A 57,671-nucleotide genomic window follows, 5' to 3' on the forward strand; every position below is an offset into this window, starting at 1 on the left:
CAGGCTCGGCAGCTGCTACGGCGCTATAACGCCGGCGCTTTCCCGTTGAGCAGTCGTCCCGCGAGTGCCCCCCGGTTGAACCATACTTGATCCACACACCGAGGAGGACAGGCCCATGAACCGTAGCGACGTGCTGATCATCGGCGCCGGCCCGACCGGGCTGGTCCTGGCACTGTGGTTGAGCAAGCTGGGGATTCGGGTACGGATTATCGACAAGACCTCGGCCCCCGGCACCACCTCACGCGCGTTGGCGGTACAGGCCAGAACGCTGGAACTGTATCGCCAGCTCGACCTCAGCGACGCCGTGGTGCAGAACGGCCATAAAGTGTGCGCAGCGAATTTCTGGGTCAAGGGCGAACCAGTCGCACACCTGCCGCTGAGCGCCATCGGCGAGGGTTTGACGCCCTATGCGTTCCTGGAAATCTATCCGCAAGACGAGCACGAACAGCTGCTGATCGAACGCCTGGAGACCTTCGGCATTACAGTGGAGCGCAACACCGAACTGCAGAACTTCGAGGAAACCGGGGACGGCATCACCGCGACGCTGCTCTTGCCCGATGGCCAGCAGGAAACCTGTCAGGCCTGTTACCTCGCAGGCTGCGACGGCGCCCGCTCGATTGTGCGTAAAACCCTGGACACCGGTTTTCCGGGGGGCACCTACCAGCAGATTTTCTACGTGGCAGATGTGCAGGCCCGCGGCCCGACGTTCAACGGTGAATTGCATGTGGACCTCGACGAAGCCGACTTTCTCGCCATTTTTCCTTTGTCCAGCGAAGGTCGCGCCCGACTGATCGGCACGGTTCGCGACGAACGCGCCGACCGCGCCGAAACTCTCCAGTTTGCAGACGTCAGCAAACGGGCCATCGAGCACTTAAAGCTGCAGATCGATGAGGTGAACTGGTTCTCGACCTACCGCGTGCATCACCGGGTAGCGGATCACTTTCGCACCGGGCGCGCGTTTCTATTGGGTGACGCCGCCCATGTCCACAGCCCGGCGGGTGGCCAGGGCATGAACACCGGGATTGGCGACGCGATCAATCTGGCCTGGAAGCTCGCGGCGGTGTTAAGCGGCAGCGCCACGAGCAAACTGCTCGACAGTTATGAAACCGAACGCATCGCCTTTGCCCAGCGCCTGGTGGCCACCACTGACCGGGTGTTCAATTTCGTCACGGCCGATGGGCCAATTGCCGACGTGATACGCATGCGCGTGGCGCCCTTTTTGATCCCGAAAATGATCTCGTTCGAGGCCGTCCGGGAGTTCATGTTTCGCACGGTGTCGCAAACCACCCTCAACTATCGCGGCATGCCGTTGAGCGAGGGCGTTGCCGGCCCTGTTCACGGCGGTGATCGCCTACCCTGGGCCCACGACGGAGAATGGGATAACTTCGAATCGCTGAAATACCCGACCTGGCAGGTGCATGTGTATGGCGACACCAGCGACGAAATGATCGCATGGTGCAAAGCGCATCACCTGCCATTGCAGGTGTTCGACTGGCGGCCGGTGTTTGAAACCGTGGGGCTGGCGCGCAACGGGTTTTATCTGCTGCGCCCGGATACCTATGTGGCGATCGCCGATTACAGCGCCGATCCCAAGGTGATCGAACGGTATTTCCGCGATCATGGGATACGGCCTTTTATCAGCTGAACCCAAGGCGCCGAGGATCAAATGTGGGGAGCGGGATTGCTCGCTCCCCACAGGTTAGATCGTCAGCGTCCCTGAGATACACGTCACCACAGAACCGCCAATCCAAATCTCATCCCCCACCTGCTCCACCCGAATCCGCCCGGCGCGGCCCATGGTCAGGCCCTGGCTGACGACATAAGACGCCGGGGCCAGCCCTTCGCTGAGCAACCATTGGGCGATCCCGGCGTTCAGGCTGCCGGTGGCCGGGTCTTCCGGCATGCCGTCGCCGGAGATGAATGCACGCACTTCGAACTGCGCGTCAGCACCATCGCGCTCGGGGTGCCACGGCGCGATGACACCGACGGCGAGGCCGAGCATCTGCGAATGATCCGGTTGCAAGTCCAGCACCTGCTGGCGCTCCTCGACCATCACCGCCAGCCAACCGGCACCGTTGTCGACCCATTGCGTACGCACAATCGCGCCCGGCGCCAATCCGAGGCCCAGCCGCACACGCTCGACCTGCCCGGCGTCCACCGGGCCGGACCTGAGCAGCGGTGGCGCAAGAAACGCCAGCTCCGCCCCCTGCCGACGCACCCGCACCAGGCCGACACCGCACTCCTGAATGATCTCCTCCCCCTTGGGCAACCCCCCGGCCTCGAGCCAGGCATGGCATGTACCCAGCGTCGGATGACCGGCGAACGGCAACTCTTGCAGGGTGGTGAAGATACGCACCCGATAGTCGGCCCGGGGGTCTCGAGGTTCGAGCACGAACGTGGTTTCGCTGAGGTTGGTCCAGTTCGCGAACGCTGCCATGCGCTCATCGCTGAGCTTGTCTGCGCCGAACACCACCGCCAACGGGTTGCCCTTGAGCGCGACGTGGCTGAAAACATCTACTTGCTTGAAATCGAATGAGCTCATTGCCTGCCTTGGTGATGAGGGATTCAAAGGGATTGCCTGGGGATTTCCAGCCCGCGAATTACTGCAGGCCTTGCCAGGAAACGCTCCAGCACGCGGGTGACGTTGGGGAAATTCTGGATGCCCACCAGGTCGCCGGCCTCGTAGAAGCCGATCAGGTTGCGCACCCACGGAAAGGTCGCGATGTCGGCGATAGTGTAGCGCTCGCCCATGATCCAGTCGCGCCCTTGCAGGCGGCCATCGAGGACGTTGAGCAAGCGCTTGCTTTCGTCGACGTAGCGATCACGCGGACGCTTGTCTTCGTAGTCCTTGCCAGCGAATTTGTTGAAGAAACCGAGCTGGCCGAACATCGGCCCGATACCGCCCATCTGAAACATCAGCCACTGAAGGGTCTCATAACGTGCCGCCGACTCCTGGGCCAGCAGTTGCCCGCTCTTGTCGGCGAGATAAATCAGAATCGCCCCGGACTCGAACAGCGCCAGCGGTTGATCTCCCGGGCCGTGGGGATCGAGGATCGCCGGAATCTTGTTATTGGGGTTCAGCGACCGAAACTCAGGGGACATCTGATCCTGGGTATCGAAGCCCACACGATGCGGCTCGTAGGGCAGCCCGATCTCTTCGAGCATGATCGAAACCTTGACGCCATTGGGCGTTGGCAAGGAATAGAGCTGGATCCACTCCGGGTACTGGGCCGGCCATTTTCGAGTGATGGGGAATGCAGACAAGTCGGTCATCGGGAGCTTCCACGGGAAAAACGGAGTGAAGATCATAAGGGGGATGGGGCTACGATGTGTACTGTGTCCATAAATCCGAAACATCCTGTCGATAACCTTTCCCCCAATCCGTTCAAGGTTGCCGCTAAAGTGCCAGGCACCTCGCTCGGATCGAAGCTCGGATCGAACCAAAAGGGTGTCAGCGGACTCTGAGCATTGCCCTGTTAGAAATGGACCGGGTCAACGACATGGAAAACACCCTATGCTAGGAGCTTGCGGTGTCAAGGTTTGTCAGCCTTAACCGAATGCGCTGAAGATCACCTATTCGATGATGAATCCTTTGAAACTCACCCACCGCTTCAAACATCGCGTTTATATCTTCCTGCCCGCTCTGTTGGCGGCCGGCGCGTTGTTTTTGTCGCTGGAGTCCAGTGAAAGCCGCGCCCAACCGGTGGACGGTACACAGACGCTGGTGTTTTTGCGTCACGCGGAAAAACCGGCCGGCGGCCTGGGCCAGCTCAATTGCCAGGGACTGAACCGCGCCATCGACCTGGCCACCTTGCTGCCGGAAAAATTCGGCAAGGCCAACTACGTGTTTGCCGCCAACCCGACGCGCAATGTCGAGGAAGGCGAACTGGATAATTCCTACAGTTACATTCGCCCCCTGATGACGATCAGCCCCAGCGCGATCAAGCTCGGCTTGCCGGTGAACATCGAGTTTTCGGCCAACGACACCAGCGACCTGGCCGATGAACTGCTTCGCGACAAGTATCACAACTCGATCATCTATACCGCCTGGTCCCATGGCTACCTGCCCGAGCTGATCAACAAGGTCGCCGGGGAAGCCATCGGCTCAAAACAGCGCATCGCCGATGACTGGGCATCCAGCGACTACGACTCGCTGTACGTGCTCACCCTGACCTGGCACAACGGCAAGGCCAGCTTGCAGAGCCACAGTTACAAGCAAGGGCTGGATAACGGTCGGGAGACTTGTCCGACGTAAGCGGTCGGGCACCTGCCTGCTCGCGATAGGGCCAGCAAAAACAACATCAACCCCGCTGATTACCTCGCTCCCGCAAATATTCGAGAACGGCGTTCCGATCCCCGACAAACTCGATCCGTGCGCCTTTCTTCTCCCGCTGAAACACATACATCGGGTCGTAATACTCACGCAGCAACCCTTCGATCCAGCCCCGGTGCAAGTCCACCGCACCGCTGCCCGCCTGTTCCGCCAGCGCGTCTTCCATCAAGGTCAACATCCGCCGATGGCGTTCGCCACCCAGGCGCTTCTGGACATTATTCAGGCTCGCCAACATCCGCTCGGAAAACAGCGTGAAGCCTTCATCGCCATACACCTCGGTGAACTCGGCGCATAAATCCACCACGTAATCGCGCAGGATCCGCTCGACGCGCCCTTCCAGGCTGTCTTCCAGCCAGACCATCGGAAACTGCTGCATGCCCTGATACAGCGGCAACGGCAGCGCGCAACTGCCGATTGCGCGGCTCTCGTCTTCGAGCACAAACTGCTCGATACCGCCGGCACGCTTTTTCAGCACGTCCACGGCCAGGCGGTTTTCAAAGTCGATGTTGGAAGGTTGGCCAGTGGCGCGTTTGCCGAAGCTGGAGCCGCGATGATGGGCGTGCCCTTCAAGGTCCAGCGCATTGCTCAATTGCGTGAGCACCTCGGTCTTGCCGGTGCCGGTCATGCCGCCCAGCAAAACGAAATCGCACTGGGCAACGGCCTGGTCGAGCGTGTCGAGCAAGAACGTGCGCATGGCCTTGTAGCCGCCACCGACGCGCGGATAGTCGATGCCCGCCTCGTCCTTGAGCCACTGCTGGACGATCTGCGAACGCAGCCCGCCGCGAAAACAATACAAATAACCATCCGGATGCGCCCTGGCAAAATCGGCCCAGGCCTGGATGCGCTCGGCCTTGATCGCGCCGGTCACCAATTGATGCCCCAGCGTGATCGCCGCTTGCTGGCCGTGCTGTTTGTAGCAAGTGCCGACCCGTTGCCGCTCGTGGTCATTCATCAGCGGCAGGTTGACCACGTCGGGGAATGAGCCCTTGAGGAATTCGACCGGCGCGCGCACATCCATCATCGCCCGGTCGTTGAGGAAGATGTCGCGGTAATCGGTGAAGTCTCTGGACATCAAACCACCTCAACCGCGTGGGTCTGTCGCTCAACCAGCTCGCCGATCGGCTGAAGGACCAGACCGAGTTCGGCCGCCACCGCCAGGAACGCGGCGTCGCCTTCGGGCGTGACTGCAATCAGCAAACCGCCGCTGGTCTGTGGGTCGCAGAGCACACGTTTATGCAACTCCTGGAGCCGACCGACCTTGCTGGCGTAGCTGTCGAAATTGCGCAGCGTGCCGCCGGGCACGCAACCTTGATCGAGGTAATACTCGACGCCCGGCAGGCGCGGCACACGGTCGTAGCCGATGCGGGCGGTCACGTTGCTGCCATCGGCCATTTCCACCAAGTGCCCGAGCAAGCCGAAACCGGTGACGTCGGTCATTGCGGTTACGCCGTCGAGCTTGCCGAAACGGCTGCCGGGTTTGTTCAGGGTGCACATCCAGTCGCGGGCCAGGCCGATGTCGGCATTACGCAACTTGCCCTTCTTCTCGGCGGTGGTGAGGATGCCGATGCCCAGGGGTTTGGTGAGATAGAGCAAGCAGCCGGCGGTGGCGGTGTCGTTGCGCTTCATGTGGCGCTTTTCCACCAGCCCGGTCACGGCCAGGCCGAAGATCGGCTCAGGTGCGTCGATGGAGTGGCCACCGGCCAAGGGGATTCCCGCTTCATCGCAGACCGAACGCCCGCCACGAATCACTTCCCGGGCAATCTCCGGCGCCAGCACATTGACCGGCCAGCCGAGGATCGCAATCGCCATCAACGGATCGCCGCCCATGGCGTAAATGTCGCTGATGGCGTTGGTGGCGGCGATACGGCCGAAATCGAACGGGTCGTCGACGATCGGCATAAAGAAGTCAGTGGTCGACACCACGCCGCGCTCTTCATCAATGGCATACACCGCCGCGTCATCGCGCGAGGCATTGCCGACCCAGAGTTTCGGGTCCAGGTTCTGCGCCCCGCTGCCGGCCAGAATCACCTCCAGCACCTGGGGTGAAATCTTGCAGCCACAGCCTGCGCCGTGGCTGTATTGGGTCAGACGAATCGGCTCGCTCATGGGATGCACCTTGTGAGGTCAATGCCCTGGATTCTACAGCAACCCCCATTTGTAGGAGGGCGCGCAAGAACGATCTTTGTGCAGCGACGCTCACTTTGGTGCACTCGGGTAAGCCTCCTTTCTCCTATCCCACGAAATCCTTGACCGAAAGGACAGCAAAACCACCAATTCTCCCTATTTTTCAGCCTATTGAATAAACTGGTATGCCTTGTGCAAACGTTTGCGAGTCGCCGATACCGGCCTGTTCGCCACTTAACCGCGCAAGCCCGTACCACCGGGACTTGGATCCGCACGAAAAGGGACTTTTAATGCATTGCACCTCCAGCCGCGTGACTTGCTCACGCACGTTTGCTGTTTCCTTGCTGCTGGCCAGCGTTACAGGACTACTCAGCAGCCACGTTTTGGCCCAACCGGCCACCGCCGAAGAATCCGCCCAGGGCGAAGCCCTCAGCCCTGAAGCCAGCCCGCCGAAAAAAGGCGCGTACCTGTCGGACTGGTTCAATCAGGATCTGACCGTCATCGGCAGCAAGGACATCAGTTTCGGCCCGCAACCGGCCGACGATATCTATCTGGAATACGAGTACTTCGGCCGCAAGGGGCCGTTCGAGTTGTACGGCTATATCGACATTCCGAAGATCTTCGACATCGGCAACAGCCATGACAAAGGCATATGGGACCACGGTTCGCCGGTGTTCATGGAACACGAACCACGGATTTCCATCGACTACCTGGCCGGCCGCAGCCTGGCCGTCGGACCGTTCAAGGAATGGTACGTGGCGTTCGACTGGATCTACGACCACGGCAGCAACAGTGCCAACCGCGCCAACACGCTGTACAGCGGCCTCGGCACTGACATCGACACCCATTCGCGGGTCAACCTGTCGGCCAACTTCTACGGCCGCTATCAGTGGGAAAACTACGGCGCCAGCAACGAGTATTCGTGGGACGGCTACCGCGCCCAGCTCAAATACATCGTGCCCATCAGCAGTTTCAGCAACGGCGCTTCGTTGACCTACATCGGTTTCACCAACTTCGACTTCGGCTCCGATCTGCACAAGGACAACCCGGCCCGCACCGCCAATGCCACCGTGGCCACCAACGTGTTGCTCTACGCCTTCACCCACTTGCGTTTCACCCTGGTCGGCCGTTACTTCCACAACGGCGGCAACTGGGAAGACGGCAGTGAGTTGAATTTCGGCGACGGTGACTTCCGCGCCCGTTCCAACGGCTGGGGTTACTACGCCGGTGTCGGCTATCAGTTTTAAGGCTCATTTGAACCAGGAGGTTTTATGAAAGCAATGACGCGTCTTTCCCTGTCTGTCGGTTTTGCGGCAAGCACCCTGCTCTCTTCCTCTGTCTGGGCGGTAGAAGCACCGATCCAGCCGAAAGTGATGCTGATCACCATGTTCGCCCCCGAGGCGCAGAACTGGATCGATCGCCTGGAGCTCAAGCAAGAAGTGCGCGTACCGGGCCTGTCCGCCGAGTACCCGAACATTCGCTGCAACACCCAACAGGTGTGCCTGATGGTCACCGGCATGGGCCAGACCAATGCGGCGGCCTCGACCCTGGCCCTGGCGCTGTCGCCGAAATTCGACCTGCGCAAAAGTTACTTCCTGATCGCCGGGATTGCCGGCATCAGCCCGAAACACGGCACCATTGGCACCACCGCGTGGGCGCACTACCTGGTGGAGTTCGGCACCCAGTGGGAACTGGATTCCAGGGACGCGCCGAAAGACTGGCCGACCGGTTACCTGGGCATCAACACCAAAGGCCCGAACGAAAAACCGCCGCTGGATTACAAGACCGAAGTCTTCGAACTCAATCCAAAGCTGCAGGCCAAGGCCTTCGCCCTGAGCCACAAGGTCGAGCTGAGCGAGAGCAAGGAGTCGGCGGTCTGGCGCTTGAAGTATCCGTCGGCCCCGGCCAATCAGCCGCCGGTGGTGACCCAGTGCGATACGCTGGCGGGCAATACCTGGTTTTCCGGGACGCGCTTGAGCGAGCGGGCGGAAGTCTGGACAAAATTGCTGACCAACAACGAAGGTGTCTACTGCACCACTCAGCAGGAAGACAACTCCACCTACGAGGCACTGCTGCGGGCCAGTCGCGAAGGTCTGGTGGATGTCCGGCGTCTGGCGGTGGTGCGCGCAGGCTCGGATTTCGACCGGCCGGCACCGGGGCAGAGCGAGGTGGATAACCTGCTCAAATACGCCGATCAGGGCGGGTTTGTACCGGCACTGGAGAACCTGTACCGCACGGGGAATCCGTTGGTGCAGGAGATTTTGCAGCATTGGTCGGCGTGGGAGAAAGGTGTGCCTGAAGCCTGATCTGATATGTGGGAGCGGGTTTGCCCGCCCCCACATTTGATCCGGGGTGTATTTCCAATTGCATCTATTTCAAGGCAACAAAATCACCTTGTCGCCACTACCCTGATTCACCTCGGCATACCGCTCCAGCCCCTCGGCCAACGGCGACTCAATCAGTCCTTCCGGCAACGGCAACAGGCCCTGATCGAAAAACCTGCCGAATTGCTCAAGCATCGCCGCACACGCCTGAACCCCGTACAGCAACGAATTGATCCCCACCACCGAACCGCCCTTGCGATACAGCGCCAGGGCCGGCAATTGCACATGCCCATCGGCCGGCGCGGCGATGATTGCGATGCGGCCGAACGCGGCCAGCGCCGGGACCGAGGCCGGCAGCCAGAAACCGGTGGTGTCGAAGATCACGTCGGCGCCGCCGGTATATACCGCGTTGACCTGTACCCCCAGTTCTTCGGGCTTATCCAGTTGCAGCGTCTGATAACCCTGAGCCTGCAAATCCTTGACCTGCTCCGGCCGCCGCGCCGCTGCCAGCACCTGGGCGCCCCGGACTTTGGCCAACGCCAACGCCGCGCTGCCCACCGCCCCGCCGCCGATCACCAACAGCCGCGTTCCGGTCGTGACAAGGCTGCGTTCCAGTGCATCCCACGCCGTGGTGTACGGCACGCCAAGGCTGGCGGCCTGGGCAAAACTCAGGTGTGTCGGCTTCAAGGCCACGCCATTGGCCGGCAGTTTGACGAATTGTGCGTGGGAACCGTCGGCAAAGAAGCCCAGCTCCCGGCCGGTGCCCCAGACTTCCTGGCCGATCAGTGTCTGTGGGCCTTCGACGACGATGCCGGCGAAATCACGGCCTGGAACTCGCGGCAACGTGGTGTAGGGAAAGCGCCCCAGTACGTTTTTCACATCACTGGGATTGAGGCCCGCTGCCTTGATCTGGACCAGCACTTCGTCAGCGCCGGGAACGGGGGTGGCCACCTCAACGTAGCGCAGGGCCGAGAGGTCGCCGGTTTTGTCGAATTGCAGTGCTTTCATGGATGTTTTCACCAATTGGATAAAGGGTTCAGGAGATCCAGCCCGCTACCAGTTGCCGGCCCAAGGGCCACAACTGTTCACCGGCGAGCATGCCCAGCAGGCCCACCAGCGCGATGGCCGGTGGTGCGGGGGAACGAAAGTCCAGCGCGCCATAGAGCAGGCCGACGCCCAGACCGATACCCAACGAGATAAGGTAGTTCATGACAGACTCCGTGGCATAAGGGGTATGCGCAGAGTCTAGAGAGAGGTCGCCACGGACGTCGGCCAAGTACTTCTGAATGTCGGCCAAAGCGTTTTTTTTACGCGCCTGAACCCCGTTGCTGGCTCACGCAAAACTGCGAAGGCGCGACGCCCAGTTCCCGGCGGAACATGTCGCTGAAACTGCTCGGCGAATAACCCAGCTCCCGGGCAATCGCGCTGACCGGTACGCCCTGAATCAATTCGGCCGCCGCGGTCGCCAGTTGCACCTGCCGCCGCCATTCGGCGAAGCCCATGCCCAAGCCGTCCTTGAACAGCCGCGCCAGGGTGCGCACGCTGGCACCGGCATTTTCGGCGTGTTGCTCGAAGGAAATGTCCAGCGACGGTGAGGCCATGACCGCCTGGCACAGGTTCATCAGCCGCCGGTCGGAATCGTCCGGCAGCGGGATTTTCAGCGTTGAACGCCGGGCGCGCTTGAGTTCCAGCAATGCCAGGCCGACCAACGCGTCGTAGTAATCCGGGGCACCGTCGTCGCCCTGTTCCACCAGCCCGACGATCAGTTCGCGCAGCAAGCCGCCGACTTCAATCACTTGCACGCTGTCATCCAGCGTCGCCGCCAATGACGGTCGCAGGTAGATGTTGCGCATCTGCAAGTCGGACACCACGCGAATCCCGTGCGGAACACCCGGCGGCAGCCAGACCGCCCGTTGCGGCGGCACCACCAGCGCTTCATGGGGCGTCTCGACCCACATCACGCCGCTCATCGCGTACAGCAGCTGGCCCCACACATGTTCGTGAGGCTCGATATACATCCCACGCGGGTAAGTACGTGCCAGCGGTTGCACGGGCACATCGGTGTCGCTCAAATCAGGCGGCGCGGCCTTGGCCATAAGCTAGGATCATTGGGGGGGGCGGAAAGGCTCCATGGTAGCGAGGCGTGCAGCGTGTCGCCAGTCACTGTACCCGACTGACAATCCGACTGAATTTTTCACGCGCCGGGCGATCCTTCTATTACAACAGGGAGGAATACAGGCTTTATGAACAATGCAAAACTTTTCGTCATTGAATACACCCTTCATGGCACACCCAAGTCTTTCATCATCCGCCTGGACAAAATGGATAACGCAGAAGCCTGGCACTGGGCAAGTTGCGACGCCGGAGTGGGCCGGATCCCGCGTTTTGGCCGTGAGCGGGTGCAAAAGACCAGCAAACCAGTGGCGGAAAAATTCGGCGTCGAGAACGTGACCTGGCGACCGACGAGTTGAGCATTAAAAGAGAGTACGAACATTCAAACTGAAAGTGGAGCCCGAACGGCTCCACTTTTTTTGGCTGAGCAGTCAGTGCTGAGTGCACTTGCAGCCTTTGGTGGAGCATTCTTCGCCGTGTTCGTGATGCTTGGCGCAGCCTTCGCAGCAATAGTGCTTGCCGTGACGCACGATGGGGTGATCACCTAGTTTGCATGAGCATTTGGGGCAGTCGCAGGTACCGTCGTTCATGAGTCTGACTCCATGGTTATGGTCGTCCGGGTGCGACGGATGCGCACCGTAATACCAGTGTAGGAGTTGGAGTCAGCCCTGCCCCATTCACCGCATCAAATACGAAATTGCCCGACCAGTTGCCCCAGGCGCTGACCGAGATCGGCCAGGCTGCGCGAGGTTTGTGCGCCGCGCTGGGTTTCGTCGGCGACGCTGTCTACCGCCACGGCGATCTGGTGCACGCTGCGGTTGATCTCTTCAGCCACGGCGGTTTGCTCTTCGGCGGCGCTGGCAATCTGCGCGTTCATTGAGTTGATGGTGCCGATCAGTTGGGCCATGGCGTCCAGCGACGCCCCGGCCTCGTTGGCCTGGGCCGATGTGCCGTCGCCGGCCTCGCTGGAGCGGCGCATGGACTCGACCGCCGATTGGGTGCCGGCCTGCAAGCGGTCGATCATGCCCTGGATTTCCTGGGTGCTGATTTGTGTGCGACTGGCCAGCGCCCGCACCTCGTCGGCGACCACCGCAAAACCACGCCCGGCCTCACCGGCGCGGGCCGCTTCAATGGCGGCATTGAGCGCCAGCAGGTTGGTCTGCTCGGCAATCGAACGGATCACCCCGAGCACGCTGACAATCGACGACACGTCTTTCTGCAGGCTGTCGAGGGACACGCCGCTGCTGCGAATGTCGCTCACCAGCGCATGAATCTTCACGATGCTGCCGGCCACCACGCGCTTGGCGGCCTGGCCTTCTTCGTCGGTCTGCTGGGCAGCGACCGCGGCATTTTGCGCGCTCTTGGCCACTTCCTGGGCTGCCGCCGACATTTGGTTGATCGCCGTGGCCACCTGATCGGTCTCGTGACGCTGGCGCTCCATGGCCTGATCCGAGCGTTGGGCCTGATCGGAAACCTGATTCACCAGGCCGGTCAGTTGCGAGGTCATTTCAGTGATCTGCCGCACCAGGCCGTGGATCTTGTCGACGAAACGGTTGAACGAGCCGGCCAGTTCGCCGAGTTCATCCTGGCTGGTGATGGTCAGGCGCCGGGTCAGGTCGCCCTCGCCCGCCGCGATGTCGTCGAGGTTGGCTTTCATCAGGTTCAGCGGACGCAAAATGGTGTTGGCCAGCAACATCCCGGCAGCGGCGATCACCAGCAGCACCACCACGGCAATCCCGACAATGCTCAGCACCACGCCTTGCATGCGTTCCTGGACCTTGATCTCGACCAGCGCCACTTGAGCTTCGATACCGTCGAGGTTGACCGAGGTGCCGACCGCCATGTCCCACTTCGGCAGGTATTCGGTGTAGCCGAGCTTGGGCACCTGCACTTGGGTGTTACCAGGCAGCGGCGAGCTGTATTGCAGGTAGTGGGTACCGTCCTTGGCGACTTTCACCAGGTCGCGGTTGACGTACACGCCGTTCGGGTCGCGGTTGTCCTTGAAGCTCTGGCCCACGCCTTCGGGGCTGTTGGCCTTGAACAGGCGCACGGTGTTGGAGTCGTAGCCGAAGAAGTAGCCGTCCTTGCCGTAGGTGATGCTCGACAGCAACTTGATCACCTGCGCCCGCGCCGCGTCATCACCGGGAGCGGCCGCGTCGTAGAGCGGCTTGATCGTGGTCATGGCCACGGCAACGTAACTTTGCAGGGTCGCCTTGGCGTCGCTGAGCAGGCGCTGACGGGTTTCCTCGACTTCCTTGCGGGCCTGTTCCTGCAGGATGAACAGCGTGGTCAGGCTGATGACCAGCGCAAAGAGCAACACCGGGAGGACGGCAAGGGACAGGACTTTGGCCTTCAGGCTCATGCGCATGACGTTCACTCTTTTGGTTTTATTGGCGTGGTTAAAGGCTTTTATCGGCAGGCCGGATCAAAAGTTGAACGTGGTCCTTGTGGGAGCGTCGGATCGCCGCACCGCACGCTCCCACAAGGTAAATGTGGTTACAGAACCATCGCCGCCACCCAACCGAACGCCAGCAACGGCAGGTTGTAGTGCAGGAAGGTCGGGACCACGGTGTCCCAGATGTGGTGATGCTGGCCGTCGATGTTCAGACCGGAGGTCGGGCCCAGGGTCGAGTCCGAGGCCGGTGAACCGGCATCGCCCAACGCGCCGGCAGTGCCGACAATGCACACGATGGCGATCGGGCTGAAGCCCAGTTGCACACACAACGGCACGAAAATCGCCGCCAGAATCGGTACCGTGGAAAACGACGAGCCGATGCCCATGGTTACCAACAGGCCCACCAGCAGCATCAACAGCGCCCCGATGCCTTTGCTGTGGTCGATCCACGAGGCCGAGGACTCCACCAGTGTCTGCACATGCCCGGTGGCTTTCATCACTTCAGCAAACCCGGACGCGGCGATCATGATGAAACCAATCATCGCCATCATCTTCATGCCTTCGGTGAACAGGTCATCGGTTTCGCGCCACTTGACGATGCCCGACGCCGAAAAGATCAAGAAGCCCACCAGTGCCCCGATAATCATCGAGTCCAGCAGCAGCTGAATAATGAACGCCACGACAATCGCCAGACCGGCGACCATCAGGCTCAACGGGTTGTACTGCACCGCGACCTGTTCGACTTGCTCGATCTTTTCCAGGTCATAAATACGCTTCTTGCGGTAGCTGATGAAGGCTGCCGCGAGGCCAAACACCATGCCCAGCGCCGGAATGCCCATGGCATGGGTGACGTTGATGCCGCTGATGTCCACGCCGCTACGGGCGACGTTGGCCAGCAGGATTTCATTGAGGAAGATGTTGCCGAAGCCCACCGGCAGGAACATGTATGGCGTGATCAGCCCGAAGGTAATGACGCAGGCGATCAACCGCCGGTCCAGTTGCAGTTTGGTCAGCACATATAAAAGAGGCGGCACCAGCAACGGGATAAAGGCGATATGAATCGGCAAAATGTTCTGCGAGGCGATGGCCACCACCCAGAGCAAGCCGATCAGCAGCCATTTGACATTGCCGCCGCCATTGGCGTGCTGGCGATCGACCATGGCCAGGGCTTTGTCGGCCAGGGCATGGGCCAGGCCGGACTTGGCGATGGCCACGGCGAACGCGCCAAGCAAAGCGTAGGACAACGCCACCGTCGCCCCGCCGCCGAGGCCGTTGTTGAAGGCTTTGAGGGTCGCTTCGATTCCCAGGCCACCGGTCAAACCGCCGACCAGCGCGCCCACAATCAGCGCGATTACCACATGCACGCGGGACAGGCTGAGTATCAGCATGATGCCGACCGCGGCAATTACAGCATTAATCATCGTTACCTCAAGGCAAGTGGAAAGAGTCCGTCCGGCAGTGCGCATAAGCGCCGCCAGCGGATTAAAGAGAGGGTTTTATTAGAGGGCGCGCACTGTGCCGCAGCATCGTTCCCTTGTCAAAGCTCCTACAGGGGGTCGTCGATATTCATCAGGATGCATAAAGAAAGCCAAATCACGGCCGCTACAGTGCAAAGTCTCAGATATTTATCGAATAAAAGGACGTTCCCATGTCGCTCAGACATCTTTCCATTCAATGGAAAATCACCCTGTTGGCCGGGCTCTGCCTGGCGGGCATCGTGACCCTGCTGGTAGGGCTTTCGCTGTATCGCATGGAGCACAGCTCGGCGCTGGTGAAAGCCTCGAGCATGGAAATGCTCACCGAAGCCGCCCAGGCGCGCATCGAGTCCCAGGGTGAAGTCCAGGCGCTGGGGATTCGCCAGCAATTCATGGACGCCTATCAATATGGCCATGGCTTTTCGCGGCAGGTGCTGTTTTTGCGCGATCAGGCCGAGAAGCGCTTTCTCGATGCCTTCGATCTGCGTGAAGACTTGACCCGGCAGGTCAAGTCGGCCCTGCAAGCCAACCCGGACCTGCTTGGCCTGTCGCTGGTGTTCGAGGCCAATGCGCTGGACGGCAAGGACAATCTGTTCGCCGGCCAGGCGGAGCTGGGCAGTAACGACAAGGGCCGTTTCGCCCTGTACTGGTCGCAACCGACACCCGGCAAAGTGACCTCCATGGCCCTGCCGGAAAGCGACATGGCCGACACCAGCACCGGCCCCAGCGGCGAGCCGGCCAACGCCTGGTTCACCTGCCCGCGCACCACGCTCAAGCCTTGTGTGATCGAACCCTATTTCTATGTGATCGACGGCCAGAACGTGCTGATGACCAGCATCGTGTTCCCGCTGATGGTCAACGGCAAAGTCATCGCCTCGCTGTCGGTAGACATCAACCTCAACAGCCTGCAAGCGATCAGCCAGAGCGCCAGCAAGAAACTCTATGACGGCCAGACCAGCGTCAGCATCGTCAGCCCGGTCGGTTTGCTGGCCGGCTACAGCCCGGACGCCAGCAAGCTCAGCCAGCGCCTGGACGCCGTGGACACCACCAACGGTGCCGAACTGCTGCGCCGGCTGACCACCAGCAGCAAGACCGAGAGCCTGCACAGCAACCAGCAACTGAAAGTGCTGTCGCCGTTCCAGCCGATTCCCGATGGCAAATCCTGGGGCGTGTTGCTCGACGTGCCGGAGAAGGTGCTGGTCGGCCCCGCCGAAGCGTTGAAAAAACAACTCGACGACAGCAACACCGCCGGCACCCTGGTTGAACTGTGCCTGGGTGTGCTGGCGGCGCTCGTCGGTTTGTTGCTGGTGTGGCTGATGGCCCGCAGTGTGACCAAACCGATCCTCGGCGTGGCCCGCATGCTGGAAGACATTGCCAGCGGCGAAGGCGACCTGACCCGGCGTCTGGCTTACGACAAAAAGGATGAACTGGGGCAGTTGGCTGGCTGGTTCAACCGTTTCCTCGACAAACTGCAACCGATCATCGCCGAAGTGAAACGCTCGGTGCAGGACGCCCGCAGTACGGCAGACCAATCGTCCGCCATCGCCACCCAGACCAGCGCCGGCATGGAGCAGCAATACCGCCAGGTCGATCAGGTGGCCACCGCGTCCCACGAAATGAGCGCCACCGCCCAGGACGTCGCCCGCAGCGCCGCGCAAGCGGCACAAGCAGCACGCGATGCCGATCAGGCGACCCGTCAGGGCTTGACCGTGATCGATCGCACCACCGCCAGCATCGACCACCTCGCCGCCGACATGAGCGCGGCCATGTTGCAGGTCGAAGGCCTGGCGGCGAACAGCGAGAAAATCGGCTCGGTGCTGGAAGTGATTCGCGCCATTGCCGAGCAGACCAACCTGCTGGCGCTGAACGCCGCCATCGAAGCCGCCCGCGCCGGTGAAGCCGGACGCGGTTTCGCCGTGGTCGCCGATGAAGTGCGCAACCTGGCGCGGCGCACTCAGGAGTCCGTGGAGGAAACCCGTCAGGTGATCGAGCAGTTGCAGGGCGGTACTCAGGACGTGGTGAGTTCGATGAACAGCAGCCATCGCCAGGCTCAGGGCAGTGTCGAACAGGTGGGTCAGGCGGTGACGGCGTTGCGGCAGATTGGTGATGCGGTGACGGTGATCAGCGACATGAACCTGCAGATTGCCAGCGCGGCGGAAGAGCAAAGCGCGGTGGCCGAGGAAATCAATAACAACGTGGCGACCATTCGGGACGTGACCGAATCACTGTCGGGGCAGGCCAATGAGTCGGCACGGGTGAGTCAGTCGCTTAACAGCCTGGCGAATCAGCAGCAGAGCTTGATGGACCAGTTTCGCGTCTGATTCAACGCATGATCGTTCCCACGCAGAGCGTGGGAACGATCGGCTGGAGGGAAATCAGCGTTTGGGCAGTTCGATGGTCACTTTCAACCCGCCCCACTCGCTTTCCTCCAGCCTCAACACCCCGCCCCACGTGTCGACGATGTCGCGCACGATACCCAATCCCAGCCCATGCCCATCGGTCTGTTCATCGAGCCGTGTACCGCGGCTGAACACCTGATCGCGCTGGTCTTCGGGAATCCCCGGTCCATCGTCTTCCACGCTCAACTGAAAACCTTCAGCCGTTTCAACCACGCTTAACCGAACCTCCACATCTGCCCATTTGCAGGCGTTGTCCAGCAGGTTGCCCAGCAACTCCAGCAGATCTTCGCGATCCCACGGCAGTTGCAAACCGGCCGGTGCGCGGTAGCTCAGGTCGAGGTGTTCGCCGTGAATCATGCTCAACGTGGCCAGCAACCCCGGCAGCTCGGCATCGCAATCAAACAAAGCCCCCGGCAGTGCATCGCCGGATAACCGGGCGCGGTTGAGTTCGCGATTGAGTCGCTGCTGGACCTGCTCCAGTTGCGCTTGAATCACCTTGCGCAGCTGCGGATGAGCATCGAGTTTCTCGCTGGAAGCCAGGCTCAACAACACCGCCAGCGGGGTTTTCAACGCATGCCCCAGGTTACCCAAGGCATTGCGCGAGCGCTTGAGGCTGTCTTCGGTGTGGGCCAGCAAATGGTTGATCTGCGCCACCAGCGGCTCCAGCTCCACCGGCACGGCTTCGTCGAGTTGCGAACGCTGGCCCTGCTGCAACTGGGCGATTTGTTCGCGGGCCTTTTCCAGCGGGCGCAAGGCGCGGCGCACAGTGATCCGTTGCAACAGCAAAATCAGTAACAGCCCCGCCAGCCCCAACCCGAGGCCGAGCTGCTGCATGCGGCAGAAACTCTCGCGCACCGGCGTGTAGTCCTGAGCGACGCTGATGGAAATCGCCTGGCCCAACCGCCGGTAGTCCGAACGCAGCACCAGCAACTGCTGCCCTTCCGGCCCCAGTTGCAAGTTGCTGTTCAGGCCCGGGTGTTCGAGCCGCGGCAGGTCCTGATCCCATAACGAGCGGGAACGCCAATGGCTGTCGGCAAAGTCGATGCGAAAGTAGTGCCCGGAAAACGGTCGCTGATAGGCCGGCGACAGATGCCGCTCATCCAGCTGCAACCCCTGCGGGCCACGTACCAGCGCCACCAGCAGGTTTTCACTGTCGTTGCGCAACCCGGCTTCGAGGTAGCGCTGCAACCCCATTTCGAACAGCCACAAGCTGGTTTGTGCCAGCACCAGGCCGACGATCACCATCACGCTGATCAGGCCCAGGCTCAAGCGGCGCTGGATCGACCTCACTGGGCTTGCCCGCCGAACAGATAACCCTGGCCGCGACGGGTTTCGATCACGCTGCGGCCGAGCTTGCGTCGCAGGTGGTTGACGTGGACCTCGAGCACGTTGGAGTCGCGCTCGGTTTCACCGTCGTAGAGGTGTTCGGCGAGATGGCTTTTGGAAAGGATCTGTTCAGGATGCAGCATGAAATAGCGCAGCAGGCGGAATTCCGCGGCGGTGAGCTGGATGTCGGCACCGTCGCGGGTCACGCACTGACGACCTTCATCCAGATGCAAACCCGCTGCCTTGAGCGTCGGCTGATTGGCCTGGCCGTGAGAGCGGCGCAACAACGCCTGAATGCGCAGGTGCAGTTCTTCCGGGTGGAAGGGTTTGCTCAGGTAGTCGTCGGCACCGGCCTTGAGGCCTTCGATCCGCTCGGCCCAGGAATCGCGCGCGGTGAGAATCAGCACCGGCGTAGCCAGGCCACCGGCCCGCCATTGCGCCAGCACCTCGAGCCCCGGCAAACCCGGCAGGCCGAGGTCGAGGATGATCAGGTCATACGGCTCGCTGCTGCCTTGGTACACCGCATCGCGGCCGTCGGCCAGCCAGTCCACGGCATAACCCTGCCGGTTGAGGCCGGCCATCAATTCGTCGGCCAGCGGCACGTGGTCTTCCACCAGGAGCAAACGCATCGGTCAATCTTCCTTGTCTTTCAGTAAGTCGCCGGTGGTGGCGTCGAGGTCCAGTTCGCGCACCACGCCTTCGGCGGTCAGCAGCTCGACCTCATAAACATAGACGTTGTGTTTTTCTTCAAGCTCGGCTTCCAGCAGCCTGGCTCCCGGATAGCGGTCCAGCGCTTGCTGCAACAGTTGCCCCAGCGGCAGGATCACACCTTGTTGGCGCAGGTGCAGGGCCTCGTCCTGATCCAGGTCGCGGGCCACGGCCACCGAGCAAAAAGCCAGAAGCACCAGCGCCATGCGGCTGCTGGCGCGCCGATTCAAAAAAAACGCCTTCATTACGTATCCTGATGATCCTTGAGGACCTGCCCGCTGACCGCATCCAGTTCCAGGTCCCACTCAATGCCCTGCGGGTCACGCAGTTCCACCTGGTATTTGTACTTGCCGTACTCTTCTTCGAGCTCGGTTCCGGTGACGGTCGAGCCGGGGTGTTTGGCCAGAGCGGTGGCGTTGAGCTGCTCGAAAGGCACAATGGTACCAGCGTCGCGCAGTCTCAGGGCTTCGTCGGGCCCCAGGTTGCGGGCATGGGCGGTACTGATGGTCAGGCTGATGAGGAACGCGGTGAACAGGGCAGTCAGGATTTTCATGGAGTGGTTCCGTATTTTCTTATGTGTTGCTACGAAGCGACCTTAGCGATTCGAACTTAATTGAAACTGAATTGCCATCATTGGGAATGGCACCACGCCATTCCTGTAGGAGCCAGCGGTGCGGCGTATGACGAGAGGTGCTTATAATCCCCCGCTGCCAGACATCGAGACCGGTATGACCGCTATCCACATCAAGTTCCCTTCCCTGACCCTCAAGGCCGGCCCGCGTGCTCTGGCGCGCATCCGTGCCAACGGCTTGAGCGCTGCCGATGTGGGCACGTTGCCGGGCGCCGCCGGTGGCCCGAAAGCGCTGGGGATTCAGGGTCTGGACCTGGCGCTGTTCGGCGAATGGCTGCCGGCGGCGCCCCGGGAGCGTTCGCTGATCGGCGCCTCGGTGGGTTCCTGGCGGTTCGCCAGCGCCTGCCTGCCGGATGCCGCCGAAGGCATCCGCCGCCTCGGTCAGCTGTACACCGAGCAGAACTTCGCCAAGGGCGTGACCATGGCGCAGATCAGCCAGAGCTCCCGGCGCATGCTCGATGACTTGCTCGACGGCCGCGATGCCTCGATTCTGGATAACGCCCACTACCGCCTGAACATCATGGTGGTCAAAAGCCACGGCCTGTTGGCGGACGATCATCGCGGCCGTTTGGGGCTGGGCCTGTCGTCAGTGATCGCCGACAACCTGCGCGGTCGCGCACGGCTATCGCGGCATTTCGAGCGGCTGATCATCCACGACCCGCGCCTGGCACCACCGGTCAACGCGCTGAATGACTTCCCGTCGCGCTTCGTTGCGCTGAATGCCGGCAACCTGCGCCAGGCCCTGCTCGCCTCGGGTTCGATCCCGATGGTCATGCAAGGCGTGCGCGACTTGCCGGGTGCCGGCGCAGGGACATTCCGCGATGGTGGTCTGCTGGACTATCACCTCGACCTGCCCTACAGCGGCAACGACATCGTGCTGTATCCGCACTTCACCGACCGGGTGATCCCCGGCTGGTTCGACAAGACCCTGCCGTGGCGCCGCGCCTGCCCCGAACGCTTGCAGGATGTTCTGCTGCTGGCGCCGTCGAAGGAATACCTGGCACGCCTGCCCTACGGCAAACTGCCGGACCGCAACGACTTCAAGCGCTTCATGGGCGATGCCCCGAGCCGGCAGAAGTACTGGCGCGCAACGATGGATGAAAGCCGTCGCCTGGGCGATGAGTTCCTCGAACTGACCACCAACGGTCGCCTCGGCGAGCGCTTGCTGACCCTTTAGTCAGTGTTTTGCCCAGAGCTCTGGTAAACTCGCCACCTGCCCACATCGCCGCGGCGATCGCCACCTGAAAGAGCTGAACATCACTGTGGAAATCTTCAAAGAATTTACCTTCGAATCCGCCCATCGCCTGCCCCACGTACCGGACGGCCACAAGTGCGGCCGCCTGCACGGTCATTCATTCAAAGTGGCGATTCACCTGAGCGGCGACCTCGATCCGCACACCGGCTGGATCCGCGATTTCTCGGAAATCAAGGAGATCTTCAAGCCGCTCTACGAGCGCCTGGACCACAACTACCTGAACGACATTCCCGGCCTGGAAAACCCGACCAGCGAAGTGCTGGCCAAATGGATCTGGAATGAGTTGAAGCCGTTGTTACCGGAACTCAGCGCGATCCGCATCCACGAGACCTGCACCAGCGGTTGCATCTATCGCGGCGAGTAAACAGCCCTGAAGCACAACCCAAATCCCCACAAAGGGGAAATGCGTTTCGTCAGTGAATAGAGAAACAGCCTTCAATGGCTGTTTTTTTATGCCTATGCTTTTTGGCTCGCACACGCCAAGAGGACGCACCCATGACTGACTGGCCGCTGGCTCAGACCTTTCGCTTCAACGGGCACTCCGTTCGCTATGCCGTACGTGGCGACGGCCCGCCGCTGGTGTTCGTGCATGGCACGCCCTTCTCTTCTTATGTGTGGCACCGGATCGCGCCGCACTTCATCACCACGCACCGGGTGTATTACTTCGATTTGCTGGGTTACGGGCAATCCGCACAGCCGGACGACGATGTATCGCTGGGCGTGCAAAACCAACTGTTGGCGCAATTGCTGGAGCACTGGGGCCTGGAACGGCCAGACGTGGTAGCCCACGATTTCGGCGGCGCCACCGTGTTGCGCGCACACCTGCTCAATGGCAAGGATTACCGCAGCCTGACGCTGATCGACCCGGTGGCGCTGTCGCCCTGGGGTTCGCCGTTCGTGCAGCATGTGCGTCAGCATGAAGCGGCGTTCAGCGGCCTGCCCGATTACATTCAACAGGCAATCGTACCGGCTTACATTCGTGGGGCGATCAAGCGTGAGATTCCCGAGCAGGAACTGGCGCCTTACGTGCAGCCTTGGCTGGGGGACTCGGGGCAAGCGGCGTTCTATCGGCAGATCGCGCAGATGGATGAACGCTATACCCGCGAGATCGAAGCGCTGTACCCGACAGTTCGCTGCCCGGTGCAGATTCTCTGGGGGGAAGACGATCAGTGGATTCCCATTGAGCGCGGGCGGGCGTTGCATCAGATGATAGCGGGGTCGCAGTTTCATCCCGTTGCGAATGCCGGGCATCTGGTTCAGGAGGACGCGCCGGAGGCGATCATGGCGGCGATATTACGATTTCTACCGCAACACGAATCCCCCTGAAAAAACCGAACCCATTGTGGGAGCTGTGTTCCTTCAAGTGCACTGCTTTCGTGCCCCGCTTCGGGCCAAATCCGCCTGCTCGGCTATAAATAACAACACCCTCGCGCCATTGGCACGAGCACTGCAACACCCTCGCGTCCCCCATCCAGCAAGGAATGCCACATGACGCAGAACGATCCGGGCAACGATTACCCTCTCAGCGAAGTCCCGATGCATGCCCGCAAGGGGCTTGCCTCCACCGCCATGGTGCTGCTGGGTTTTACCTTCTTCACGGCGACCATGTTTGCCGGCGGCAAGCTGGGGGTGGCGTTCAGTTTCAGCGAGATGCTGACGGTGATCATCGTCGGTAATCTGCTGCTGGGGATTTACGCCGCCGGGCTTGGCTACATCGCCTTCAAAAGCGGCCTTAACTCGGTGCTGATGGGCCGTTTCTGCTTCGGCGAAGTGGGCAGCAAGCTCAGCGACCTGATCCTCGGCTTCACCCAGATTGGCTGGTACGCCTGGGGCACCGCGACCGCAGCCGTCGTACTCGGCAAATATTTCGAACTGAGCGAGAGCACCGTTCTGGGGCTGATGGTGTTGTTCGGGATGGGCTTTTGCGCCACGGCGTACATCGGCTATCGCGGGCTGGAAATTCTGTCGTATATCGCCGTACCCGCCATGATGTTGCTGCTGATGTTGTCGATGTGGGTCGCGACGGTGAAGGTCGGCGGGCTCGAGGGTTTGCTCGCGGTGGTGCCGACGGGAACACTGGACTGGTCGACCGCGATTACCCTGGTGTTCGGCACCTTCGTCAGTGGCGCGACCCAGGCGACCAACTGGACACGCTTCTCTCGTTCGGCGCGGGTCGCGGTGCTGGCAAGCCTGATCGGTTTTTTCATCGGCAACGGCCTGATGGTGTTGATCGGTGCCTACGGCGCCATCGTCTACCAGCAACCGGACGTGGTCGAAGTGCTGTTGCTGCAAGGCTTCGCCATGGCCGCGATGGCGATGTTGCTGCTCAACATCTGGAGCACTCAGGACAACACCATCTACAACTTCGCCGTCGCCGGCTGCAACCTGTTGCGCACGGGCCGGCGCAAAACCGTGACCCTGGCCGGCGCGGTGATCGGCACGCTGCTGGCGCTGCTGGGCATGTACGACATGCTGGTGCCTTACCTGATTCTGCTGGGCACGGTGATTCCGCCGATTGGCGGGGTGATCATGGCCGACTTTTTCTTCCGTTATCGGGGGCAGTACCCACGCTTGGCCGATGCTCGGTTGCCGGCGTTCAACTGGCCTGGCCTGAGTGCTTATGCGGTCGGCACCGTCGCGGCATTCAGCTCCCCGTGGGTCGCGCCGCTGGTAGGGATTGCCACTGCCGCGCTAACGTATGTGTTATTGACCGGCGTACTGGGTGCCCGTACCGCCGAAGCGCCACTACAAGATCTCTAAAAGGACTCGCCTGATGCACATCATCAACGCCCGCCTGCGCAACCAAGAAGGCCTGCATGAGTTGCACCTGGAAAACGGCCTGATTCACAGCATCGCCCGGCAAACCGAAGCCCCGTCACTGGGGCCGGATGACCTGGATGCCGGCGGTAATCTGGTGGTGCCGCCCTTCGTCGAACCGCACATTCACCTCGACGCCACCCTGACTGCCGGCGAACCGCGCTGGAACATGAGCGGCACGCTGTTCGAAGGCATCGAGTGCTGGGGCGAGCGCAAGGCCACCATCACTCAGGAAGACACCAAGACCCGCGCCAAAAAAACCATCCAGACCCTCGCTGCCCACGGCATTCAGCACGTGCGCACCCACGTCGATGTCACCGACCCGGAGCTGACCGCGCTCAAGGCGATGCTCGAAGTCCGCGAGGAAAGCCGCCACCTGATCGACCTGCAAATCGTCGCATTCCCCCAGGAAGGCATCGAGTCGTACCGCAACGGGCGCGAGCTGATGGAGGAAGCGATCCGCCTGGGCGCCGATGTGGTCGGGGGCATTCCGCATTTCGAATACACCCGGGACCAGGGCGTGAGCTCGGTGAAGTTCCTGATGGACCTGGCCGAACGCACGGGCTGTCTGGTGGACGTGCATTGCGACGAAACCGACGACCCGCACTCACGCTTCCTTGAGGTACTGGCCGAAGAGGCCCGCAGCCGCGACATGGGTTCGCGCGTCACCGCCAGCCACACCACGGCGATGGGCTCCTACGACAACGCTTACTGCGCGAAACTGTTTCGCTTGCTCGGGCATTCGGGGATCAGTTTTGTCTCCTGCCCCACCGAAAGCATTCACCTGCAAGGCCGCTTCGACAACTTCCCGAAACGCCGTGGCGTGACCCGGGTGAATGAGTTGCTCGAAGCGGGGATGAACGTGTGTTTCGGTCAGGACTCGATCGTCGACCCGTGGTATCCGCTGGGCAATGGCAACATCCTGCGGGTGCTCGAGGCCGGTTTGCACATCTGCCACATGCTCGGTTATCGCAATTTGCAGAGTGCGCTGGACCTGGTCACGGACAACAGTGCCAAGGCGATGAACCTGGGCGATCGCTATGGTCTGGAACGGGGCCGGCCGGCGAATCTGCTGATTCTGTCGGCGGACAGCGATTACGAGGTGATCCGCAGCCAGGGTCTGCCGCTGTATTCGATTCGCGGGGGCAAGGTGTTGATGAAGCGGCAGATGCCGGTGGTGGAGTTCATGGCCTGAGCTGAAAACAGCGTTGAATGTGATGACGCCATCGCGAGCCTGCTCGCGATGGCAATCTAAAACTCACCGCATCAACCGCGCCGTACCAAACAACCTGACTCGACTCAATTCGCCCTCCCGTTCCTCCAGCAAAATCGGTGCCGTGCCGCCGGGCATGACCACCTTCACTTCCCCGGCCGCCACCCACCCCACTCGCCACGCCGCGCACGCCACCGCACTGGCGCTGGTGCCCGACGATTCGGTCGGCCCTTCGCCACGCTCGAACACCCGCGCAACGATTCGCCCTTCGGATTCAAGCATCGCCCATTGTAGGTTCACCCCGGCCACACACGGCTGCCCTGCCCCGGTCGGCGTGGCGTAAGCGATGCGGGTCAATCCTCTGGACAATTCCGGCTCACGCATCTGCGCATTGCTCGGCAACGCATCGGCGCCTGCCACTAACGTCACACAATGGGGATTACCGATGCGCACGAACTGGCTGCGGTTCCATGCAGGGTCGAGCGCCGACAATGGCCGCACATGGCTGACATCACGCCCGTTCAACATCACCGGTTCAACCCCTTGCGCACCCACCGCGTCAGGCCCGAACGAGGGCTGCCCCAAGTCCAGCCAGAACCCTTGCACGCCATCGATTTCGGCGGGTTTCACCGAAGTCACCACCGGCGAGAGCGCATCGCTCTTGTCGTGATGAACCCTGAGCAGGCAAGCCTCCTCCCTTGGCATCAGCCCTTGTTCACTCAGGGCCTGGGAAAAAATCGTCAGGCCATTGCCGCTGCGCTCGGCCAGGGTGCCATCGGTGTTGACGATCAACAGGTCATAGGGTGGCGACGATTGAAACGGCCCCACCAGCAAGCCATCGCAACGATGCGACTTACTGCCGGGCGGTTGTGTCCCCGGAGCCCAGCCGCAGAATGCCTCGATGGCTGACACGGCCCAGGTCTCACGGGTTTGCGCAGCCTGACTGGCGTGGTCAGGCAGATCGATACCGCTGCGGCGCAGGGCGTCAGGCGCCACCACAGCGTAGATATTGCCTCGAGCATCGTACATCCGCCTCATGGTGCCCCCCCCTATGAACAATTGATCCGTCGACAATATCGCGAAACAGCGGCTGGCTGTGCAAGGATGTCACCCTGCCTGACCGCTGCCCCCACCCGAACGTGGTGATCGAACCCTTTGCGGTTGTTCACTGTCCTTTGGGGACGCGACGTTTTTTGCCAAGGATCGATATGACCAGCCTCAACACCCAAGCCGCCTTCGTCCCCGGACGCCTGGAACAGATGTCCACGCGCATCGCCTTTTTCATCGCCGGGTTCGGCATCGCGGCCTGGGCGCCGCTGGTGCCTTATGCCAAGGCTCGGGCCGGGCTGGATGAAGGCACCCTCGGGCTGTTGCTGTTGTGTCTGGGCGGGGGCTCGATTCTGGCGATGCCCATGGCCGGGATTCTGGCGACGCGCTTCGGCTGCCGCCGGGTGTTGAGCGGCGGCACCTTGTTGATCTGCGCGGCACTGCCGCTGTTGGCGACGGTGTCTTCGATTCCGGCGTTGATCGCGGCGTTGTTCATGTTCGGCGCGGGCCTGGGCACGGTGGATTCGACGGTGAACCTGCAAGCGGTGATCGTCGAGCGGGCCAGCGGCAAGACCATGATGTCGGGTTTTCATGGGCTGTTCAGCCTCGGCGGGATCGTCGGCGCGGCGGGGGTCAGCGCCCTGCTCGGTTTGGGCTTTTCGCCGCTGGGGGCGATGTTGGTAGTGATCGTAATTCTAGTGCTGGCATTGCTTAAAGCCGCGCCGCACCTGTTGCCTTACGGCAGTGAAAGCTCCGGCCCGGCATTTGCCGTGCCCCATGGCATCGTGCTGTTTATTGGCGGGATGTGCTTCATCGTATTCCTGGCCGAAGGCGCAGCACTCGACTGGAGCGCGGTGTTCCTGGCGCAGGAGCGCGGGATCGACACCGCGTATGCCGGGTTGGGTTATGCGGCATTTGCGCTGACCATGACGCTCGGGCGCTTGACCGGCGACAGGATTGTTCGGCGTCTTGGTTATACGCGAGTGATTGTGTTCGGTGGGCTGACGGCCTCGACGGGCCTGGCGCTGGCGACGTTCGCACCGGCCTGGGAGACGGCGCTGGTGGGTTATGCGTTGCTGGGGGCTGGTTGCTCGAACATTGTGCCGGTGCTGTACACCGCCGTCGGCAAACAGACCGACATGCCGGAAAGCATCGCCGTGCCGGCCATTACCACGTTGGGCTATGCCGGGATTCTCGCCGGACCTGCGGTGATCGGCTTTATCGCCCATGGCAGCAATTTGAGTTTTGCCTTTGGGTTGATGGCGGTGTTGCTGGTGGCCGTGGCCATCGGCGGGAAGGTGTTGAAAGTTTAAAGCGAAAAGATCGCAGCCTGCGGCAGCGCCTGCACGGGATATGCGTTTCCCCTGTAGGAGCTGCCGAAGGCTGCGATCTTTTGATCTTCAGTCGTTAAAAACCGACGCTGGCCTGCACAAAGAACGTGCGTGGCGCGCCGACGTACATCCCCGAGTTGTTGTCGCTGGAACGGGTGAAGTACTGCTTGTCGAAGATGTTTTTCACCCCGGCGCCGACTTTCAGGTTCGACAATTGCGAACCGAAGTCATAACCACCGCGCACGTTCCAGGTCACATAACCCGGAATGTCACCGTACTGCCCGTCTGCGGAACCTTCGGTGATGTAGTTGCCGCTGAAGCTGCCATCGGCATTTACACCGGTCCCCGGCGAACGCTGTTTGGACTGGGCAAAGGCATCGAGGTTGTAGGTCCAGCGGTTGATGTCATAACGCAGCCCGGCGGTGGCCACCTGACGCGAGTAGAACGGCAGGTCGCGGCCCTTGAAGCCCGGGATCTCGCCTTCATACGTGGCACGGGTGTAGGTGAAACCGGCGTTGGCGGTCAGGCCGTCGAGCATCGGGTTGAGCGCCGACATGTCGTAATGCACCGACGCCTCAAGGCCCTGGTGCTTGGTGGCGCCAAGGTTGGTCCAGCCCACGTCGTTGCTGATGTATTGCAGTTCGTCATCGAAGTCGATGTAGAACAGCGTCACTTCCCCGCCCCACACGTCATCGTTGTAGCGCGTACCTATCTCGTAGGTCTTGGCCTTTTCCGGGCTCAAGCCGTTGGCGGTGTTGTCGCCCGAACCACCCTGGCCGAGCTGGAAATATTGCAGGCTGCCGAACGAGGTTTCGTAGTTGGCGAACAACTTCCAGGCATCGGACAGGTGATACATCACGCTCAGGGCTGGCAGCGGTTCGTTGCTGTCGATGCTGCGGCGTTTTTCCTGCACGGGTTTGCCGGCGGTGTCGAGCACCGGCCTGTCGTGCCATTCGGTGCTGATGCTTTCAAAACGGATGCCGGGGGTCACGGTCCAGTTGCCGACATCGATCTTGTCATCGATGTAAACGGCGTGGGCTTCGGTGCCGCCGGTGCGGTCCTGGAACACATGGCCATCGGAGGTCTTGGTGACCACCGGCTGATTATTCACCAGCGCCAGACGGCTCGACTCTTCGTGCATGCCTTCTTTCAGGTAGCGATAACCGACGCTGGCTTCCTGCGTGGTCGGGCCCAGGTCGAACACATGGGACACTCGCGGTTCGATGCCGAAGGTGTAGTAAGTGCGTGGATAAGAGCTGAGGGTTTTCTGGTCGCGCGCGGCGATGGTGCTGCCACGGAAGCTGTCGGAATAGTAGGTCAGCACTTCGGCCTGGGTGCGGTCGTCGATCTGCCGCGCCCACTTGAACGACACGTCCTTGCGACGGCCGCTGAAGCTGTCATGGTCGCGGTCGGACTGGAACGGATCGGCGTCGTACTGCTTCTGCGTCAGGCCGCCGGGCATGTCGGCGCTGGCGTCGTAGTAATGGAAATTGAGGCTGAAATCGTCCTGATCGGTGGGCGCCCAGTGGGTCTTGAGGATCACATCGTCGATGTCGTTGCCGTTGTTGCTTTTGCGATAACCGTTGCCGTTCACCCCCGAATACAACAGCGCCACGCCCATACCGTTATCGGCGGTGCCGCCGAGAAACGCGGTGTCGATGTGTTTCCAGCCACCGCGCTGGGTGGTTTCCAGGGTGGTGCCGATTTCACCGGTGGCTTTCTCCGGGATCGCGCGGGTGACGAAGTTGATCACGCCACCGACGTTCTGTGGCCCATAACGCACGGAACCGGCGCCGCGCACCACGTCGATGCTGTCGAGGTTGCCGGAGGAAATCGGCGCCATGGACAGCTGTGGTTGGCCATAAGGGGCGAAGGCGGCCGGCACGCCGTCGATCAGCACGGTGGAGCGTGGCGACAGGCGCGAGGTCAGGCCGCGCACGCCGACGTTCAGGGAAATGTCGCTGCCGCCGGTGCCGTTGGCGTCCTGCACTTGCACGCCGGGAATACGTTTCAACACGTCGCCAACGTTCATCGCACCCTGCTCGACCATGGCTTCGCGGCGGACCACCGTGCGCGCGCCGGGATGGTTTTGCACCACGGCGGCATTGGCATCGCCGAGCCAGTCACCAACAACCTTGATGTCGGTCACACCCAGTTCCAGCGGGCCATTTGCAGCGGAAGTCGGCGCCGGCATCAGCGTGACCGAACCTTCATCGATCTGGTATTGCAGACCGCTGCCTTGCAGCAATTGGCGCAGGGCCTGTTCCGGCGAGAGGTTGCCATCGACGGCCGGGGCCTGTTTGCCCGCCACCAGTTCCGGGCTGAAAAAAACCTGCAGCGAGGTTTGCTGGCCCAGCTGACTCAAAGCCTGGCCCAGTGGCTGCGCCTGAATATGAATGGCATCGGCGGCGAACGCCTGGGGCAGCGCCGAGCTGACCGCCAGGGCCAGAGCCAAGGGCAGCCAGGATGTTTTGTTGTTTTTAGCGGTGGTTTTCTTCACGTCGAACGTTGTCCTGTGGATCGCAAGAGTGTGCGTCTGTTAATGCAAACCAGTTGCAGTTGGACAAGAAGACGAAGAACTCGAAAAAAACCTGAATCTATCGTGAAATTATTTCCTGGCTGCCGTCATCGAGGGTGCGGATGGCCACCGGCAAAAAGCTCGGCAAGGCCTTGAGCAGCGCATCGGTGTTGTCGGATTTGAACACGCTGGTCAGGCGCAGATTGCCCACTTTGGCATTGCCAACCGACAGCGGTTTTTCCCGATAACGCGACACTTCCTCGGCCACTTCGCTGAGACTGGCGTTGTTGAACACCAGTTTGCCGCTGCGCCATGCGGTCAGTTCTGCAGGGTTGACCGCATAGGCAGCGGCCACTTTGCCCTGGGCATTGATGCGAGTACCAAGGCCGGCGGTGAGGCTGACGAAATCGTCGCCGTCCCCTTGAACCTTGACCGTGCCCTGCTCCACCGCAACCCGGGTTTCGGCGCTGTCGCGGCGCACGTCGAACCGGGTGCCGGTGACCGTGACCTTGCCGCTGCCCGCCTCGACCACGAATGGGCGACTGCTGTCGTGCTCGACGCTGAACATCGCCTCGCCTTGCGTCAACTCGATGCCGCGACGATCCCTTTCATAGCGCACCTGCACCCGGCTGCGGCTGTTCAGATCAATCACCGAACCGTCCGGCAACGCCACATGCCGACGCTCGCCAAGGGCTGTGGAATATTCCGCTGTGTAGGCCGCTGGATGGTTCAAACCACTGAACAACCCCAGGCCGAGCGCCACCGCCAACACGCTGGCGGCCACCGCGTAACGCACCAGCGGACGACGCTTACTGCGCGCCGCCGGGGTTTCACACAAGGCGTGCAGACGCTTGGCCGGCAGCCGATCGGCCGCCACCCACAGGTTCTGGAGTATCTGATATTCGTTGCGATGCTGAGGGTGTTCGTCCAGCCAGATCTCGAAGAGGCGCTGCTCTTGGGCGCTGACGGCAGGTTCCTGCAAACGCACAAACCACCGCGCCGCGTCGTCGCGAACCGTTGTTTGCCCGCACGCACAATCACGAGTATCCATCATGGAAAGTCCTGTTTGGCTGGGGATGAGAAGCCGGCGATCTGTTCGGGACCACGCACAATCATGGTTGTAACCCGTCCAGACGATCACGCAGATGCCGCAGGGTGCGGATCATATACTTTTCCACCATGTTCCTGGACAGCCCCAGGCGTTCGGCGATTTCGGCCTGGGTCAGGCCTTCGATCTTCTGCCAGACGAACACCTTGCGGCAGTTGAGCGGCAACTCGGTGAGCGCCCGCTCGATGGAATCGGCCAACTGGATCGCGTGCATGAAATGCTCCGGGTCGCCGGACGACGACACACTGTGATCGATCGCTTCCGACTCCATGGCGCCCCGCCGATCCTCACGCCGATAACCGTCCACCGCGATGTTGCGCGCGGTCTGGTGCAAATACGCCCGAGGTTGCTGCACCGCCGCCGAATCGGACTCGAGCACCCGCACGAAGGTGTCATGGGCCAGGTCCTCGGCCTGCTGACGATTTCTCAGGCGACGGGTCCAGGTGCCGATCAACTCTTCGTAATGCTCGAAAAAGCCGGGTCTGCGGGGCAGCTTGGGGGTCATTGCGGTGTGCTGTGGGGAGGAGGCGTGAATAGTAATGCTTCCTATTAAACATAAGCAATGGATTCCACTACCGGTGTCCCTCTACAAGCTATCGTACTCAGGCCTCCCGGAGGATTGATCCGCAGCCCTCGGGAAATGGGCAATTAGAGGCAAGAACTGTCGAAGTGGCTTGCCCCTGTTGGGTGGCAAAGCGGCCCCAAATCAGCCATTGCAGTGATCCGACAAGTGCGTGGCAGAAGCTGCTTCCCGATCACAAAAAATGCTCCATACCTTTCGATGCGGAGCATTTTCCCTGTAGACGTCCTGATTTACCTCTGGCCGCCAATTTCATCACAAGTCTCGCCCACAGCATTCACCAAACGAACCCGAATATCAGCAAACGTGGGTGAGCCACCATTAATGGTATACGAAGCACGAGCCGAACCATTTCTAATGGGCTTGATATGCTGAAAATAGTCACCAATGGTCTTTTCCACACCGTCAGCGATATCACTTTTCGTCACAAAATGATTCAGTGATGTCTCCGTGTCCGGGATGGGGGACGTACCCGCATCGTCGCTGAACCCCAGCCATGAAAGCTTAAGCACCGCCCCAATTTGTACGCCGGTCAACGGTTCGAGTTTGACGCGTATCCCATTTATTGGATTGGATCTACAAATTATGGATCCATTAAATGCATCGGGAAAAGTGATGTTGCTCATATGTTATCTCCAAAGTTCGTCATAAGTATTCCCCCTGCAGAGTTCAACCAGCCATCCACTGGGTTATTCGATTTAGAACCAGAACTCTCAAAGTGACTACTGTCAGAAATAACAGGTTAATTAGACTTATTCCTCATAAGAGTCCCTGTCCATGAAGTTCAAATGTGTGGACTTGCTCACGAAGAGGGTGTGTCAGCAACATTAAATGTTGACTGATATGCCCTCCTCGCGAGCAAAGGGATGCCTGTGTTTAGATGTTTTTCTTGTCGATCCCGGCTTGTAACGATTGGCTGTCGTAATGACCGCCGAGGGTTATGGGCCCGAGTTTGACGCTGTGCTCCCCGGCGGCGGAAACGTCGGGTTTACTGCCCTCGGCTTGCGGTTTTTCTGGCAGGTCGAGCCCTGCGTTGACCCCGTAATCGCGGTTACGCAGGTCGGTGGTGCTGACCTTGGAGCCCGCTAAATCCACGCGACCTTCAGATGAAGCGATCCGCGCGCCGGTCAATTGCGTTGGCCCATCCACCTTGAGATTCACGCCTTGTGTGCCGCTGATTCCAGAGGCTTGGCCGACGCTGTCTGTATGGGCATAACCGGCATCCAGTTTCAGGGTCGGCTTGTAATCCGTCCCGCCCGGTTTAGTGTTGTCGGCCACTTTGTCCTTGTCAGCGGGCGCTGCTTTCTTGCCGGTCAAACCGAGGTCAACATCGACCTTGGTGCTGGTCTGGCTGTCCTGGCGACTTTCCACGGTCAGGTCGCCACCGACCTTGCCGCTGACTGTCGTTGCATCGATCCGCGCCCCCACCAAATGCGCATCGCCAGTGCTGTTCAACACCACACTGTCAGCCTTGATCTGGCTGTTTTGCTGAGTCGTGCCTTGCAGGTAATCCACGCCCACCTTGGCCCCGGCATTGAAGCCATGATCACTCTTGGCGACGTCTTTTTCGTTGGTGACCGTCGGTGTGCTGTTGCTCAGATTACCGCCGGCATTCAGTGCCACATTCCAATTAGTACGGTTCTGCGTGGACTGGGCGGACTCTTGATAGATCCCGCCGCTCTGCGCATCGAGGCTGATACTCGGGGCGCTGACCTGGGTGCCTTGCAGGTGGATTGAATCGCCGCTGAGTTGAATCTTGTCCTGGCTGTTGAGCTGGCCACCGGTGAGGGCCTGGCCGCTTTCATTGACCCGACCGATGTTGAAGTTGGCACTCAGGTTGCCGCCCTGATCGCTGCTTTTCTCGGTGCTGGTTTTGCTGCCACCCACCTTCAAACCGCCACCGAGATTGCTGCCGGTGGCGCGATGGGTGTCGGTGGCCGCTTGCAGGTCGAGTTTGCCGTCGGCCTTCAGGTCGATGGTGCCACGGGTGTCGACTGTCGTCCCTCGCAGGATCTGGTCGCCGCCGCTGCTCAACTGCACCGGGCCTTTGCCCTCGATACTTGCCACACGGGCCTGGCTGTCCTGAGTCTGATTGCCTGTATGGTCGAGTTGGAAACCGGCGCCAAGATCAACATTCGTGCCGTTGGTGCCTGGCGCCGTGCCAACATTCAACGAGCCATTACCACGCAGGCTGGAGGTTTCGCTGCTCTGGTGGTCGTTGGCCTGATTCAACGCCAGTTCACCACCGGTCTTGATCGAAACACCGCCCTGCCCGCCATTGAACTGGCTGCCCTCAAACTGGCCGTCATTACGCAGGTTGATGTTCACGCCCTGGCTGCCGGCATAGCCAGCGACCACCCCGGTGGAACTGTCTTTGCGCGTGTGGCTGCTGCCGCCCGCTCCGCTGCCGCTGACATTCACGTCCTCACCGGTTTTGGTGTAGACCCGCACGTCAGCCTTGGCGTCCAGCGCCTGGTCGGTGCTGCTATGGGTATTACTTGCAGCGCTGGCCACCAGATTGTCGGCACTGATGCTCACCGTGCCCGCGCTCGCCTGGTATTGAGTGCCCCGATCCTGCAACGTGCCGGCGACGTTCACGCCCACCGTGCCGCCCTTGAACTGGCTGACCACGGCGTGGCTGTTTTGCTCGGTGTGGCTGGCGTTCTGATGACCGATCGCCACGTCGATACCGACATTCGGCCGGCCGAGGTTGGCGAGTGCGTCCTTGTCCGGCACCTTGCCGTCCAGCACGCCTTTGACCGCTGTTGCGATCGGTCGGGCGATGTCCTTGTACTCGACGTTGGCACCGATGTCCGCCGACCAGTTGATGTCTTTATGAGTGCTGCTGTCGGTGTTGCTCGCAGCCCGATTCTCGACCTCGCCCGCAGCGACAGTCAGACCTTTGCCAGCATCAAGACGCGCACCTTCCGTGGTGAGTTTGCCGGTGTTGATGTTCAGGTTGCCGCTGCTCTGCACGCGGGTGGTTTGTGCGGTGGTTTTGTTCGTGGTGTCCTGGGAGGTGCCGCGGGCGAAATCGACGCCGCTGCCGGCGCGATCGAGGCCGCCGGTGTAGTAGAAACCGCCGCTGGTGCTGCTCTTGTCCGTCGAGGTGCTGTGGCTGTCCTGCTCGGCCGTTAGCGACACGTTTTTACCGCTCAGGGTCGCGTCGCCGTGGGTGGCTTTGACGTCGGCACCTTTAAGGGTCAGCTCACCGCCCGCGGCCAGTTGCACGTTAGCGCCGCTGAGGCTGGCGCCCTGCTGGCTCACATCATTGCTGCTCGTGGTTTGTTGCTTGCCTTCATAATGCACACCGGCGCGGTACTGGCCGGCGCCCGGTGCGTTTTCCTTGGCATAGGCGTCGAAGCCACGGGTCTCGGTGGTGTTGCCGGACTCGTGGGTGTTTTGCGCGGAATGCACGTTGATATCGCCCGCCGCCTCGGCGCCGAGGGTGCCGTTGGCCTTGACCGTGGCGCCGGCCACGTCGAGGTCTTTGGCGCTCTTGAGCTTGAGGTTGCTGTCGGACGTCAGCTCGCTGCGCACCGTGGTGCTGTCCTTGCTGTTTTGACGGGATTCATCCTTGGTGATGCCGAAAAACGTGCTGTCCTTGTCGTGGCGGTTGGCATGTGAAGTGTCCTGCACGCCATCGATTATCAGCGAGCCTTTGTCGCTGATCACACTGGCCTCGCTACCACCGCGCACCTGGCTACCGCTGATGCGCACGTCGTCTGCCTTGACGATCAGTTTGCCGCCGGCGTTGACCTTGCTGCCCTGGTTCAGGGTTTTGCCCTGATCCCCATCGCCGGTCTTGCCGAAGAAACCACCTCCCACCAAATCACCGGAATAGCGATTGTCGCTGTTGCGCCGGGTGCGGCTGGCGCTGGTGATTTCTACCCGTTTGCCGGCGAGCTGGATATCCCCCTTACTGCTCAACTCCGCGCCCTCGGCACGTAACAACGCCGCAGTGGCCAGGGCGATGTTGCCGCCCTTTAACTGGCTGGTAATGCTGCGCTGATCTTCGCTGCTGGTGTCCCAGTTGGCCTTCCACAAGTGTTTGCGGTGGTTGCCCTGATCGGTTTGGGTATGGCTTTCGGTGGCGGCTGTCAGGCGCAGATCGCCGCCGCTCTGGACGTTGAGGATGTTGGCGGCATCGACCTTGGCCGCTTTGAGTTCGGTGTCGCCACCGGACGACAATTGCGCGTCACGGCGGGCGACAATCTGGCTGCCGTGTTGACGCGAATCGCTGTCGGTCTGGGTCCTGTCGTAGGTTTCCCAGGTGATGCCGATGGTGCTGTTGCTCCAGTTTTCGCGCTTCTCTTGAAGCTTGCGGCTCTCGACGGTGGTCAAGGTCAGGTTGCGCTTGGCCTCGACCTTGACATCACGGCCGCTGACGTCGGCGGCGGCCAGGGTCAAGTCCCTGCCACTGTGCAGACCGACATCGCCCTGGCTGCTGCGCACGCTGGCGCGAGTTACATCAAGGCTGTCGGGAACCGCCTGGCCGCTGATGCTCAGGTCACCGGCGGAACGAATCTGCACGCCGTCACGACCGTCGACCTGCACCGGGCCGACCCGCACGCCAGCGCCTTCGGCGGTGCTGACAATGTTGATGCGCCCGGCTTGCATGGCGCCAAACAGGCTGGCGTCGATGCGTTGCTCCTGAGTGTTGCCGGCCGGGTCCACGGTTTTCACCTGGCCGCTGGCGTAATCCACCTGGTTGCGGCCAATAGTGAGGTTCAATTGATCCCGGGCGCTGAGGCTGCCCTGGCTGTCGATGCGCGGGGCGATCAGGTTGATCGAACCTTCGCGGTTTTGCAGGCCTGCGCCTTGAATCTGCAAGGAGCCGGTGGCATCGCGGGTGCTGAGGGCTTGCAGCTTGCCGTCATTCAGTTCCGGGCGACCGACCACCAGATTGGCGTTTGGGGTGTTGATGAAACTGCCACCGTTGACCGAGATGCCGTTGGGGTTGGCCAACACGTAATCGGCGGCGCGGCCGAAGATTTCCTGGGCGCCGTTGAGGGCCGACGGGTTGCGGCTGATCACTTCATTGAGGATCACGCTCGCGGCCTGCCCCTGGAGTTGCGGGTTGGCCGCCAGTTGCCCGGCGAGTTGCGACTGACCGGCTTGCAAGGCGTTGTTGAGCACCAGGCCCTGACGGTCGACGTTGTAGTCCAGAAACTGGTTATGGGACAGGCCGGAGCCGTTGGGCGCAACGATGTTGACGATGGGCACGCCACCTTGGGTTTGCAATTGCGCGGTGCCACCGGGACCTGGCGCGACCACCACGCCCCCCGCCAGCGCGTTGGGCAGGTGCGCGATCAGGAACAGGCTGGCAATCGCCCAGCGCAGTTTGCCCCGAGGGGAAAGATGGAACGCAAATGTCTGTGCAGGCATAAAAACCTCTCGATTTAAGTGCGGCATCACGTTGCGCGCTGAGTTATTGGCCGTGGCTGTAGCGCTCAGGTCCGACGGCTGTTTGTCGGTATTCATATCTGCAACCCCACGCGCATCAGCCAGGTCTCGGGCTCATGCTGCAAACCGCTGGGAGTGTTGAGGCTGCGTTGGTAATCGACGTCGACTTGCAGGTTTTTCCAGCTCAAATTGATCCCGGCGCTGGCCCCGCTCAGGCGTTGCCCCTGAGCACCGTGGTCAGCCTTGATCCAGCCGTTGTCCAGGCCCAGGCGCGGAGTGATTTGCAGCGCCAGGCTGCTGCGTAAGGGCAGGCGCAAGGTGTTGCGCCAGATCGCGCCGCTGGCACCGGACGCACTATTGACCCGATAACCACGCACCGCGGAATCGTCGGTGGCCAACAGTTGCTCGATGGCTGGCAGCGGATCGGGGCTGTATTGCACGTTGAACTGGCTCTGCCATTGCCAGGCTTGCTGGCCGAACTGGCCGTTGCGCCACTGGCTGAGGCCGGCGCGGTATTTGCGAAACTGCGCCTTGGGCAGGTTGTTGAGCTGACGCTGGTCATCGTCGTCGGCACCGAGCCAGCGCAGGCCCTGTGCGTAATTGATGTCCAGGTTCCACACCGCGCTGTTGAGCCAGAACAGGTTCAGGCCGGCTTCGGCCACGGTCAGGGTCGGGCTCTGGATGCCGAGGCGAACGTTTTCCAGGTAACTGTCGACGTCCTTGTGGGCCAATTGCAGGTTGGCGCTCAACTGACGGCTTTGATCGCGCCACAGCACCCGGTCGGCGCGCAGGCTCAGTTGATCGGTGATGCCGGTGCTGTGGAAGGTCAGCGTGCTGAGTTTGAATGGCGCGCGGTATTCGGCGTGGCTGGCGAACAGGCTATAAGTCCAGTAACCGTAGGGAATGGCGTAGTACAGGCTGGCGTTGCGGCTATAGCGATCGCCCTGATTGAGGGTGTCGCTGACGTTCAGATTGAACGCGTCGTTGAGCTCCAGCGGGCTGTCCAGGCTCAGGTTCAACGTGTCGCGATCGCGCCCGGTGCTGGCGCTGCCGAGGTTGTCCACGCCCAGGCCCAATGCCCAGCGCGACTGTCCGCGGGTGCGCGAACGCAGGATCAGCCGGGAAGCACCGGGCTGGCTGCCGGGGGCGATGTCCGCGGTCAAGTCCACGGAGCGCAGACGGTTCAACTGATCCAGGCCCTGCTCCAGATCCCGCAGGTTCAGTGGCTTGCCGAGCATCCCGGGGAACGCACCGCCGAGGGATACCGGCAAGCTCTGGTCGGCCAGTTCGATGGACTCGACGTAGCCTTCATCGACCACGATATCCAGCGACTGCCCCGCCGCCGGCGCGCTGCTGAGGTACGGCCGACTGGCGATGTAACCCGCCTCGACATACAGACCGGTGATGGTCGCCAACAGATGGTTGATCTGCCTGACGCCCATGCACGACGACAGCTGCGGTTTGATTCGTTCGTTGAGTGCCTGGCTGCTGATCAGCGTCACGCCACCAATGCGCGTTCCGCTCAGGGGCCAACAGCGCTCATCGACCGGCACCGTGGCAGGAACGGCAGGCGTGACCGGCGCCGCACCGAAACTGCCGCGCTCCAGTTGTCGGCGGCGCTGCTCCAGTTGCAGTTGTTGCAAGTCGCGCTGTTGCTGTTGCTGCTGGCGCAGTGCCTCCTGGCCTGGAGCGGCGGGTTCGGCGGCCTTGAGCGAGGAAGCACTCAGGCTCAGCAGCAAGGCCGGCAACAGTGTGCAGAGCGAGGGATGACGACGAAAAACAGCGCGAAACGAATACGGCACTCAACATCCTTGCGATCATGAAATGGCCTAATGCCATTCCATTAATGCGAGTGATAGTCAGATCGTTCCTACGCAAATGCAAGACGTGTCCTACAACGCTTACATTTCTTAAACAATTGATCAGCTTTTTGCCCTCGTCAGCAGCAAGGCCAGTACCCCGCACAGCATCAGGGTTTCCCCCAACGCCTGACCCCAGGCGACGAATATCAGCCCACCACCGATCAGCAGGTAATACAACAAACCGAACAGTGCGCCTGCAGTGCCCAGCCGATCACCGTAATTGGCCAAGGCCGCGCCGAGGATGTTCGGAATCGCCATACCGAATGCCAATACCACCAGCAGCATCGCCAGAACGAACAGACCGCTGTCCTGCATCAGCCATACGCCGATACCACCCAGCAATGCCGACAACGCTGCAAGCCGGATCAACCGCGGGGCACTCACCCCTCGATGGAGCAGGCGCTTGTTGAGCCAGGCGCCAAGCCCGGAGCCCAGGGCCAGGACTGCACCGCTATAACCGAACAATTGCGCACTCAAGCCCTGGCGCTCGAATACGAAAGGGCCAACGCTGTAGTAGCTGAACAAGGCAACGTTGAATAACGCCACCAATAGCGTCGAACGCCAGATATCGCGGTCTTGCAGCATCCGCCACAGTGTCTCGAACAGCTTGGCCGTGGTCGGGTGCTGTGGTCGGGTTTCCGGTAACGTGCGCAAGCACCACAGCAACAACCCGAGAGACAGCAACAACAGACAGCCCTGCACGCCTCGATACCCGAAGGCTTGCACCAGACTCGCACCGCTGAACAAGCCGATCGCCGGACTCGCGGCAAGGGCGATACCCATCACCGAAAACACCTGCGCCAGTTCCGCGCCCTTAAAGCGGTCGCGCAGCAGGGTTTGCGTCACCACCGAGCCGACCGCCGCGCCAAATGCAGCCAGCGCCTGAGCCACCAGTAGCGCGCCGAAGGTGCTGGCACTCAGCGCCATCACCGACGCGCCGGCGTACAACGCCAGCCCGGTGAGCATCGAGGGCCGACGGCCAATACGGTCGCACACCCGCCCCCACACCACCACACCGAACGCAAAGGCCACGAAATACACCGACAGCGTTTGCGCCGCCGCTTCGGGACCGACGGCAAACACCTGACCGATATCCGCCAACGCCGGGCTGTAAAGCGTTTGGGCGATTTGCGGGAACATCAGCAAGGCGATCGCCAGCACCAACAGGCCTCTGGAATTGATCACGACTTCACTCCTCAAGAAAAAACTGCAGAGGAGTTTAAGAAGCCGTGACTGACGTATTATCCAAATAATGACAAATAATCGTTAAAATCGGACAACTTATGGCCTGGCTCGACGCCGACGCACAATTTGACCCCGACACTTACCCGGCCCCGGTGATCGGTATCGCTGCAACCCTGGGCGATCACGATTCCGGACTTCATCGACACGCGCGCGGGCAGTTGTTGTTCACGCCTCATGGCTGCACGCGCATCACACTGGCGCAGCAGTTGTGCCTGTTGCCGCCGTCCCGCGCTGCGTGGATCCCGCCGGGTACTACGCACCGCGCCGTGATGCAGCAGAGCGTGGACTATCGATCGATTTACCTGACACCTGCGTTGTGCGCCGACCTGCCACAACAGGTTTGCATCATTGAAGTCAGCCCGCTGCTGCGAGCGGTGCTGGAACCGATTGCCGGGGCCGACTTCGACACCGATTGGCAACAGGGCAAGTTCGTCCACCTGTTGGGCCTGTGCCTGAGCGAAATACGCGATGCCACGCAACAACCGATGCTCTTGCCTCTGCCTCGGGATAAGCGTCTGGCGCCACTGCTCACGACGCCAGAGCAACTACCGCCGGAGCTCCAAGTGCTGGAAAGACAGATCGGTGCCAGCAGCCGGACGATCAGTCGAATCTTCCGGCGCGAAACCGGCATGAGCTATCAGCAATGGCGCCAACAGTGGCGGCTGATGCGCGCCATGGAACTACTCGCCACCGGGCGCAACCTCAGTTACAGCGCATTTGAACTGGGGTTTGCCAGCGACAGCGCGTTCATTGCGTTCTTCAAGGACATGACCGGCATCACCCCTGGCGCGTGGCTTAGATAGGCGACGACTGGCAGCAAAAATCCATTGCCACAAAATATTACTTGCATCATATTACATTCGTAATAAAGCACCGTTTCTCACAGGTATTTTTCCATGACCAGCATGCCCAGCCTTGAACCCGACCTTGCTGTCGAAGTGAACCCACCCAAGCCTCCCCTGCTGAAACGGCTGGTGCTGCTGACGGCGGCCATCGCAGCCCTGGTGTTTATCGGACTGTACGCGAGCCATTGGTGGACTGCCGGGCGCTTCATCGAAGAAACCGACGATGCCTACATTGGTGGCGACGTCACGGTGATCGGCCCGAAAGTCGCGGGGTATATCGAAGAGGTACTGGTGACCGACAACCAGAGAGTCAAGGCCGGCGATGTGCTGGTCCGGCTCGACGCCCGTGACTATCGCGCCAACCTGGCCAAGGCCGAAGGCGCGGTAGCCGCTGAAGAAGCGCTGCTCGCCAACCTCGACGCCACCGAACAACTGCAACACGCGGTGATCGGCCAGGCCCGTGCCGGCATTGATGCCGCAGGCGCCGAAACCGCGCGCTCGCGGGACGACAACTCCCGCTACAAACGCTTGGTCAGCAGCAATGCCGTCTCGGTGGAAAGCGCGCAACGGGTCGACGCCACCTTCAAGACTGCCCAGGCGCAGAGTGCCCGGGCCCAGGCCGAATTGCTCGCCGCGCAACGCCAGTTGAACGTGATCGAAACCCAGAAACAACAAGCCCGCGCAGCGTTGATACAGGCGCGGGCCGAGCGTGATCTGGCGCAGTTGAACGTCGGCTACACCGAATTGAAAGCCCCCGTCGATGGCGTGATCGGCAATCGTCGGGCGCGGGTCGGCGCTTATGCCCAGGCCGGTTCGCAACTGTTGTCGTTGGTGCCGGCCAGCGGATTGTGGGTCGATGCCAATTTCAAGGAGGATCAGCTAGCGCGGATGACCCCGGGCCAGCGTGTGATCGTGCATGCCGACGTGCTCAAAGGGCGTGAATTCCACGGGCATCTGGACAGCCTCGCGCCGGCCAGCGGTTCGCAGTTCAGCGTGCTGCCACCGGAAAACGCCACCGGCAACTTCACCAAAATCGTCCAGCGGGTGCCGGTGCGGATCCTGCTCGACCCGGCGGATGGCGTACTCGGTCATCTGCGTCCAGGCCTGTCGGTGACGGCCGAAGTGGACACCCGCGCCGAGCCTGAAACTCAAACCCCAACCGTGGCCAGCGCGCCATGAGCCGCGCCCTCGCCGCCCCCGCGCAACCGTTCAACGCCGCCAACATGGCGACAGCGACCAAGGTGTTCGCCTTCGCCACGATGTGCATCGGCATGTTCATTGCGCTGCTGGATATCCAGATCGTCTCGGCGTCGCTGCGTGACATCGGCGGCGGACTTTCGGCCGGCACCGACGAAACTGCCTGGGTGCAGACCAGTTACCTGATCGCCGAAATCATCGTGATTCCACTGTCGGGCTGGTTGTCCCGGGTGTTCTCGACCCGTTGGCTGTTCTGCGCTTCGGCGGTGGGTTTCACCTTGGCCAGCCTGCTCTGCGGCGTGGCATGGAACATCCAGAGCATGATCGCCTTCCGCGCCCTGCAAGGGTTTCTCGGTGGCTCGATGATTCCGCTGGTGTTCACCACCGCGTTCTTTTTCTTCAGCGGCAAGCAACGGGTGATCGCCGCCGCGACCATCGGCGCCGTAGCCTCGCTGGCACCGACATTGGGGCCGGTGATCGGCGGCTGGATCACTGACATTTCGTCCTGGCACTGGCTGTTCTACATCAACCTGGTGCCAGGGATTTTCGTCGCGGTGGCAGTGCCGATGCTGGTGAAAATCGACCAGCCGGAACTGTCGCTGCTCAAGGGCGCCGACTACCTGAGCATGCTGTTCATGGCGGTGTTTCTCGGTTGCCTGGAATACACCCTCGAAGAAGGCCCACGCTGGAACTGGTTCAGCGACAGCACGATTCTGACCACCGCGTGGATCAGTGGCCTGGCCGGATTGGCCTTCATTGGTCGAACCTTGCACGTGACCAACCCGATCGTCGATCTGCGCGCCTTGAAGGACCGCAACTTCGCCCTCGGTTGTTTCTTTTCGTTCGTCACCGGGATCGGCCTGTTCGCGACGATTTACCTGACGCCGCTGTTTCTCGGCCGGGTGCGCGGCTACAGCGCGCTGGACATTGGCCTGGCGGTTTTTTCCACCGGGGTGTTCCAGATTATGGCGATTCCGCTGTACGCCTTTTTGGCCAATCGCATCGACCTGCGCTGGATCATGATGACCGGCCTTGGGCTGTTCGCCCTGTCGATGTGGGATTTCAGCCCGATCACCCACGACTGGGGCGCCAGGGAATTGATACTGCCGCAAGCCTTGCGCGGAATCGCGCAGCAACTGGCGGTGCCGCCGGCGGTGACCCTGACCCTTGGCGGGTTGGCACCGGCTCGGCTGAAACATGCCTCGGGGTTGTTCAACCTGATGCGTAACCTCGGCGGCGCGATGGGCATCGCCGCGTGCGCGACGATTCTCAATGACCGCACCAACCTGCACTTCACCCGGTTGGCGGAGAACCTCAACAGCACCAACGAAGCACTCAATCAGTGGCTGTCCCAGGTCGGCCACAACTTCGCCGCCCTCGGCCAGAGCGGTGACATCGGCGTCACCGCCAGCCTGCATCAACTGTGGCTGCTGACCTACCGCGAAGCGCAGACGCAAACCTACGGCGACGCGTTCCTGATGATCATGGTCTGTTTCATTCTCGCCACGGCGATGGTGCCCTTGATGCGCAAGGTGCAACCACCGGCCGCGCCGAGTGCCGATGCGCATTGAGTCCGGCGCTACTGCAAAGAATCAGGCCTGAGGCATTTTGCGGAAACCCACCGCCAGGCGGTTCCAGCTGTTGATGGTGGAAATCGCCACGGTCAGGTCGATCATTTCCTTGGGGCTGAACTCGGCGCTGAGCAGCGCATAGTCTTCGTCCGGTGCGTGGGTCAGGCTCAGTTGAGTCAAGGACTCGGTCCAGGCCAGCGCGGCGCGCTCACGATCGGTGAAGAACGGTGCCTCGCGCCAGGCTGTCACGGCGAACAGCCGGCGTGGCGTTTCCCCGCCTTTGATGGCATCGGCAGTGTGCATGTCGATGCAAAAGGCACAACCGTTGATCTGCGACGCGCGCAGCTTGACCAGTTCGATCAGCGACTTTTCCAACGGCAATTTCGAGACAGCGGTTTCCAGGGCCATCATGGCCTTGAGGGCATCTGGGGAGGCGGTGTAGAAATCGATACGAGGTTGCATGGCGAGCTCCAATCACAGTGGGTGTTGGTGCTACGTTAATGCGGACCCGAGGTTGAACAAATAGCCAATTATTGGGAAGTTGAGGATGCCAATGGACCAGAAGACTTCAGTGATGGTACCGACGCCTTCGCGAACAGGCAATCAACCCATCAGAGGCTACGGCTGCGCAACCACTGCAAAAACCCCTTCTTCGCCACCACCTTCGGCACCTCCTGCATCAGCGTTTGAGCTGTATGCATACGGAAATCCAGCAAGGCCTTCATCGCCTCATTGATGTCATGACGCGCATCCAGGCACGGCTTGAGGTATTCCTTCTCGATGCGATAAAGCGTGCAAAAGGTCTTGGCCGTAAAGTCGGCGAGCGCCGATTCATCGGAAAGAATCCCGGCCTCGCCAATCACCTCTCCCGGCCCCATACGCGCGGCTTCGAACTTGCCGCCGCCGCGGCTCAGGGCTACCGACACCACGCCGGACTCGATGATGAACAGGTGATCGCTGACCTCCCCCGCCGGCAGGATCATTTCGCCAGCGCGGAAGGTTTGTAGCGTCATGTTCTGGCTGAAGGTTTCTTTCTCTTCCTGACGCAGAGTCGAGAAAATGCTCGAGCTGTCCAGCAGCGCCCGCGGCCGTGACAAGGCAGCAGGCGCGTTAGGCTCGACGCTCGACAACAGGCTGACACCGGATGCCTGCAAATGCCGGTACGCCAGGTCGAACAACTGATTACGCACCATGCGCTTCTGATCCATGGACACCACGAAACCGCTGATTTCGTATTCCACGCCGGTGCTGCCGGAGCTTTTCAACGCCACGTTCGGCGCCGGTTTGCTCAACAGAAAGCGGCACCCCTGCATGGCCCGCTCCAGTGCATCGATCACTTTTTGCGGACGAGCGTGAGGGCTCACTTGCAAGCTGATCGAGACGCCGAAAATGTCACTGGGGCGGCTGAAGTTGACGATCTTGGCCTTGGCCGCCAGGGAGTTGGGAATCACCGCCATGCTGCCTTGCGCGGTTTGCAGGCGCGTGGCGCGCCAGTCAATGTCGGTGACCCGGCCTTCGATGCCATCGATGGAGATCCAGTCATCCAGTTGATAGGGTTTGGTGGTGTTCAGGACGATCCCGGAGAACACGTCGCTGAGGGTGCTTTGCAGGGCCAGGCCGACGATGATCGCCAACGCACCGGACGTCGCCAGTACGCCCTTGACCGGCAACTCAAGCACGTACGCCAGGGCGGCGATGACCGCGATCAGGAAAATCACCGCGCCGAGCAGGTCCTGCAACAAACGCCCGGTGTGCCCGACCCGTTGCATCATCAGGGTGCCGATCAATACCGTCAGGGTGCGCGCTGCATACAACCACCAGCCGATCTGCAAACCGGTTGCCGCCAGGTGCAACGGCACATTGTCGGCCCAGGGCGCCGGCGCCATGGGGTTCAAGCCTTCATTGAACAGCAGCACGCTGAACAGCGAGAAAATCACCAGCCGCACTGCCAGTTTCCAGTTACTGCCGCTGGCGGTAATCAAGCGCCACAACACCAGATCGATCAGGATCAGGGCCAGCGCGCACAGCAACGGATGATCGGTGAGCAGTGACTGCATCAAATAACTCCAGCAAAGGCCAATGGCGTGAAGATCTCACAGATTGTAGGAGCTGGCGAAGCCTGCGATCTGCAAAACACCACAAAACCAATGTGGGAGATTCCAGGTTGCAGAGCAACCCACTACTGCGTTGAATTCAATCGCTCATCCGGCCGAACCGGCCGGACTGGAAGTCGGCGAAGGCCTGGTGGATCTCTTGCTCGGTGTTCATCACAAACGGGCCGTGGCCGACGATGGGTTCGTCAATCGGCTCGCCGCTGAGCAGCAGCACTACGGCGTCATTGTTGGCTTCCAGGCTGAGCTGATCACCGTTGCGTTCGAACAACGCCAACTGCCCTTCACGCACCAGTTCCCTCTGGTTGACCTGCACCGTGCCGCGCAGCACGACCAGTGCTGTGTTACGTCCTTCGTGCAGATCCAGGGTCAGCAACTTGCCGGCGTTCAAGCGAACGTCCCACACGTCGATTGATGTGAAGGTCCGTGCCGGGCCTTTGTGGCCGTCGAACTCACCGGCGATCAAGCGCAGGCTGCCGGCGTTGTTTTTCAGCGGGACGCTCGGGATGTCGCCATCGAGAATCGTCTGGTAACCGGGCTCGGCCATCTTGTCCCTGGCAGGCAAGTTGACCCACAGCTGGACCATTTCCAGGGTGCCGCCGGTTTTGGCGAAACCTTCGGAGTGGAACTCTTCATGAAGAATCCCCGAGGCCGCGGTCATCCATTGCACGTCGCCGGGGCCGATCTTGCCGCCGCTGCCGGTGGAGTCACGGTGTTCCAGCTCGCCCTTGTAGACGATCGTCACAGTTTCGAACCCACGGTGCGGATGCTGACCAACGCCACGACGCTCGGTGGTCGGGGTGAAATCGGCGGGACCGGCGTGATCCAGCAGCAGGAACGGGCTGATGTGTTTGCCCAGGTTGTCATAGGAAAACAGCGTGCGAACCGGAAAACCGTCGCCGACCCAGTGAGGTCGTGGGCTGGTGTAGATGCCGATGATGTTTTTCATCTTTGCCTCCGAATCTGTTGTATGACGCGATGGACAAAGCTTAAGACTGCGGTCTTTGCTGCGCTAGACTGCGAAAATCAGCCTTAGCGTTCTATTTGGAGAACGATGGTGGAAGACCTCGACACCCTCCCCCATCGATCTTTTGATCTTCCAACGACCCATTCATGACTTGCGGTAAACAGTGCTTTGCCAAACCAGCGGTTTTTCTCAAGGGTGCAGCCGGGGATACTCCCGCCCATTCCCACTGCAACCCCTGGAGTCATTGATGTCTATTCCCGCATTCGGTCTTGGTACGTTTCGCCTGCAAGGCCAAGTGGTCATCGATTCGGTGAGCACCGGTCTTGAACTGGGCTACCGGGTCATCGACACCGCGCAAATCTACGAAAACGAAGCCGAGGTCGGCCAGGCTATCGCTGCCAGCGGCATTGCCCGTGAAGAGCTGTTCATCACCAGCAAAATCTGGGTCGCCAATTACGCCAAAGAGCGGTTGATCGACAGCCTCAAGGAGAGCCTGGATAAGCTGCAAACCGACTATCTCGACCTGACCCTGATCCACTGGCCGTCGCCGGAAGATCAGGTGCCGGTCGAAGAATTCATGGGTGCGCTGCTCGAAGCCAAACGACTGGGCCTGACCCGCCGGATCGGCGTGTCGAACTTCACGGTCGACCTGATGAAGCAAGCTATCGCTGCGGTCGGCGCCGAGCACATCGCCACCAACCAGATCGAGCTGCACCCGTACCTGCAAAACCGCAAGGTCGTCGAATTCGCGCAAAGCCAGGGCATCCAGATCACCTCTTACATGACCCTGGCCTACGGCGAAGTGCTGAAAGATCCGCTCATCCAGCAGATCGCCGATCGTCTTCAGGCGACACCGGCCCAGGTCACCCTGGCCTGGGCCATGCAACTGGGGTACGCGGTGATCCCCTCTTCCACCAAACGCGCCAACCTGCAAAGCAATCTGCACGCCTGCACCCTGACCCTGAGCGACGCCGACATGGCGCTGATCGCGGGCCTGGATCGCGGCCAGCGGCTGACCAGCCCCAAAGGCATTGCGCCGCAGTGGGATTGAGCTTCAGCCTTGGTTCAAGTGCTTGTCCAGCGATGACATCGCGTGCTGCAACTGATCGACCGCTTCGTCGAGCAGCACCGAATCCCCCACATCGATGACACGCTCCAGTTGCTCGCAATGTTCGACCAAGCGCTGCGCCCGAACCATGCGCGCACCGCCCTTGATGCGATGCGCCAGGTCGCGCAGCACACGGTGATTGCCACTGGCGTGCGCCTGGAGCAGATCATCCCGGTCCACCCGGTTGGTCACCGTCAGTTCGCGCACCAGACGATCAATCAACGTGCGGTCCGCACCGACGTATTGCTCGAGGCCACTCAGGTCCATCTCGGGCGTTGATGGTTCTTCGATGCGCTCTGGCGCCTGACTGGCAAACCTGGACGCCAGCCAAGCGTTCAAATCCGCCAGCAGGATGGGTTTGAACAGGCAGTCGTCCATGCCTGCCTCCAGGCATCGGGCCTTCTCCTCGGGCTGCGCATTGGCGGTAAACCCCAGAATCAGCGTCGGCGGCAATCCCTTGGCGCGCTCTTCATCACGTATGGCACCCGCCAGTTCATAACCACTGAGCCTCGGCATATTGCAGTCGGTGACGACCAGATCGAAGCCACGCTCGCGCCACAGCTTAAGCCCCCGTGTACCCTCTTCAGCCTCCAGAGCATGATGCCCCAAGTGGCTCAGTTGCCGTGAAAGCAACAATCGATTGGCCGGGTGATCGTCGACCACCAGAATCGTCAGTGACCGCGTCGGCGCCTGCAACCCGATATCGCCCCCCTCACTGGAAGGCAACAGTTGCAATGCGATCAGCTCAAGGTTGACGTCGACCCGCGTGCCTTGCCCAAGAACGCTGTCGAGTTGCAAACGCCCCCCCATCATTTCGCACAGGGTGCGGCTAATCACCAACCCCAGACCAGAACCACTTCGGGCTGACTGTCGGCCGTTATCGGCCTGAATAAACGGGCTGAACAACCGTTGTCGGTCGACGGTGCTGATGCCAATGCCGGTGTCTTCAATGCGCACGCTGACCGCCAGATGCCCAGGCGTAACGGGCGCTACCCGCAGCGTCAGGCTCACCTGCCCCTCATGGGTGAACTTGATGGCGTTGCTCAGCAGATTGGACAACACCTGCTTGAAACGGGTGGGGTCGATCAATACGTCGCAGTCGCTGTGTTCGTCCAGATCGATTCGCCACGCCAACGCTTTCTGTCGTGCAAGGCCTTCGAAAACCCGGCATACCGCCGCCACCAGAGCCCGCAGATTGGCCCGTTCAGGGCTCAGGGATAAATGCCCGGACTCGATCCGCGCTATATCCAGAATGTCGCCGATCAGCGCCAGCAATTGTTGCGCGGCACTGGACGCCACCTCAATGGCGCAACGGTCGGTGACGCCCTCGTCCGCACGTTTCAGGGCCAGTTCAAGCATGCCGATCAGAGCACTCATCGGCGTGCGGATCTCATGACTCATGGTCGCCAGAAAGGTGGTTTTGGCGCGATTGGCATCGTCCGCCACGTCCTTGGCGTCCTGCAATTGCTGCAACCATTGCTGGCGCTGGCGGATCTGCCGGCGCTGCCAGGCGATCCAGCCCAGGGCGAGCAACAGCAAGGCGCCGGCCACGGCAAATGCCTGAAGAATGCCTTGGCGATGACGCAGCCAATAGCTGTCATCCACCACCACATCATGGCTCCAGCGCGCCACCAGATCGTCCATTTCCTGAGGCGAAATGCTCAGCAATGCCTTGTTCAGAATCGAGTGCAACTCCAGCGCATCACGGCCGGTCGCCAGAGCGATGCGCGCCGGTTCATCGCCCACGGTACTGCTGATGCGCAGACGCCCGCTGTAATACCGGGCAATCAGGTAGCGGGTAATGAACAATGAACTGAGCGCGGCATCGGCCTCCCCCTTCATGACCATTTCCAGGCCTTGGGCCGGGCCTTGTACATCCAGCATCCGCACCTGCGGTACCCTGGCAAGAATGAATGCGCGCATTGGATGACTGTGATAAATCGCCAGGCGTTTGCCGGCCAGATCGTCCAGCGTCCTCGGACTGCCGGGGGTGACTGCACTGACCAGCGTGTATGGATTGGTGACGTAAGGGCTGGTAAAACGCAGCCCGGCTACACCTTCAGTCGTGGGGATGAGAGCCGGCAATACGTCGATCTCGCCAGCCTTGAGTCGCTGGATCTGCTCGTCCAGGGATTGGCCCCGCAGCACGTTGAAGTTCAAACCGCTACGTTGGCTGATCAGCGTCAACAATTGCGCGGTCAACCCGCTGAATCGCCCTTCGGCATCATAGAAAGTCAAAGGCGCAAAGTCCCCGACCACTCCAACCCTCACCGTCGGATGCTGATCCTGCCAGCGCCGTTCACTGGCGCTCAGACTCACTCGCTGCAGACCCAGCCGATTGGCACGGCCGGCACTCCATCGTTGCTCGATGGCAGAGCGTTGCTCCATCGGGATCGCCGCCAGTGCCTTGTCGACGATGTTTTTCAGGCGCGTATTGTCCCGCGCCAATGCGAAACCGAACGGGTTGGCGTCAAGGCCGGATGGCCCCATCAACTGAACGTTATTGCGGTAGTTGTTGTTGATCAGGTAATTGGCACTGATAAGGTCCCCGAGATAGACATCATCCTGCCCATATGCCACGGCTCCGAGTGCATCGAGTGCCGATGGGTAACGTTGCAGATCAGCCTTGGGATAGAAGGTTTTGACGGTCTGCTCCGGCAGATAGTCGGAGACCATGGCGATGCGTTTACCAGCCAGATCCTCGGGCATACGCTCCTCCAGTCTGGTGACCAGAATCGGCTGATCTTCGGCATAGGCGCTGGTTCGATTCAGTTCGGGATCGACGGCCTCGAAGCTGTTCGAGGTTCCCAGCAGATCCAGGTCTTTGCGTTTGAGTGCCTCCATCGCCGACTCGCGTGTGCCATAGCGCAGCACCTCGATATTGACGTGCAGCAGTTGCGCAAGCAGCTCGACGTAATCGGCGGTAATGCCCTCCAGTTCATCGTGATTGCGCGTCACTTCGAAAGGCGGGTAGTCCGGCCCCGTTACTCCGACGCGCAACACCCGCTTGCTGATCAGCCAATTGCGATCATCCATATCCAGCTGGACGGCATAGCCCTCCACCGTGGAGCGCCCCAGCAGGCGTAATGACTTAGGCTCGTCGGCTACCGCGACCAGTGCCTGCGATACAAGACATAGCATCAACACACACAGGAAGATGCGCACGGTCGGGTTCACTCAGATCAGCTGATTGCGCTTGGCGAAATCGCGCAGGTGCACTGCTGCATTCACCCCCAGTTTTTCGATCAAGCGGGTCTTGTAGGTGCTGACGGTCTTGTGACTCAGGTGCATAAGCTCGGCGATGGCCTTGTTACTCATGCCCTGGGCCAAATACCGCAGGATTGTCAGTTCACGGTTGGAAAGTTTATCGATCATCTCTTTTTCGCTGCGTTGCCGGGGGTCCTGCGATCCCGCAGGCAACGCAGCGAAAATGGTGTAACCGGACATGACGGCGTGCACGGCTTTTTGCAATTGTTGCAAGGAGCGGGTCTTGGCGACATAAGCCATGGCCCCGGCGCGCATGCAACGCTCTTGAAAAAACAGCGGATCCAGGGAAGTGAAAACCAGTACCAGACATAACCAGCCATTGGCCTTGATCCGGTCCAGCAGATCCAGCCCATCGCCACCGGGCATCACCAGATCCAGTACCACCAGATCGACTGCATGCTCACGAAGTATCGACAAGGCCTCGCCAACACTGGACGCCTCATAAATGACTTTGAAACCTTCCCACTCAAGTACAAGTCTGACTGCAGCGCCTACCACCGGATGATCGTCCACAATCAGCGCTTTCTTCATGGCAATTCCTTTGCAAAAACTCAACGATTGCCCGCCGGTAACCGCCGGGATAGACGCAGCGGCTGCGCAATGACTGTTGCACGGAAAGCAGGAGAAATGTACCTGTCAGAAATGATAGTACCGACGAACGGTAACCCTGAACTCAACCAATTCGTCGTCGACTCCGCTCGTGATCCAGAAGCGGCGCAGCTTCATACACAGACAGATCGATGCGCGCCATCAGCCGTCGGATGGCTGCCAAATCCGGCAGAGCCGCGTGGTCGTCATAGATCAAGGCGTGGTGAACCTGATGGTTATCGCGGAAGAACCCGGACAGATCCAATGACCCTTCCGCCAGTGAGGCATTGATGACCACCAGGTCGAACGGCTCGCAACCGTATTCGACCAGGTTCAGCATCTCGGCAAGGCTTTGCACCGGTGCCACCCGGTAATAACCGAGTTGGTTGAACAGCCGCTCGATTTTCATCCGGTGAAAATGCTGTTCGTCGGCGATCAGGATGCGCAAGGCTTTGTTGGTCATCGCGGGCCTCCAGGTCAATGGCTGATGAGTGAGGCGGCAAGGCTACGGAAGACTCGGGGAGCGCTCTGTAGGACTTTTCCTAAAAATAGAAGGCTCTGTCCGACTGAAAGATCAAAAGATCGTCCGAACGCGGCCCGAGCCTTCGGCAGCTCCTGCGTTTGGCAGCATTACTGCCAGCCAAACCGCCGAATATAGAAGCCTTTAACCGCCTGGGTCAGCCCCATGTACGCCAGCAAAATCACCGGCAGGAACACGAAATACAGCGACGGCAGCGCCTGCAGTTTGAAGTAATGCGCCAGCGGCCCCATTGGCAAGAAAATGCCCACGGCCATGATGATGCCCGTCATCACCAGCAGCGGCATGGCGGCGCGGCTTTGCAGGAACGGGACCTTCGGCGTGCGGATCATGTGCACGATCAGCGTCTGGGTCAGCAGCCCGACCACGAACCAGCCGGACTGGAACAACGTCTGGTGGTCCGGGGTATTGGCATCGAACACGTACCACATCAAGGCAAAGGTGCTGATGTCGAAGATCGAACTGATCGGTCCGAAAAACAGCATGAAGCGCCCTACATCCGCCGGCTGCCAGCGTTGTGGTTGTTTCAGCATCTCGTCATCGACGTTATCAAACGGGATGGCGATCTGCGAAATGTCATAGAGCAGGTTCTGCACCAGCAGGTGCATCGGCAGCATTGGCAGAAACGGGATGAACGCACTGGCCACCAGCACCGAGAACACATTGCCGAAGTTCGAGCTGGCGGTCATTTTGATGTACTTGAGCATGTTGGCGAAGGTCCGCCGCCCTTCCAGCACACCCTCCTCCAGCACCATCAAGCTCTTTTCCAGAAGAATGATGTCCGCCGCTTCCTTGGCGATGTCCACCGCGCTGTCCACCGAAATGCCGATGTCGGCAGTACGCAGGGCCGGCGCATCGTTGATGCCGTCGCCCATGAAGCCGACCACATGGCCGTTGCCCTTGAGCAGACGGACGATGCGTTCCTTGTGCGACGGCGTGAGTTTGGCGAAGACGTTGGTGGTCTCCACCGCCACCGCCAGTTCGGCGTCGCTCATGCGTTCGATGTCGTTGCCCATCAGCAGGCCTTGCTGCTCCAGCCCGACTTCGCGGCAGATTTTCGCGGTCACCAGTTCGTTATCGCCGGTCAGCACTTTTACCGCCACACCGTGCGCGGCCAGGGCCTTGAGTGCCGGTGCGGTGCTTTCCTTCGGTGGATCGAGGAAAGCCACATAACCAATCAGCGTCAGTGCCTGTTCATCGGCCAGGCTGTAAGTGTCGCGCCCCTCGATCATCGGCCGCGCCGCCACCGCCACCACCCGCAGGCCTTCGGCATTGAAGGTGGCGGTGACCTGGCGAATCCGCGCCAGCAATTCATCGCTCAGCGCCTCGTCGGCATCGCCATGGCGCACCCGGGTGCACACCGCCAGCACTTCTTCCACCGCACCTTTGCAGATCAGCAGGTGCGGCTGATCACGCTCGGCCACCACCACCGACATGCGCCGACGGGTGAAGTCGAACGGAATCTCGTCGACCTTGCGAAACGCCGTGCCGACTTTCAGCTCACGGTGGATTTCCACGTGCTCCAGCACGGCCACGTCCAGCAGGTTTTTCAGGCCGGTCTGGTAGTAGCTGTTGAGGTAGGCCATCTCCAGCACGTCATCGGAATCGTTGCCCCAGACATCGACGTTGCGCGCGAGAAAGATTTTGTCCTGGGTCAGGGTGCCGGTCTTGTCGGTGCACAGCACGTCCATGGCGCCGAAGTTCTGGATCGCGTCGAGGCGTTTGACGATGACTTTTTTGCGCGACAGGAACACCGCGCCCTTGGCCAGCGTCGAGGTGACAATCATCGGCAGCATTTCCGGGGTCAGGCCCACGGCGATCGACAGCGCGAACAGCAACGCTTCGGTCCAGTCACCCTTGGTGAACCCGTTGATGAACAACACCAGCGGCGCCATGACGAACATGAAGCGGATCAGCAACCAGCTGACTTTGTTGACTCCGGTCTGGAACGAGGTCGGCGCACGATCAGTGGCACCGACCCGCTGCGCCAGCGCGCCGAAATAGGTGTTGTTGCCGGTGGTGAGAATCAGCGCCATCGCCGTGCCGGACACCACGTTGGTGCCCATGAACAGGATGTTGTCGAGGTCCAGCGGGTTGTGGGTGTGGTTGTCCTGCTGACGAGGGAATTTCTCCACCGGCATCGATTCGCCGGTCATCGCGGCCTGGCTGACGAACAGGTCCTTGGCGTTGAGCACCCGGCAATCGGCAGGAATCATGTCACCGGCCGAGAGCACGATCAGGTCGCCCGGCACCAGTTGTTTGATCGGCAATTCAAGGCGTTGCGCACCGTTGTTCGCCACCTCCCGACGCATCACCGTGGCGGTGTTGCTGACCATTGCCTTGAGGGCGTCGGCGGCCTGGTTGGATTTGGTTTCCTGCCAGAAACGCAGCAAGGTCGAGAGCACCACCATGGAGAAAATCACGATGGCGGCTTTCAGGTCTTCGGTCAGCCAGGAGATCACCGCCAGCAGGGTCAGCAGCAGGTTGAACGGATTTTTGTAGCAGTGCCACAGGTGCGTCCACCACGGCAGCGGTTGCTCGTGCTCGACTTCATTGAGGCCGTATTGCTCGCGCAGCGCATCGGCCTCGGGTTCAGTCAGGCCGTCAGGGTGGCTGCCGAGGTTATCCAGCAATTGGCCGGTGTCGCTGTTGGCGGCGGCGACCAGGGTTTGCGCGAGCGTCGGCGGGACTTCACGGCTGACCGTGGTGTCGGTGAAGCTTTCCAGCAGCGCCAGTCGACGGAAGTGCCGGGCGATGTGACGGTTTCGCAGGAATCCTGCGAAGAATTCTTTCAGCCAGGTCAGGTTCATGGCAGTGCCCCCCAGGGTCAGCCGGGAAACCGTCGAGCAGGCGTGTCGAGGCGCTGCGATGACGACACGGGGTCGAACATCACACGCTGTTCAGCGTCGATGAGAGGACGTCGGGAGTCGGGCCAAACCGGCCACGATCGGGATGCCGCTGCTCGCTTTACGGCGAGACAACGGCACAAAAAGGCTGCGCGTTATCTTGCCGGGAAAATGCCGGTTACCGAGACCGGCCGACAACTGTCACTCGAACAAGTACCCACTGTGGGTCTCCGCTAATTGATGAAAACGCGCGAAGCTTACGCCGCGATGTCTAGAGAGTAAACGCTGCACAGGGGTGTTGCGGGGGGAATCGCGGGGTTCTTCAGGAAGGGTTCAGCTTTCAAGCGAGGATCGTTCCCACGCTCTGCGTGGGAATGCAGTCCGGGACGCTCCGCGTCCCTTCCGAAGCGGACGCAGAGCGTCCATTGAGGCATTCCCACGCAGAGCGTGGGAACGATCAGTCAGCTGGCAGTGGCCAACAACAGGTCCCTCACCGACCGGCCATGCCCGCGGGATTTGCCATGGTCATACAACGAGCCGGCAATTTCATCGGCGCGGATCGGCAGGATCGACAGCAAGGTGTCGCTCAAGCCGTGGCTGGCCTGGCAGAAGCCCTGCATATAGATCCCGGCCTTGCAACGCTCGTCGGTGATCAGCCTGTAGTTGCGATCGACCTCAAAATCGCCGAGGTATTGCTCCAGCGGCGCCAACAACTTGCGGTGCATCTGCCGCTCGTAACCGGTGGCCAGCACCACGGCGTCATAGCGGTGAACCGTGACTTCGCCGGTGGCGTTGTTGCGCATCGCCAGCTCGATACCGCGTTCGGTGGCGGTGGCTTTTTCGATGGTGGTCAGGGTACGGAACGCATGGCGCGCGATGCCCGAGACTTTCTGCCGGTAGAAGATCCCGTAGATGCGTTCGATCAGGTCGATGTCCACCACCGAATAGTTGGTGTTGTGGTACTCGTTGACCAGACGCTCGCGTTCACTGCTGGCCTGCTGGAACACCAGGTCGGTGAACTCCGGCGAAAACACTTCGTTGACGAAGGGGCTGTCATCGGCCGGTTTCAGGGCCGAGCCGCGCAGGATCATGTCCACCTGCACCGACGGGAAGCCGTCGTTAAGGTCGATGAAGGCCTCCGCCGCACTCTGCCCGCCGCCGATGATCGCGATGCTCATCGGTTGGTTGTTCACGCACGGCTGCTTGGCCATGCGCTCCAGGTACTGGGAATGGTGGAACACCCGGCCGTCATCCTTCAGAGCCTTGAACGCTTCGGGAATGCGCGGTGTACCGCCGGCGCTGACCACCACCGAACGGGTGGTACGCACATGCTGCAAACCCTGAGCATCACGCGAGATCACCCGCAACGCCTCGACCTGCTGGTTGTGCAGCACCGGCTCGATGGTCAGCACTTCCTCGCCATAGCGGCTTTGCCCGGTGAATTGCCCGGCAACCCAGCGCAGGTAGTCGTTGTATTCCATGCGGCACGGATAAAAGGTACCGAGGTTGATGAAGTCCACCAGACGACCGTGGTGCTTGAGGTAGTTGACGAAGGAATACGGGCTGGTCGGGTTGCGCAGCGTCACCAGATCCTTGAGAAACGAGATCTGCAGTTCGCTCTGGGTGACCAGGGTGTTGCCGTGCCAGCGGTAGTCCGCCTGCTTGTCGAGAAACAGCACATCCAGCTCGCCCTGGCTCGGCCCGCGCTCTTGCAGGGCGATGGCCAGGGCCAGGTTCGAAGGGCCGAAACCGACGCCGATCAGGTCGTGAACGATGGGCGATGCAATTGCCTGTGTCATTTCCAGTGTCCTCTGGATAAACCCCGCAGCGGCGGGGATAAAGCCTGGGTGACCTGACCGGCCTTTGGCGGCGACAGATCGTCTGTTGAATAGGAACGAGGACAATGAAAAAAAATTTAACGAGGCCTGATTTAAGCGACATCCCACTGGCGCATCCGCACCCGGCAATGCTTCATGGCATTGACGATGTGCTTTTCCACCAGCGCTTTGGAAATCCCCAGGTGCTCGGCGATTTGCGGGTGTGACAGGCCTTCGATCTTGCGCAGCAGGAAACTCTCGCGACACAGCCGTGGCAGCTCCGCCAGCGCACGCTGGAGCATGTCCAGGCGCTGACCGTGATCGAGGCTGTTGTGGGGCGAAGGGATGAAGTAGCGTTCTTCGCTGTCGAGCACGTCCAGGGACTCGACCTGACGCAAGGCATTGCGTCGATGGTCGTCGATCACCAGGTTGAGCGCAGTGCGATAAAGGAACGCCCGGGGTTGCTCGATCGGCGTGTCGCTGGAACGCTCCAGTACCCGCAGATACGCGTCATGCACCACATCTTCGGCCACCTGACGGTTGCCTAGCCTGGCGTTCAGGAAACACACCAGCTCGCGATAGTAGTTTTCCAACATGACTCCCGGCC

Annotated in this window: 47 protein-coding genes and 2 pseudogenes; 17 read left to right on the forward strand and 32 right to left on the reverse strand. The window is 60.9% G+C overall.

The genetic code is table 11. The features are described from left to right. The first annotated feature begins 115 nt into the window (after nucleotides 1–115). On the forward strand, nucleotides 116–1,645 hold the full coding sequence (locus tag PMI21_RS27780; protein WP_007933023.1) for an FAD-dependent oxidoreductase: 1,530 nt from the start codon (nucleotides 116–118) through the stop codon (nucleotides 1,643–1,645). A 54-nt stretch (nucleotides 1,646–1,699) separates the two neighbouring features. Here PMI21_RS27780 and PMI21_RS27775 read toward each other — a convergent pair whose 3' ends face one another. Together PMI21_RS27775 and PMI21_RS27770 are read right to left on the reverse strand one after the other, a co-directional pair. Further along, nucleotides 1,700–2,542, reverse strand: coding sequence for a PhzF family phenazine biosynthesis protein (locus PMI21_RS27775; protein ID WP_007933024.1), 843 nt, complete (start codon nucleotides 2,540–2,542; stop codon nucleotides 1,700–1,702). A gap of 23 nt (nucleotides 2,543–2,565) precedes the next feature. Then, the gene (locus PMI21_RS27770) at nucleotides 2,566–3,273 is read right to left on the reverse strand and encodes a glutathione binding-like protein (protein ID WP_007933028.1); all 708 of its coding nucleotides are present in this window, start codon (nucleotides 3,271–3,273) and stop codon (nucleotides 2,566–2,568) included. A gap of 307 nt (nucleotides 3,274–3,580) precedes the next feature. On the opposite strand from PMI21_RS27770, the gene PMI21_RS27765 reads away from it, so the two are divergent. After that, nucleotides 3,581–4,255 carry a hypothetical protein gene (locus PMI21_RS27765; protein WP_007933029.1) on the forward strand — a complete coding sequence of 225 codons (675 nt, stop codon included), beginning with the start codon at nucleotides 3,581–3,583 and terminating at the stop codon, nucleotides 4,253–4,255. A gap of 46 nt (nucleotides 4,256–4,301) precedes the next feature. Here the strand turns inward: PMI21_RS27765 and mnmH are convergent, their stop codons facing one another. Next, the gene (mnmH, locus tag PMI21_RS27760) at nucleotides 4,302–5,405 is read right to left on the reverse strand and encodes a tRNA 2-selenouridine(34) synthase MnmH (protein ID WP_007933030.1); all 1,104 of its coding nucleotides are present in this window, start codon (nucleotides 5,403–5,405) and stop codon (nucleotides 4,302–4,304) included. Continuing rightward, nucleotides 5,405–6,439: a selenide, water dikinase SelD gene (gene selD, locus PMI21_RS27755; protein WP_007933031.1), complete on the reverse strand. Its 1,035-nt coding sequence runs from the start codon at nucleotides 6,437–6,439 to the stop codon at nucleotides 5,405–5,407. Before selD ends, mnmH begins: the two co-directional genes overlap by 1 nt. 308 nt (nucleotides 6,440–6,747) lie before the next feature. On the opposite strand from selD, the gene PMI21_RS27750 reads away from it, so the two are divergent. Continuing rightward, nucleotides 6,748–7,704 (forward strand): nucleoside-specific channel-forming protein Tsx, encoded by a 957-nt coding sequence (locus tag PMI21_RS27750; RefSeq protein ID WP_007933032.1) that lies wholly within the window; start codon nucleotides 6,748–6,750, stop codon nucleotides 7,702–7,704. A 24-nt stretch (nucleotides 7,705–7,728) separates the two neighbouring features. Further along, nucleotides 7,729–8,763: a purine-nucleoside phosphorylase gene (locus PMI21_RS27745; protein ID WP_007933033.1), complete on the forward strand. Its 1,035-nt coding sequence runs from the start codon at nucleotides 7,729–7,731 to the stop codon at nucleotides 8,761–8,763. Between the two features lie 69 nt (nucleotides 8,764–8,832). Here the strand turns inward: PMI21_RS27745 and PMI21_RS27740 are convergent, their stop codons facing one another. The 3 genes from PMI21_RS27740 to PMI21_RS27735 all read right to left on the reverse strand — a co-directional run bounded on the left by PMI21_RS27740 (nucleotide 8,833) and on the right by PMI21_RS27735 (nucleotide 10,877). Continuing rightward, nucleotides 8,833–9,789 (reverse strand): quinone oxidoreductase family protein, encoded by a 957-nt coding sequence (locus tag PMI21_RS27740; protein WP_007933034.1) that lies wholly within the window; start codon nucleotides 9,787–9,789, stop codon nucleotides 8,833–8,835. 28 nt (nucleotides 9,790–9,817) lie between these two features. Next, nucleotides 9,818–9,991 carry a DUF1427 family protein gene (locus tag PMI21_RS28485; protein WP_007933035.1) on the reverse strand — a complete coding sequence of 58 codons (174 nt, stop codon included), beginning with the start codon at nucleotides 9,989–9,991 and terminating at the stop codon, nucleotides 9,818–9,820. Between the two features lie 97 nt (nucleotides 9,992–10,088). After that, entirely contained in the window at nucleotides 10,089–10,877 is a 789-nt protein-coding gene (locus PMI21_RS27735; protein WP_007933036.1) for an AraC family transcriptional regulator, read from the reverse strand. A 147-nt stretch (nucleotides 10,878–11,024) separates the two neighbouring features. Between PMI21_RS27735 and PMI21_RS27730 the strand changes: the two genes are divergently transcribed. Next, the gene (locus PMI21_RS27730; RefSeq protein WP_007933038.1) at nucleotides 11,025–11,252 is read left to right on the forward strand and encodes a DUF6555 family protein; all 228 of its coding nucleotides are present in this window, start codon (nucleotides 11,025–11,027) and stop codon (nucleotides 11,250–11,252) included. Nucleotides 11,253–11,324: 72 nt separating this feature from the next. On the opposite strand, the gene PMI21_RS27725 is transcribed toward PMI21_RS27730, so the two are convergent. The 4 genes and pseudogenes from PMI21_RS27725 to PMI21_RS27715 form a co-directional block, all read right to left on the reverse strand. Next, a complete protein-coding gene (locus PMI21_RS27725) occupies nucleotides 11,325–11,483 on the reverse strand; it encodes a metallothionein (RefSeq protein ID WP_007933039.1) in 159 nt (52 codons plus the stop codon). 95 nt (nucleotides 11,484–11,578) lie between these two features. After that, the gene (locus PMI21_RS30060; protein ID WP_443200749.1) at nucleotides 11,579–12,400 is read right to left on the reverse strand and encodes a methyl-accepting chemotaxis protein; all 822 of its coding nucleotides are present in this window, start codon (nucleotides 12,398–12,400) and stop codon (nucleotides 11,579–11,581) included. 36 nt (nucleotides 12,401–12,436) lie between these two features. Then, nucleotides 12,437–13,261: pseudogene (locus PMI21_RS30065) on the reverse strand (cache domain-containing protein); the annotation flags it as partial. A gap of 128 nt (nucleotides 13,262–13,389) precedes the next feature. Further along, complete coding sequence (locus PMI21_RS27715; RefSeq protein WP_162130321.1) at nucleotides 13,390–14,706, reverse strand: Na+/H+ antiporter family protein; 1,317 nt, start codon at nucleotides 14,704–14,706, stop codon at nucleotides 13,390–13,392. A 449-nt stretch (nucleotides 14,707–15,155) separates the two neighbouring features. Here PMI21_RS27715 and PMI21_RS30070 point away from each other — a divergent pair. Together PMI21_RS30070 and PMI21_RS30075 are read left to right on the forward strand one after the other, a co-directional pair. Continuing rightward, nucleotides 15,156–16,226 (forward strand): annotated as a pseudogene (locus tag PMI21_RS30070) (HAMP domain-containing protein); the annotation flags it as partial. A gap of 102 nt (nucleotides 16,227–16,328) precedes the next feature. After that, nucleotides 16,329–17,084, forward strand: coding sequence for a methyl-accepting chemotaxis protein (locus PMI21_RS30075; protein ID WP_443200750.1), 756 nt, complete (start codon nucleotides 16,329–16,331; stop codon nucleotides 17,082–17,084). A 54-nt stretch (nucleotides 17,085–17,138) separates the two neighbouring features. Here PMI21_RS30075 and PMI21_RS27705 read toward each other — a convergent pair whose 3' ends face one another. Genes PMI21_RS27705 through PMI21_RS27690 form a run of 4 tightly spaced genes read right to left on the reverse strand, consistent with a single transcriptional unit; the run spans nucleotide 17,139 to nucleotide 19,749 of the window. Next, a complete protein-coding gene (locus tag PMI21_RS27705) occupies nucleotides 17,139–18,452 on the reverse strand; it encodes a sensor histidine kinase (protein ID WP_007933051.1) in 1,314 nt (437 codons plus the stop codon). Further along, entirely contained in the window at nucleotides 18,449–19,117 is a 669-nt protein-coding gene (locus tag PMI21_RS27700) for a response regulator transcription factor (RefSeq protein ID WP_007933053.1), read from the reverse strand. The genes PMI21_RS27705 and PMI21_RS27700 overlap by 4 nt, the downstream gene beginning before the upstream one ends. A 3-nt stretch (nucleotides 19,118–19,120) precedes the next feature. Further along, nucleotides 19,121–19,441: a PepSY domain-containing protein gene (locus PMI21_RS27695; RefSeq protein WP_007933055.1), complete on the reverse strand. Its 321-nt coding sequence runs from the start codon at nucleotides 19,439–19,441 to the stop codon at nucleotides 19,121–19,123. After that, nucleotides 19,441–19,749: a PepSY domain-containing protein gene (locus PMI21_RS27690; protein ID WP_007933057.1), complete on the reverse strand. Its 309-nt coding sequence runs from the start codon at nucleotides 19,747–19,749 to the stop codon at nucleotides 19,441–19,443. Before PMI21_RS27690 ends, PMI21_RS27695 begins: the two co-directional genes overlap by 1 nt. A 175-nt stretch (nucleotides 19,750–19,924) precedes the next feature. On the opposite strand from PMI21_RS27690, the gene PMI21_RS27685 reads away from it, so the two are divergent. The 5 genes from PMI21_RS27685 (at nucleotide 19,925) to codA (ending at nucleotide 25,094) form a co-directional block, all read left to right on the forward strand. After that, nucleotides 19,925–21,004: a patatin-like phospholipase family protein gene (locus PMI21_RS27685; protein WP_033063768.1), complete on the forward strand. Its 1,080-nt coding sequence runs from the start codon at nucleotides 19,925–19,927 to the stop codon at nucleotides 21,002–21,004. 85 nt (nucleotides 21,005–21,089) lie between these two features. Next, nucleotides 21,090–21,446 (forward strand): 6-carboxytetrahydropterin synthase QueD, encoded by a 357-nt coding sequence (queD, locus tag PMI21_RS27680; protein ID WP_007933061.1) that lies wholly within the window; start codon nucleotides 21,090–21,092, stop codon nucleotides 21,444–21,446. A gap of 131 nt (nucleotides 21,447–21,577) precedes the next feature. Then, nucleotides 21,578–22,408 carry an alpha/beta fold hydrolase gene (locus tag PMI21_RS27675; RefSeq protein ID WP_007933063.1) on the forward strand — a complete coding sequence of 277 codons (831 nt, stop codon included), beginning with the start codon at nucleotides 21,578–21,580 and terminating at the stop codon, nucleotides 22,406–22,408. Between the two features lie 162 nt (nucleotides 22,409–22,570). After that, a complete protein-coding gene (gene codB, locus PMI21_RS27670) occupies nucleotides 22,571–23,842 on the forward strand; it encodes a cytosine permease (protein ID WP_007933064.1) in 1,272 nt (423 codons plus the stop codon). 13 nt (nucleotides 23,843–23,855) lie between these two features. Then, a complete protein-coding gene (gene codA / locus PMI21_RS27665; RefSeq protein ID WP_007933065.1) occupies nucleotides 23,856–25,094 on the forward strand; it encodes a cytosine deaminase in 1,239 nt (412 codons plus the stop codon). A 63-nt stretch (nucleotides 25,095–25,157) separates the two neighbouring features. Here codA and PMI21_RS27660 read toward each other — a convergent pair whose 3' ends face one another. Then, complete coding sequence (locus PMI21_RS27660) at nucleotides 25,158–26,150, reverse strand: diaminopimelate epimerase (protein WP_007933066.1); 993 nt, start codon at nucleotides 26,148–26,150, stop codon at nucleotides 25,158–25,160. Nucleotides 26,151–26,320: 170 nt separating this feature from the next. Here PMI21_RS27660 and PMI21_RS27655 point away from each other — a divergent pair, with 170 nt between their 5' ends. After that, entirely contained in the window at nucleotides 26,321–27,472 is a 1,152-nt protein-coding gene (locus tag PMI21_RS27655) for an MFS transporter (protein WP_007933067.1), read from the forward strand. A 94-nt stretch (nucleotides 27,473–27,566) separates the two neighbouring features. Here the strand turns inward: PMI21_RS27655 and PMI21_RS27650 are convergent, their stop codons facing one another. The 7 genes from PMI21_RS27650 to PMI21_RS27620 all read right to left on the reverse strand — a co-directional run bounded on the left by PMI21_RS27650 (nucleotide 27,567) and on the right by PMI21_RS27620 (nucleotide 40,146). Continuing rightward, nucleotides 27,567–29,990: a TonB-dependent siderophore receptor gene (locus PMI21_RS27650; RefSeq protein WP_007933069.1), complete on the reverse strand. Its 2,424-nt coding sequence runs from the start codon at nucleotides 29,988–29,990 to the stop codon at nucleotides 27,567–27,569. 97 nt (nucleotides 29,991–30,087) lie between these two features. Further along, nucleotides 30,088–31,062 (reverse strand): FecR family protein, encoded by a 975-nt coding sequence (locus tag PMI21_RS27645; protein ID WP_007933070.1) that lies wholly within the window; start codon nucleotides 31,060–31,062, stop codon nucleotides 30,088–30,090. 58 nt (nucleotides 31,063–31,120) lie between these two features. After that, nucleotides 31,121–31,621 carry a sigma-70 family RNA polymerase sigma factor gene (locus PMI21_RS27640; protein ID WP_007933071.1) on the reverse strand — a complete coding sequence of 167 codons (501 nt, stop codon included), beginning with the start codon at nucleotides 31,619–31,621 and terminating at the stop codon, nucleotides 31,121–31,123. A gap of 308 nt (nucleotides 31,622–31,929) precedes the next feature. Next, nucleotides 31,930–32,322 carry a hypothetical protein gene (locus PMI21_RS27635; RefSeq protein ID WP_007933072.1) on the reverse strand — a complete coding sequence of 131 codons (393 nt, stop codon included), beginning with the start codon at nucleotides 32,320–32,322 and terminating at the stop codon, nucleotides 31,930–31,932. Between the two features lie 250 nt (nucleotides 32,323–32,572). Continuing rightward, nucleotides 32,573–37,084 (reverse strand): hemagglutinin repeat-containing protein, encoded by a 4,512-nt coding sequence (locus PMI21_RS27630; protein ID WP_007933073.1) that lies wholly within the window; start codon nucleotides 37,082–37,084, stop codon nucleotides 32,573–32,575. Nucleotides 37,085–37,176: 92 nt separating this feature from the next. Next, nucleotides 37,177–38,904, reverse strand: coding sequence for a ShlB/FhaC/HecB family hemolysin secretion/activation protein (locus PMI21_RS27625; protein ID WP_007933074.1), 1,728 nt, complete (start codon nucleotides 38,902–38,904; stop codon nucleotides 37,177–37,179). 120 nt (nucleotides 38,905–39,024) lie between these two features. After that, nucleotides 39,025–40,146: an MFS transporter gene (locus PMI21_RS27620; RefSeq protein ID WP_033063769.1), complete on the reverse strand. Its 1,122-nt coding sequence runs from the start codon at nucleotides 40,144–40,146 to the stop codon at nucleotides 39,025–39,027. 101 nt (nucleotides 40,147–40,247) lie between these two features. On the opposite strand from PMI21_RS27620, the gene PMI21_RS27615 reads away from it, so the two are divergent. From PMI21_RS27615 to PMI21_RS27605, 3 genes are all read left to right on the forward strand, one after another. Continuing rightward, on the forward strand, nucleotides 40,248–41,012 hold the full coding sequence (locus PMI21_RS27615; protein ID WP_007933076.1) for an AraC family transcriptional regulator: 765 nt from the start codon (nucleotides 40,248–40,250) through the stop codon (nucleotides 41,010–41,012). Between the two features lie 93 nt (nucleotides 41,013–41,105). Further along, complete coding sequence (locus PMI21_RS27610) at nucleotides 41,106–42,233, forward strand: HlyD family secretion protein (RefSeq protein ID WP_007933078.1); 1,128 nt, start codon at nucleotides 41,106–41,108, stop codon at nucleotides 42,231–42,233. Continuing rightward, on the forward strand, nucleotides 42,230–43,822 hold the full coding sequence (locus PMI21_RS27605) for a DHA2 family efflux MFS transporter permease subunit (protein ID WP_007933080.1): 1,593 nt from the start codon (nucleotides 42,230–42,232) through the stop codon (nucleotides 43,820–43,822). The genes PMI21_RS27610 and PMI21_RS27605 overlap by 4 nt, the downstream gene beginning before the upstream one ends. A 21-nt stretch (nucleotides 43,823–43,843) precedes the next feature. Here the strand turns inward: PMI21_RS27605 and PMI21_RS27600 are convergent, their stop codons facing one another. From PMI21_RS27600 to PMI21_RS27590, 3 genes are all read right to left on the reverse strand, one after another. Next, entirely contained in the window at nucleotides 43,844–44,284 is a 441-nt protein-coding gene (locus PMI21_RS27600) for a carboxymuconolactone decarboxylase family protein (protein WP_007933082.1), read from the reverse strand. Between the two features lie 149 nt (nucleotides 44,285–44,433). Next, the gene (locus tag PMI21_RS27595) at nucleotides 44,434–45,879 is read right to left on the reverse strand and encodes a mechanosensitive ion channel family protein (protein WP_007933085.1); all 1,446 of its coding nucleotides are present in this window, start codon (nucleotides 45,877–45,879) and stop codon (nucleotides 44,434–44,436) included. Between the two features lie 136 nt (nucleotides 45,880–46,015). Then, nucleotides 46,016–46,882, reverse strand: coding sequence for a pirin family protein (locus tag PMI21_RS27590; RefSeq protein WP_007933086.1), 867 nt, complete (start codon nucleotides 46,880–46,882; stop codon nucleotides 46,016–46,018). Between the two features lie 265 nt (nucleotides 46,883–47,147). Between PMI21_RS27590 and dkgB the strand changes: the two genes are divergently transcribed. Further along, nucleotides 47,148–47,951, forward strand: coding sequence for a 2,5-didehydrogluconate reductase DkgB (gene dkgB, locus PMI21_RS27585; RefSeq protein ID WP_007933087.1), 804 nt, complete (start codon nucleotides 47,148–47,150; stop codon nucleotides 47,949–47,951). A 3-nt stretch (nucleotides 47,952–47,954) separates the two neighbouring features. Here the strand turns inward: dkgB and PMI21_RS27580 are convergent, their stop codons facing one another. From PMI21_RS27580 to PMI21_RS27555, 6 genes are all read right to left on the reverse strand, one after another. Beyond that, entirely contained in the window at nucleotides 47,955–51,185 is a 3,231-nt protein-coding gene (locus PMI21_RS27580; RefSeq protein ID WP_050550108.1) for a transporter substrate-binding domain-containing protein, read from the reverse strand. Beyond that, nucleotides 51,186–51,806, reverse strand: coding sequence for a response regulator transcription factor (locus tag PMI21_RS27575; protein ID WP_007933089.1), 621 nt, complete (start codon nucleotides 51,804–51,806; stop codon nucleotides 51,186–51,188). 142 nt (nucleotides 51,807–51,948) lie between these two features. After that, complete coding sequence (locus PMI21_RS27570) at nucleotides 51,949–52,326, reverse strand: hypothetical protein (RefSeq protein WP_007933091.1); 378 nt, start codon at nucleotides 52,324–52,326, stop codon at nucleotides 51,949–51,951. A gap of 167 nt (nucleotides 52,327–52,493) precedes the next feature. Next, the gene (gene mgtA / locus PMI21_RS27565; RefSeq protein WP_007933092.1) at nucleotides 52,494–55,211 is read right to left on the reverse strand and encodes a magnesium-translocating P-type ATPase; all 2,718 of its coding nucleotides are present in this window, start codon (nucleotides 55,209–55,211) and stop codon (nucleotides 52,494–52,496) included. 497 nt (nucleotides 55,212–55,708) lie between these two features. Next, the gene (locus PMI21_RS27560) at nucleotides 55,709–57,046 is read right to left on the reverse strand and encodes a lysine N(6)-hydroxylase/L-ornithine N(5)-oxygenase family protein (protein ID WP_007933093.1); all 1,338 of its coding nucleotides are present in this window, start codon (nucleotides 57,044–57,046) and stop codon (nucleotides 55,709–55,711) included. A 131-nt stretch (nucleotides 57,047–57,177) separates the two neighbouring features. Then, a complete protein-coding gene (locus PMI21_RS27555; protein WP_018925353.1) occupies nucleotides 57,178–57,660 on the reverse strand; it encodes a sigma-70 family RNA polymerase sigma factor in 483 nt (160 codons plus the stop codon). Nucleotides 57,661–57,671: the final 11 nt, after the last annotated feature.

The organism is Pseudomonas sp. GM18 (assembly GCF_000282195.1).
Lineage (GTDB): Bacteria > Pseudomonadota > Gammaproteobacteria > Pseudomonadales > Pseudomonadaceae > Aquipseudomonas.

What these genes read in the sequence shown, in the direction of transcription:
- PMI21_RS27780 (WP_007933023.1), top strand. Translation starts at nt 116, where the DNA reads ATGAACCGTAGCGACGTGCTGATCATCGGCGCCGGCCCGACCGGGCTG.
- PMI21_RS27775 (WP_007933024.1), bottom strand. Translation starts at nt 2,542, where the DNA reads ATGAGCTCATTCGATTTCAAGCAAGTAGATGTTTTCAGCCACGTCGCG.
- PMI21_RS27770 (WP_007933028.1), bottom strand. Translation starts at nt 3,273, where the DNA reads ATGACCGACTTGTCTGCATTCCCCATCACTCGAAAATGGCCGGCCCAG.
- PMI21_RS27765 (WP_007933029.1), top strand. Translation starts at nt 3,581, where the DNA reads ATGATGAATCCTTTGAAACTCACCCACCGCTTCAAACATCGCGTTTAT.
- mnmH (WP_007933030.1), bottom strand. Translation starts at nt 5,405, where the DNA reads ATGTCCAGAGACTTCACCGATTACCGCGACATCTTCCTCAACGACCGG.
- selD (WP_007933031.1), bottom strand. Translation starts at nt 6,439, where the DNA reads ATGAGCGAGCCGATTCGTCTGACCCAATACAGCCACGGCGCAGGCTGT.
- PMI21_RS27750 (WP_007933032.1), top strand. Translation starts at nt 6,748, where the DNA reads ATGCATTGCACCTCCAGCCGCGTGACTTGCTCACGCACGTTTGCTGTT.
- PMI21_RS27745 (WP_007933033.1), top strand. Translation starts at nt 7,729, where the DNA reads ATGAAAGCAATGACGCGTCTTTCCCTGTCTGTCGGTTTTGCGGCAAGC.
- PMI21_RS27740 (WP_007933034.1), bottom strand. Translation starts at nt 9,789, where the DNA reads ATGAAAGCACTGCAATTCGACAAAACCGGCGACCTCTCGGCCCTGCGC.
- PMI21_RS28485 (WP_007933035.1), bottom strand. Translation starts at nt 9,991, where the DNA reads ATGAACTACCTTATCTCGTTGGGTATCGGTCTGGGCGTCGGCCTGCTC.
- PMI21_RS27735 (WP_007933036.1), bottom strand. Translation starts at nt 10,877, where the DNA reads ATGGCCAAGGCCGCGCCGCCTGATTTGAGCGACACCGATGTGCCCGTG.
- PMI21_RS27730 (WP_007933038.1), top strand. Translation starts at nt 11,025, where the DNA reads ATGAACAATGCAAAACTTTTCGTCATTGAATACACCCTTCATGGCACA.
- PMI21_RS27725 (WP_007933039.1), bottom strand. Translation starts at nt 11,483, where the DNA reads ATGAACGACGGTACCTGCGACTGCCCCAAATGCTCATGCAAACTAGGT.
- PMI21_RS30060 (WP_443200749.1), bottom strand. Translation starts at nt 12,400, where the DNA reads ATGACCTCGCAACTGACCGGCCTGGTGAATCAGGTTTCCGATCAGGCC.
- PMI21_RS30075 (WP_443200750.1), top strand. Translation starts at nt 16,329, where the DNA reads ATGGAGCAGCAATACCGCCAGGTCGATCAGGTGGCCACCGCGTCCCAC.
- PMI21_RS27700 (WP_007933053.1), bottom strand. Translation starts at nt 19,117, where the DNA reads ATGCGTTTGCTCCTGGTGGAAGACCACGTGCCGCTGGCCGACGAATTG.
- PMI21_RS27695 (WP_007933055.1), bottom strand. Translation starts at nt 19,441, where the DNA reads ATGAAGGCGTTTTTTTTGAATCGGCGCGCCAGCAGCCGCATGGCGCTG.
- PMI21_RS27690 (WP_007933057.1), bottom strand. Translation starts at nt 19,749, where the DNA reads ATGAAAATCCTGACTGCCCTGTTCACCGCGTTCCTCATCAGCCTGACC.
- PMI21_RS27685 (WP_033063768.1), top strand. Translation starts at nt 19,925, where the DNA reads ATGACCGCTATCCACATCAAGTTCCCTTCCCTGACCCTCAAGGCCGGC.
- PMI21_RS27675 (WP_007933063.1), top strand. Translation starts at nt 21,578, where the DNA reads ATGACTGACTGGCCGCTGGCTCAGACCTTTCGCTTCAACGGGCACTCC.
- codB (WP_007933064.1), top strand. Translation starts at nt 22,571, where the DNA reads ATGACGCAGAACGATCCGGGCAACGATTACCCTCTCAGCGAAGTCCCG.
- codA (WP_007933065.1), top strand. Translation starts at nt 23,856, where the DNA reads ATGCACATCATCAACGCCCGCCTGCGCAACCAAGAAGGCCTGCATGAG.
- PMI21_RS27660 (WP_007933066.1), bottom strand. Translation starts at nt 26,150, where the DNA reads ATGAGGCGGATGTACGATGCTCGAGGCAATATCTACGCTGTGGTGGCG.
- PMI21_RS27655 (WP_007933067.1), top strand. Translation starts at nt 26,321, where the DNA reads ATGACCAGCCTCAACACCCAAGCCGCCTTCGTCCCCGGACGCCTGGAA.
- PMI21_RS27645 (WP_007933070.1), bottom strand. Translation starts at nt 31,062, where the DNA reads ATGATGGATACTCGTGATTGTGCGTGCGGGCAAACAACGGTTCGCGAC.
- PMI21_RS27640 (WP_007933071.1), bottom strand. Translation starts at nt 31,621, where the DNA reads ATGACCCCCAAGCTGCCCCGCAGACCCGGCTTTTTCGAGCATTACGAA.
- PMI21_RS27635 (WP_007933072.1), bottom strand. Translation starts at nt 32,322, where the DNA reads ATGAGCAACATCACTTTTCCCGATGCATTTAATGGATCCATAATTTGT.
- PMI21_RS27630 (WP_007933073.1), bottom strand. Translation starts at nt 37,084, where the DNA reads ATGCCTGCACAGACATTTGCGTTCCATCTTTCCCCTCGGGGCAAACTG.
- PMI21_RS27615 (WP_007933076.1), top strand. Translation starts at nt 40,248, where the DNA reads ATGGCCTGGCTCGACGCCGACGCACAATTTGACCCCGACACTTACCCG.
- PMI21_RS27610 (WP_007933078.1), top strand. Translation starts at nt 41,106, where the DNA reads ATGACCAGCATGCCCAGCCTTGAACCCGACCTTGCTGTCGAAGTGAAC.
- PMI21_RS27605 (WP_007933080.1), top strand. Translation starts at nt 42,230, where the DNA reads ATGAGCCGCGCCCTCGCCGCCCCCGCGCAACCGTTCAACGCCGCCAAC.
- PMI21_RS27600 (WP_007933082.1), bottom strand. Translation starts at nt 44,284, where the DNA reads ATGCAACCTCGTATCGATTTCTACACCGCCTCCCCAGATGCCCTCAAG.
- PMI21_RS27595 (WP_007933085.1), bottom strand. Translation starts at nt 45,879, where the DNA reads ATGCAGTCACTGCTCACCGATCATCCGTTGCTGTGCGCGCTGGCCCTG.
- PMI21_RS27590 (WP_007933086.1), bottom strand. Translation starts at nt 46,882, where the DNA reads ATGAAAAACATCATCGGCATCTACACCAGCCCACGACCTCACTGGGTC.
- dkgB (WP_007933087.1), top strand. Translation starts at nt 47,148, where the DNA reads ATGTCTATTCCCGCATTCGGTCTTGGTACGTTTCGCCTGCAAGGCCAA.
- PMI21_RS27575 (WP_007933089.1), bottom strand. Translation starts at nt 51,806, where the DNA reads ATGAAGAAAGCGCTGATTGTGGACGATCATCCGGTGGTAGGCGCTGCA.
- PMI21_RS27570 (WP_007933091.1), bottom strand. Translation starts at nt 52,326, where the DNA reads ATGACCAACAAAGCCTTGCGCATCCTGATCGCCGACGAACAGCATTTT.
- mgtA (WP_007933092.1), bottom strand. Translation starts at nt 55,211, where the DNA reads ATGAACCTGACCTGGCTGAAAGAATTCTTCGCAGGATTCCTGCGAAAC.
- PMI21_RS27560 (WP_007933093.1), bottom strand. Translation starts at nt 57,046, where the DNA reads ATGACACAGGCAATTGCATCGCCCATCGTTCACGACCTGATCGGCGTC.
- PMI21_RS27555 (WP_018925353.1), bottom strand. Translation starts at nt 57,660, where the DNA reads ATGTTGGAAAACTACTATCGCGAGCTGGTGTGTTTCCTGAACGCCAGG.